At 63.3% G+C, this 44,121-nt stretch carries 44 protein-coding genes; 24 read left to right on the top strand and 20 right to left on the bottom strand.

Features of this window, described 5'->3' with window-relative positions:
- Positions 1–123: 123 nt before the first annotated feature.
- Positions 124–300 carry a hypothetical protein gene (locus R3355_RS22415; RefSeq protein ID WP_003244646.1) on the bottom strand — a complete coding sequence of 59 codons (177 nt, stop codon included), beginning with the start codon at positions 298–300 and terminating at the stop codon, positions 124–126.
- A gap of 245 nt (positions 301–545) precedes the next feature.
- Here R3355_RS22415 and R3355_RS22410 point away from each other — a divergent pair, with 245 nt between their 5' ends.
- Entirely contained in the window at positions 546–818 is a 273-nt protein-coding gene (locus R3355_RS22410; protein WP_318963297.1) for a hypothetical protein, read from the top strand.
- Here the strand turns inward: R3355_RS22410 and R3355_RS22405 are convergent.
- The 6 genes from R3355_RS22405 to R3355_RS22380 form a co-directional block, all read right to left on the bottom strand.
- Positions 815–1,411 carry a TIGR00730 family Rossman fold protein gene (locus tag R3355_RS22405; protein WP_318963295.1) on the bottom strand — a complete coding sequence of 199 codons (597 nt, stop codon included), beginning with the start codon at positions 1,409–1,411 and terminating at the stop codon, positions 815–817. The genes R3355_RS22410 and R3355_RS22405 overlap by 4 nt on opposite strands.
- Before the next feature lie 1,034 nt (positions 1,412–2,445).
- Positions 2,446–3,018, bottom strand: a complete 573-nt coding sequence (locus R3355_RS22400) for a HupE/UreJ family protein (protein ID WP_318963293.1) — start codon at positions 3,016–3,018, stop codon at positions 2,446–2,448.
- A 122-nt stretch (positions 3,019–3,140) separates the two neighbouring features.
- Positions 3,141–3,755 carry an urease accessory protein UreG gene (ureG, locus tag R3355_RS22395; protein ID WP_318951272.1) on the bottom strand — a complete coding sequence of 205 codons (615 nt, stop codon included), beginning with the start codon at positions 3,753–3,755 and terminating at the stop codon, positions 3,141–3,143.
- Between the two features lie 147 nt (positions 3,756–3,902).
- On the bottom strand, positions 3,903–4,577 hold the full coding sequence (locus R3355_RS22390; protein WP_318963292.1) for an urease accessory protein UreF: 675 nt from the start codon (positions 4,575–4,577) through the stop codon (positions 3,903–3,905).
- A 97-nt stretch (positions 4,578–4,674) separates the two neighbouring features.
- The gene (ureE, locus tag R3355_RS22385) at positions 4,675–5,175 is read right to left on the bottom strand and encodes an urease accessory protein UreE (protein WP_318963290.1); all 501 of its coding nucleotides are present in this window, start codon (positions 5,173–5,175) and stop codon (positions 4,675–4,677) included.
- Positions 5,176–5,612: 437 nt separating this feature from the next.
- Complete coding sequence (locus tag R3355_RS22380) at positions 5,613–5,894, bottom strand: hypothetical protein (protein WP_318963289.1); 282 nt, start codon at positions 5,892–5,894, stop codon at positions 5,613–5,615.
- Positions 5,895–6,124: 230 nt separating this feature from the next.
- On the opposite strand from R3355_RS22380, the gene R3355_RS22375 reads away from it, so the two are divergent.
- The 7 genes from R3355_RS22375 to R3355_RS22345 all read left to right on the top strand — a co-directional run bounded on the left by R3355_RS22375 (position 6,125) and on the right by R3355_RS22345 (position 14,645).
- Entirely contained in the window at positions 6,125–7,015 is an 891-nt protein-coding gene (locus tag R3355_RS22375) for a triacylglycerol lipase (protein ID WP_318963287.1), read from the top strand.
- 136 nt (positions 7,016–7,151) lie between these two features.
- Positions 7,152–7,658 (top strand): TRAP transporter small permease subunit, encoded by a 507-nt coding sequence (locus R3355_RS22370; RefSeq protein WP_318963285.1) that lies wholly within the window; start codon positions 7,152–7,154, stop codon positions 7,656–7,658.
- Positions 7,658–8,983, top strand: a complete 1,326-nt coding sequence (locus R3355_RS22365; protein WP_318950855.1) for a TRAP transporter large permease — start codon at positions 7,658–7,660, stop codon at positions 8,981–8,983. Before R3355_RS22370 ends, R3355_RS22365 begins: the two co-directional genes overlap by 1 nt.
- Positions 8,984–9,155: 172 nt before the next feature.
- Positions 9,156–10,211, top strand: a complete 1,056-nt coding sequence (gene dctP, locus R3355_RS22360) for a TRAP transporter substrate-binding protein DctP (protein WP_318950857.1) — start codon at positions 9,156–9,158, stop codon at positions 10,209–10,211.
- 263 nt (positions 10,212–10,474) lie between these two features.
- Positions 10,475–11,848 (top strand): glutamine synthetase, encoded by a 1,374-nt coding sequence (locus R3355_RS22355; protein WP_318950859.1) that lies wholly within the window; start codon positions 10,475–10,477, stop codon positions 11,846–11,848.
- Between the two features lie 230 nt (positions 11,849–12,078).
- Complete coding sequence (locus R3355_RS22350) at positions 12,079–13,467, top strand: aldehyde dehydrogenase family protein (RefSeq protein WP_318963283.1); 1,389 nt, start codon at positions 12,079–12,081, stop codon at positions 13,465–13,467.
- 8 nt (positions 13,468–13,475) lie between these two features.
- On the top strand, positions 13,476–14,645 hold the full coding sequence (locus R3355_RS22345) for an iron-containing alcohol dehydrogenase (protein ID WP_318963282.1): 1,170 nt from the start codon (positions 13,476–13,478) through the stop codon (positions 14,643–14,645).
- 106 nt (positions 14,646–14,751) lie between these two features.
- Here the strand turns inward: R3355_RS22345 and R3355_RS22340 are convergent, their stop codons facing one another.
- From R3355_RS22340 to dksA, 6 genes are all read right to left on the bottom strand, one after another.
- Positions 14,752–15,090, bottom strand: a complete 339-nt coding sequence (locus R3355_RS22340) for a TfoX/Sxy family protein (RefSeq protein WP_318963280.1) — start codon at positions 15,088–15,090, stop codon at positions 14,752–14,754.
- Between the two features lie 85 nt (positions 15,091–15,175).
- Positions 15,176–15,937 carry a M23 family metallopeptidase gene (locus R3355_RS22335; protein WP_318963279.1) on the bottom strand — a complete coding sequence of 254 codons (762 nt, stop codon included), beginning with the start codon at positions 15,935–15,937 and terminating at the stop codon, positions 15,176–15,178.
- Positions 15,938–15,949: 12 nt separating this feature from the next.
- Complete coding sequence (locus tag R3355_RS22330; protein WP_318963278.1) at positions 15,950–16,975, bottom strand: L,D-transpeptidase; 1,026 nt, start codon at positions 16,973–16,975, stop codon at positions 15,950–15,952.
- A gap of 290 nt (positions 16,976–17,265) precedes the next feature.
- Positions 17,266–17,796 carry a hypothetical protein gene (locus R3355_RS22325; RefSeq protein ID WP_318963277.1) on the bottom strand — a complete coding sequence of 177 codons (531 nt, stop codon included), beginning with the start codon at positions 17,794–17,796 and terminating at the stop codon, positions 17,266–17,268.
- Positions 17,797–18,037: 241 nt separating this feature from the next.
- The gene (gene gluQRS, locus R3355_RS22320) at positions 18,038–18,925 is read right to left on the bottom strand and encodes a tRNA glutamyl-Q(34) synthetase GluQRS (RefSeq protein WP_318963276.1); all 888 of its coding nucleotides are present in this window, start codon (positions 18,923–18,925) and stop codon (positions 18,038–18,040) included.
- A 114-nt stretch (positions 18,926–19,039) separates the two neighbouring features.
- Positions 19,040–19,483 carry an RNA polymerase-binding protein DksA gene (gene dksA, locus R3355_RS22315; protein ID WP_305255914.1) on the bottom strand — a complete coding sequence of 148 codons (444 nt, stop codon included), beginning with the start codon at positions 19,481–19,483 and terminating at the stop codon, positions 19,040–19,042.
- A 197-nt stretch (positions 19,484–19,680) separates the two neighbouring features.
- Between dksA and R3355_RS22310 the strand changes: the two genes are divergently transcribed.
- Complete coding sequence (locus tag R3355_RS22310; protein WP_318963275.1) at positions 19,681–20,862, top strand: pyridoxal phosphate-dependent aminotransferase; 1,182 nt, start codon at positions 19,681–19,683, stop codon at positions 20,860–20,862.
- Positions 20,852–21,559 (top strand): DNA/RNA nuclease SfsA, encoded by a 708-nt coding sequence (gene sfsA, locus R3355_RS22305; RefSeq protein ID WP_318963274.1) that lies wholly within the window; start codon positions 20,852–20,854, stop codon positions 21,557–21,559. The genes R3355_RS22310 and sfsA overlap by 11 nt, the downstream gene beginning before the upstream one ends.
- Positions 21,560–21,683: 124 nt before the next feature.
- On the opposite strand, the gene R3355_RS22300 is transcribed toward sfsA, so the two are convergent.
- Positions 21,684–22,001 carry a Rieske (2Fe-2S) protein gene (locus R3355_RS22300; RefSeq protein ID WP_318963273.1) on the bottom strand — a complete coding sequence of 106 codons (318 nt, stop codon included), beginning with the start codon at positions 21,999–22,001 and terminating at the stop codon, positions 21,684–21,686.
- A 181-nt stretch (positions 22,002–22,182) separates the two neighbouring features.
- Between R3355_RS22300 and R3355_RS22295 the strand changes: the two genes are divergently transcribed.
- The 7 genes from R3355_RS22295 to R3355_RS22265 all read left to right on the top strand — a co-directional run bounded on the left by R3355_RS22295 (position 22,183) and on the right by R3355_RS22265 (position 30,736).
- Positions 22,183–23,220, top strand: coding sequence for a FecCD family ABC transporter permease (locus R3355_RS22295; protein ID WP_318963272.1), 1,038 nt, complete (start codon positions 22,183–22,185; stop codon positions 23,218–23,220).
- Positions 23,220–23,987 (top strand): heme ABC transporter ATP-binding protein, encoded by a 768-nt coding sequence (locus tag R3355_RS22290; RefSeq protein ID WP_318963271.1) that lies wholly within the window; start codon positions 23,220–23,222, stop codon positions 23,985–23,987. Before R3355_RS22295 ends, R3355_RS22290 begins: the two co-directional genes overlap by 1 nt.
- Positions 23,988–24,133: 146 nt before the next feature.
- Positions 24,134–25,015: a ChaN family lipoprotein gene (locus tag R3355_RS22285; RefSeq protein ID WP_318963269.1), complete on the top strand. Its 882-nt coding sequence runs from the start codon at positions 24,134–24,136 to the stop codon at positions 25,013–25,015.
- Positions 25,016–25,231: 216 nt separating this feature from the next.
- Positions 25,232–25,432: a hypothetical protein gene (locus tag R3355_RS22280; RefSeq protein ID WP_318949002.1), complete on the top strand. Its 201-nt coding sequence runs from the start codon at positions 25,232–25,234 to the stop codon at positions 25,430–25,432.
- 13 nt (positions 25,433–25,445) lie between these two features.
- The gene (locus R3355_RS22275; RefSeq protein ID WP_318963268.1) at positions 25,446–28,220 is read left to right on the top strand and encodes a sensor histidine kinase; all 2,775 of its coding nucleotides are present in this window, start codon (positions 25,446–25,448) and stop codon (positions 28,218–28,220) included.
- Entirely contained in the window at positions 28,217–28,588 is a 372-nt protein-coding gene (locus tag R3355_RS22270; RefSeq protein WP_318963267.1) for a response regulator, read from the top strand. The genes R3355_RS22275 and R3355_RS22270 overlap by 4 nt, the downstream gene beginning before the upstream one ends.
- A gap of 3 nt (positions 28,589–28,591) precedes the next feature.
- Positions 28,592–30,736: an exonuclease domain-containing protein gene (locus R3355_RS22265; RefSeq protein WP_318963266.1), complete on the top strand. Its 2,145-nt coding sequence runs from the start codon at positions 28,592–28,594 to the stop codon at positions 30,734–30,736.
- 376 nt (positions 30,737–31,112) lie between these two features.
- Here the strand turns inward: R3355_RS22265 and R3355_RS22260 are convergent, their stop codons facing one another.
- The 5 genes from R3355_RS22260 to R3355_RS22240 all read right to left on the bottom strand — a co-directional run bounded on the left by R3355_RS22260 (position 31,113) and on the right by R3355_RS22240 (position 35,062).
- Positions 31,113–31,910, bottom strand: coding sequence for a cyclic nucleotide-binding domain-containing protein (locus R3355_RS22260; RefSeq protein WP_318948998.1), 798 nt, complete (start codon positions 31,908–31,910; stop codon positions 31,113–31,115).
- Between the two features lie 106 nt (positions 31,911–32,016).
- Positions 32,017–32,289, bottom strand: coding sequence for a TfoX/Sxy family protein (locus tag R3355_RS22255; RefSeq protein ID WP_318948997.1), 273 nt, complete (start codon positions 32,287–32,289; stop codon positions 32,017–32,019).
- A gap of 40 nt (positions 32,290–32,329) precedes the next feature.
- A complete protein-coding gene (locus R3355_RS22250) occupies positions 32,330–33,079 on the bottom strand; it encodes a class I SAM-dependent methyltransferase (RefSeq protein ID WP_318963265.1) in 750 nt (249 codons plus the stop codon).
- Between the two features lie 2 nt (positions 33,080–33,081).
- Positions 33,082–33,426 (bottom strand): pentapeptide repeat-containing protein, encoded by a 345-nt coding sequence (locus R3355_RS22245; RefSeq protein ID WP_318963264.1) that lies wholly within the window; start codon positions 33,424–33,426, stop codon positions 33,082–33,084.
- Between the two features lie 73 nt (positions 33,427–33,499).
- Positions 33,500–35,062: a bifunctional aminoglycoside phosphotransferase/ATP-binding protein gene (locus tag R3355_RS22240; protein ID WP_318963263.1), complete on the bottom strand. Its 1,563-nt coding sequence runs from the start codon at positions 35,060–35,062 to the stop codon at positions 33,500–33,502.
- A 117-nt stretch (positions 35,063–35,179) separates the two neighbouring features.
- Here R3355_RS22240 and mrcB point away from each other — a divergent pair, with 117 nt between their 5' ends.
- From mrcB to R3355_RS22225, 3 genes are read left to right on the top strand one after another with little or no spacing between them, the layout of a single operon-like run.
- Positions 35,180–37,498, top strand: coding sequence for a penicillin-binding protein 1B (gene mrcB, locus R3355_RS22235; protein WP_318948993.1), 2,319 nt, complete (start codon positions 35,180–35,182; stop codon positions 37,496–37,498).
- A gap of 16 nt (positions 37,499–37,514) precedes the next feature.
- The gene (locus R3355_RS22230; protein WP_318963261.1) at positions 37,515–38,240 is read left to right on the top strand and encodes a tetratricopeptide repeat protein; all 726 of its coding nucleotides are present in this window, start codon (positions 37,515–37,517) and stop codon (positions 38,238–38,240) included.
- Positions 38,240–38,569 carry a YqcC family protein gene (locus R3355_RS22225; RefSeq protein WP_318963258.1) on the top strand — a complete coding sequence of 110 codons (330 nt, stop codon included), beginning with the start codon at positions 38,240–38,242 and terminating at the stop codon, positions 38,567–38,569. Before R3355_RS22230 ends, R3355_RS22225 begins: the two co-directional genes overlap by 1 nt.
- 22 nt (positions 38,570–38,591) lie before the next feature.
- Here R3355_RS22225 and R3355_RS22220 read toward each other — a convergent pair whose 3' ends face one another.
- A complete protein-coding gene (locus R3355_RS22220) occupies positions 38,592–39,026 on the bottom strand; it encodes a DUF4124 domain-containing protein (RefSeq protein WP_318963257.1) in 435 nt (144 codons plus the stop codon).
- Positions 39,027–39,547: 521 nt separating this feature from the next.
- Here R3355_RS22220 and R3355_RS22215 point away from each other — a divergent pair.
- From R3355_RS22215 to pssA, 4 genes are all read left to right on the top strand, one after another.
- On the top strand, positions 39,548–41,272 hold the full coding sequence (locus R3355_RS22215) for an acetolactate synthase 3 large subunit (RefSeq protein WP_318963256.1): 1,725 nt from the start codon (positions 39,548–39,550) through the stop codon (positions 41,270–41,272).
- A 2-nt stretch (positions 41,273–41,274) separates the two neighbouring features.
- Positions 41,275–41,766: an acetolactate synthase small subunit gene (ilvN, locus tag R3355_RS22210; RefSeq protein ID WP_318948988.1), complete on the top strand. Its 492-nt coding sequence runs from the start codon at positions 41,275–41,277 to the stop codon at positions 41,764–41,766.
- Between the two features lie 48 nt (positions 41,767–41,814).
- Positions 41,815–42,831: a ketol-acid reductoisomerase gene (gene ilvC, locus R3355_RS22205; RefSeq protein ID WP_289639128.1), complete on the top strand. Its 1,017-nt coding sequence runs from the start codon at positions 41,815–41,817 to the stop codon at positions 42,829–42,831.
- A 157-nt stretch (positions 42,832–42,988) separates the two neighbouring features.
- Complete coding sequence (gene pssA / locus R3355_RS22200) at positions 42,989–43,804, top strand: CDP-diacylglycerol--serine O-phosphatidyltransferase (RefSeq protein WP_318963253.1); 816 nt, start codon at positions 42,989–42,991, stop codon at positions 43,802–43,804.
- Positions 43,805–44,121 lie beyond the last annotated feature (317 nt).

Below are 44,121 nucleotides of genomic sequence, written 5' to 3'. Positions count from 1 at the left end.
GGCTCTGCGAAGAATGATAAGGGGCGGTCACCAGGATTCGCCGGTGTGGATCAGAGTTCATCGGCATCGCGTTGGCTCTGCGAAGAATGATAAGGGGCGGTCACCAGGATTCGCCGGTGTGGATCAGAGTTCATCGGCATCACGTTGGCTCTGCAGGATAAAGGTCACCACGATCAGGATCAGCCAGAGCAAATAGGGCCGGTACCACGCGCCGTTGGGGTCGATCCACCAATCCATGATCGCCGGGGAGAACAGGTAGATCCCCACCACCAGGATCAGAACCAATCGATAGATATACATGCCGCATCTCTTTTCGTGAGTGGCGCGATGGTAACGGATGCGCGCCTGCCTGCGTAGGTCGAGGCCGCTTGTCTGCGCAAGATTGCCGCAGGCATTCGGCCAAACGATCACGCTCGCCGGGGAGCTTACGCAGCTTGCACGGATGAACCGCTGGGGTAATATCTTGTCAACTGCAGTGGCTGGCGCTTGCGAGAATCCTCGTTGCACTTCATACATACTGCATTGCCCGCCAAGGAAAGGCCGATATGTCGCCCAAAGAACAGCAGCTCAGCGAACTTCTTGTACTCAACTCGCGCAGCCTCACTCACCTGACTGCCGCGATAACCTCCCTGTCGTTCGACCTGATGCGCAGCACCGACCCCAGTGTGCGCGGCGCCGGCTCGCGGATGATCGTCAGGCTGGAAGCGGTTAGCAAGGAGCTCGATCAACAGTGGGCGCTGATCAGCGAGCTGACTGGGGAGCCGCAGCCAACCCGTGCCGATGCCGTCGTGGAAGTCCAGCTGCATTCTGTGGGCTAGCCAGCGAAGTCAGGTTCGTGCTCCACCCATTTTGGGGCGGCACTCGGCTGCCAGTCACGCAACAGCTGCAGCAGTTCATGGGGCGATTCGCCGAGTTGCAGCATGGCGCGGTGCTGGGAACGCACGAAGCGTTCGCTGACCAGATGGTCGAGGAATTCGCCGAGTTTGCTGTAGAAGCCGCCCACATCGAGCAGGCCAAGCGGCTTGCCGTGATAGCCGAGTTGCCCCCAGGTCCACACCTCGAACAGCTCTTCCAGGGTGCCGAGTCCGCCGGGCAGGGCAATAAAGGCGTCGCTGAGCTCGGCCATGCGGGCCTTGCGTGCATGCATGCCGTCGACCACTTCCAGGCGGGTCAGGCCTGGATGACCGATTTCGGCGCGCTCCAGGCTCTGCGGGATGATGCCGATGACTTCGCCTCCCGCGGCCATTGCTGCATCCGCAACCACCCCCATCAGGCCAACCGCGCCACCACCGTAAATCAGACGCAGGCCTTGTTCGGCGAGATGCCGACCCAGGTTTTCCGCCGCCTGGCGATAGATCGGATGAGCGCCAGGGCTGGCGCCGCAGAACACGCAAATTGAACGCAAGGTCATGCTCGCTTCCTGACTGTGAAGGGCTCACAGGGTAGCCAGTCTGCGGGGATCTACCAAGCGATCATGCTGCCACTGGCGCCGCCCGCATAGGCGGCGAGCAAGCAGCCCATCCAATCATTGAGGTGCATGGCTTCTTTCCTGTTGTCTGGTCCTCAGGCTATATCCCGGGTGCCGTCGAGGCTGGTTGATTGTCTCGATGATGGCGATAGTTTCAGGGCTGGCTGGGCAAGTGGATAAGTATTCAATCGAGTTGCCCACAAAGACTGTGGAACGAACTGTGGATAAGGTGGGTGTAGGCGCATGCAGGCCTAGTTGTGCGGCTGCCCGGGTTGTTTGTACGTTTTTTGATCAGTTCTGTTTTGTTGATAAAACAAGCGCTTGGCGGTGTTATTCAAGGAGTGGGGATAAAATCAGAAAGTTGTCCACGACTATTGTGGGTAGGCCTGTGGGTAACTCTGTATGCCTGGCTGAATGCCTTGGTAATCGTGGCTTTGCGCAGGTTGATCAGCTTTTGATCAATTCATCCGAACGTTCGGCAAGGGCATGTCGAGTCGCTTCGGGTCAAGGAATAATCCAGTTATTTCAAGGATTTGTCTGGCGTATTCGGCGCTGTCCGAATAGTTATCCAGTGCAGCTGTGGAGCGTTCTGTGGATAAGCTGAGCGCGCTTGTATCCAGGCCACAGCGGACTAGGCGTGGTCGTAGTTGCTGGTTTTTTGCTCAATTGCAGAATCCACTACTGATCCAGTGCGCCGAACTGAGGGCGGCCGAGCAGTTGCAGGGCGTGCCCAAGACCGTGGGCGCCTTGCTCGAGCAGGCGGGCTCGCCGGTTGTTCGTTGATGGTCCACAGTTGCACGTTCAAGCCGCGCAGGACCTCGGCGCTGGCGTGGCACCTAGCCCATGGCGCGATAGAGCACGCTGGCAAAAATCATCGCGGGCATGGCCCGCTCCTACGAAACACCTGAAAACCGTAGCCCGGATGCAATCCGGGGAGGTCCGCACCCAGCGTCCGAGGGGGCATCTAGCGGTGAGGCTCAGCCGGCCAGCAGCCACACGCCGGTGACCGCCGAGGCGGCGCCCGTCAGCCGCACCAGTGGCGCTGCGGCTTGGGGCAGCAGGCGCACCATGAGGTAGCCGCTGGCGTGCAGAGCGGCGGTGGCGATGACGAAACCGCCGGCATAGCCCCAGGGACTGGCCAGCGCCGGCAGCTCCAGGCCGTGGGCCACGCCGTGGGTCAGGGCGAACAGCGCGGTCAGGCCGAGTGACAGGGACATCGGCAGGCGCACCGCGACTGCCACCAGCAGACCGAAGGCCAGTACTGAGCCGGCGATGCCGGTTTCCATCAGCGGGATCTGCATGCCGGCGAAGCCGAACAGACCGCCGAGCAGCATGCTGACCACGAAGGTCAGTGGCAGCGCCCAGCGTGCCGCGCCGGTCTGCTGTGCGGCCCAGAGGCCGACGGCGAGCATCGCCAGCAAATGGTCGAGGCCGAAGACCGGGTGGGCCAGGCCGGCCAATAGGCCGGAGTGGTCATGGCCGGCGTGGGCGAAGGCCACGGCCGGGCTGAGGAACAGGGCGAGGGCGAACAGTGATTGGCGCAGGTTCATGGTGGATCTCCTTGGTGTCCTGGTGGTGCGGGTCCAGGCCTGGTCGTGTGTAGGCGTGGGGGCGACGCCTGGTCCCATGGCCGCGGAAGCTTCGCGGCCATGGGCCGCTCCTACGAAAGGCTTCAGGCGACGTTGAGCATGCCGTGGCGTTCGATGAAGGCGATGATCTGTTCCAGACCCTGGCCGACTTTCTGGTTGCTGAAAACGAAGGGCTTGTCGCCGCGCATCTTCAGGGTGTCGCGCTCCATTACCTCAAGTGAGGCGCCGACCAGGGGCGCCAGGTCGATCTTGTTGATCACCAGCAGGTCGGATTTGCAGATGCCCGGTCCTCCCTTGCGCGGCAGCTTGTCGCCGGCCGACACGTCGATCACGTAGATGGTCAGGTCGGAGAGTTCCGGGCTGAAGGTGGCCGACAGGTTGTCGCCACCGGATTCGACGATGATCAGGTCGAGACCGGGAAAGCGCCGGTTGAGCTGGTCGACCGCCTCGAGGTTGATCGAGGCGTCCTCGCGGATCGCCGTGTGCGGACAGCCGCCGGTTTCCACGCCGATGATTCGCTCCGGCGCCAGGGCCTGGTTGCGCACCAGAAACTGGGCGTCTTCCTGGGTGTAGATGTCATTGGTCACCACCGCGAGGTTGTAACGCTCGCGCAGGGCCAGGCACAGGGCCAGGGTCAGGGCGGTCTTGCCGGAACCGACCGGGCCGCCGATGCCGATACGCAGGGGTTGGCTGTTCATCTGTGGGTTTCCTCTGTTGCAGGGCTCGCGCCGGAAGCGGTCCGGCCGTCGAAATAATGCGTAGGAGCGGGGGGCGCCTAGTTCCATGCCCGCGAAAAACAATCGAGGGCATGGCCCGCTGCTACGGTCGATCCAGGGAGCATCACGCTATGACCTGAACAGGCGGCTGTACTGGCGCTCGTGCGCCATGCTCGCCAGGGTCAGGCCGAAGGCGGCGCTGCCCCAGTGTTCGGGAGGTCGTTCGGTTGCCTGCTGTTGCGCCTGGTCGAGCAAGGGCAACAGCTGTGAGGTCAGGCGCTGGGCGGCTTGCTGGCCGAGCGGCAGGGTTTTCATCAGTACCGCCAATTGGTTCTCCAGCCAGCCCCAGAGCCAGGCGGCGAGGGCGTCCTGCGGGCTGATCTGCCAAGCACGGGCGGCCAGTGCCCAGGCGACGGCCAGGCCGGGCTCCTCCAGATCGGCGAACAGTGCGCGGGCTGCGTCGTCCAGTTCGGGCAAGCCGCTCAGCAGCTGCTCCAGGGAATAGCCCATCTGCCGACTTTCCTGACGCAGTTCGCGGGTTTCGCGGCTGGCGCGTTGCTGGGCGGCGAGACGCTGCAGGGTCGCCCAGTCGCCGGCGACCGCGGTCGCGCAGTGGGCCAGCAACAGTGGCGCCTCGAAGCGCGCCAGGTTGAGCAGGAGTTGCTCGGCGATCCAGCGTTTGGCGCTGTCCGGGCAAGCGACCAGTCCCTGTTCGACTGCCATTTCCAGGGCTTGCGAATAGCTGTAGCCACCGATTGGCAATTGCGGGCTGGCGAGTCTGAGGAGTGCCCAGGCCTTATTCACAGGGGCGCACCGAGCGGAAGCAGGCACTTATGAGCGTTAGCCGGCCGGCGACTCGGCCACCGCAGGCTGGCGAGTCCGGCTAGTGTCCGGGCCTCGTTCACTTGCGCGCCCCGAACTGATGCAGGCGTGGCGCATAGCTGAATTCGGCGTCGCCGGCGTGGGAGTGGTGGTGGCCGCCGCCGTAGGCGCCTTGCTCGGGCTGGTAGGGCGCCTCGATCAGCGTGACCTCGGCACCCAGTTGCTCGAGCATGGCCTTGAGCACGTAGTCGTCGGGCAGGCGCAACCAGCCGTCGCCCAGCTGTAGGGCGACGTGGCGGTTGCCCAGGTGATAGGCCGCGCGCATCAGCTCGAAGGGGTTGGCGCAGGTGACGTGCAGCAACTGTTCGGCGCGGGCGCAGACGCGCACGATGCGGCCGTCTTCGGCCTGCAGGCATTCGCCGTCGTGCAGGGGCGGCTGGCCACGCTCTAGGAACAGGCCGACGTCTTCGCCGTCGCGGCTGAAGCAGCGCAGGCGGCTTTTGCTGCGGGCCTCGAAGGTCAGTTCCAGTTCCGCGTCCCAATGTTCCTGGGCCGCGATGCGTTGGTGGATCACCAGCATGGGGGGCAGTTTCCGGCAGGATGATCTCGGTGATAGAGCAAGGGCCTTGCCAAACCCTGCGCACGCCGGCCGGCAGCGGCCTGCGTGGCGCGTGATGGCCAGAGTTGGGGCGTCAGGAGGGGTTGTTTTGGTGCGTGCTCGGGATGGATGCTTTATTTTGGTGCGTTGCCGGAACTGGCGACGAAACCGCTTTGGCAGGAAACTCCGGCCCCGGCGCCGTACTGGCGGCGCTGACGTTGCCGTTGTGGAGGCCTTCAGAGGTTGTGAACATATCGAGTGCCCTAGCGAGGCGGTCGCCAGGCGCGGTATTTCAGGGTCAGACTTCCCCGGATTGCATCCGGGCTACAAAAAAATGCTGCTCACTTGGCTTTAGTGAACAGCATTGCCGCAGTAGGCGAGAGTTTTTTCACCAGCTCCAGTACTCTGACTCGCCGGTTTCAGCCGTTGTGCCGCTGTTCCAACAGGCGCTCGGCACCGCCTTCGGCGAGCTGCAGACGTTGCTGGCCGGGTGTCCGCTCGGAGCCATTTTCCGCAGTGCGCAGACGTTGCTCCAGGGTGCGCTCGGCGCCACCTTCGGCGACATGACGATCCTGCGACAGGACCTCTTGCTGGCTGTCTTTCACCTCACCGAGCAGCGGTGGCGGGTTGTTGCTCGGCAGGGCGAAGGCGCTGCTGGCGAGCAGGCTCAAAACCAGGCTGATAACGAATGTGCTTTTCATGATCGGCTCCTCCAGGTGGGGCTCAATGGCTACAGGAGGCAATACTAGGGGCTTGGCCGTTAATAAGAAGTTGAACGACCTGATAGTGACCATCGATCTTGGTGATTATGGCGCCGGCGCCGGGCCATCCATGTTTTCGCCGACTTCAGGTTATGGTTGGCCGCACGTTGCGCGCATACCGAGGTTGCTGGCGGTGCCGGTCCATACGTTTCATACAGGGATGATCAGTTATGTCGAATAGTGTTGCGCCACGTTACCCCCTGGTATTGGTGCCGGGCTTGCTCGGTTTCATCCGTTTGCTCGGTTATTCCTATTGGTTCGGCATCGTCTCGGCGCTACGCCGTCAGGGCGCTCGGGTCTTCCCGGTGCTGGTGTCCTCGGTGCACTCCAGCGAGGTGCGTGGCGAGCAATTGCTCGAACGCATCGCTCAGGTGCTCAAGGAAACCGGTGCCGCCAAGGTGCACCTGATCGGCCATAGCCAGGGCGCGTTGAGCGCCCGCTACGCCGCCGCCTTGAAACCCGAGTGGGTGGCGTCAGTGACCTCGGTCGCCGGGCCCAATCACGGCTCGGAGCTGGCCGACTTTCTCCAGCGCAAGGCGCCCCACGGCAGCCTGCGCGAGCGCGTGCTGACCCTGCTGTTGCGCGTCGTGGCGCGCTGCATGGCCTGGCTGGAGACCGGTTACAAGGGGCCGCGTCTGCCCATGGATGTCGCCGCCGCTCAGCAATCGCTGACCAGCGAGGGCGTCACCGCCTTCAATCGGCAATTCCCCCAAGGCCTGCCGGATACCTGGGGCGGCGAGGGTGCCGCCGAGGTCAATGGCGTGCGTTATTACTCCTGGTCCGGCACCTTGCAGCCCGGCATCACCGATCGTGGCGGCAACCGCTTCGACGGGCCGAACCGGGCCTGCCGCCTGTTCGCCCGCACCTTTCGCCGCGAAGCCGGGCAGTGCGACGGCATGGTCGGGCGCTACAGCTCGCACCTGGGTACGGTGATCGGCGATGACTTTCCGCTCGACCACTTCGACATCGTCAACCAGACCTTCGGTCTGGTCGGCAAGGGCGCCGATCCCGTGGGGCTTTTTGTCGAACATGCCCGGCGCCTGCACGACGCCGGGTTGTAGCGCGCGCGGGGCGTGCTCGCGCCAGGGCAAAGCGAGCTGCCAGGATCCGATTGCTGGCACATCGCCGGGTCCAAGTTGGCTTTATCGAATGTTCAACTAGAGTTTCGGAATAGCCACTATTTCGTGGGTCTGTTGCATGCCTAAGGTCATACGGGTATTCGTACGAGCGGTGGACACGATGAACCGGGTCATCGGCCGCTTCGCCATGTACCTGATCTTCGCCATGATTGGCGTTCTGCTCTATTCCTCGATCAGCAAGACCTTTGCCGATCCGGCGATCTGGACCCTGGAAGCCGCCCAGTTTCTGATGGTCGCCTACTTCCTGCTGGGCGGTGGCTATTCCATGCAGCTCGATGCCCATGTGCGCATGGACCTGTTCTATAGCCGCTGGTCGCCGCGCACCAGTGCGACCATGGATGCGATCACCATCGGCTTCCTGATTTTCTACCTGGTCTTTCTGCTCTATGGCGGCGTCTCCTCGACGCTCTATGCCCTCGAGTATGGCGAGACCAGCTACTCGTCCTGGTCGCCGCGCATGGCGCCGATCAAGATCATCATGACCGTCGGCGTAGCGTTGATGCTGCTGCAGGCGATTGCCACCCTGTTCAAGGACCTCGCCAGCGCACGCGGGGAGACGCTGTAATGAGTTACGAACTCATCGCGCTGTTGATGTTCTCCTCGATGATGTTGTTGCTGCTCACCGGCAAGCGGGTGTTCGGTGCCATCGGCTTCGTCGCAGTGGCCGCGGCCCTGTTGCTGTGGGGTGACGGCGGCTCGGAGATCGCCTTCAGCGCGGCCATGAAGCTGATGAAGTGGTACCCGCTGCTGACCCTGCCGTTGTTCGTCTACATGGGCTACATGCTCTCCGAGTCCGGCTTGGCCGAAGACCTCTACCGCATGTTTCACGTCTGGATGGGGCCGCTGCATGGCGGCTTGGCCATCGGCACCATCGCCCTGATGGTGGCGATCTCGGCGATGAACGGCCTGAGCGTCGCCGGCATGGCGATCGGCGCCAGCATCGCCCTGCCCGAGTTGCTCCGGCGTGGCTACGACAAGATCATGGTCACCGGGGTGATCCAGGCCGGCAGTTCGCTGGGCATCCTCATCCCGCCCAGCGTGGTGCTGGTGCTGTACGGCATGATCGCCCGCCAGCCGGTGGGCCAACTGTGGCTGGCCGGGGTCTTTCCCGGCCTGATGATGGCGACCCTGTTCGTGCTCTACATCGTCATCCGTTGCCGCCTGAACCCCGCGCTCGGGCCAGCCTTGCCCGAGGAGGAGCGCCAGCAGATCAGCTGGGGCGAGAAGCTGCACCTGCTCAGGGCCGGTATCGCGCCGCTGTTCATCTTCTTCTCCATGACCGGCCTGTTCCTGATGGGCATCACCAGCCTGGTGGAAAGCTCGGCGGTAGGCGCCACGGCCGCCACCCTGGTCGCCCTGGTCAAGCGCCGGCTGAACGCCAGGGTGTTCGAGGAAACCCTGCGCAAGACCCTGGGCATCAGCTGCATGTTCATGTGGATCATCCTCGCCGCCTTGTGCTTCGGCGCGGTGTTCGACGGCCTTGGCGCGGTCAAGGCCATCGAGTCCTTCTTCGTCGACCGCCTGGAGCTGGGCCCCTGGCAGATCCTGATCATGATGCAGCTGTCGTTCATCCTGATGGGCATGTTTCTCGATGACACGGCCATGCTGGTGATAGTCGCGCCACTGTACGTGCCGCTGGTCGGCGCCCTCGGTTTCGACCTGATCTGGTACGGCGTGCTCTACACCATCACCTGCCAGATCGCCTACATGACCCCGCCTTTCGGCTACAACCTGTTCCTCATGCGCGCCATGGCACCGCCGGAGGTGACGCTGCGCGACATCTACGTCTCGGTCACACCCTTCGTGCTGGTCATGGTCCTGGCCCTGGTGCTGGTCATGGTGTTTCCGCAGATCGCCCTGTGGTTGCCGCAGTGGCATTACGCACGTTGAACCCAAGAATTCAGGAACGGCAGTAAATGACGATTGGCTTGTCGATACGAACCAGAACGGTACAGCCACCCATGAGGATCGAATTGCCCACCTGAAAACGCTGCACCGACCTGGCCGGGTCGCAGTGGTGCTGATGCATGACATCTGAGTCGACACTATTGGAGATACCAGCATGACTACGAGACGCAGCTTCCTCAAGACCGCGGCGGTCACCACCGGTGCGGTGGGCGCCACGGCCCTGGGTTCGGCGCACATCTATGCCGAGGAACCGAAGAAAATCACCTGGCGCCTGCAGACCTATGCCGGCCCGGCCCTCGGCGAGCACGTGATCAAACCGTCCATCGATGCCTTCAATCAGGCGGCCAACGGCCAGATGGAAATCCAGCTCTACTACGCCGACCAGCTGGTGCCGACCGGCGAACTGTTCCGCGCCATGCAGCGCGGCACCATCGACGCGGTGCAAAGCGACGACGACTCGATCGCCGCACCGGTGGACGTCTCGGTGTTCGGCGGCTACTTCCCCTTCGCCACCCGCTACAGCCTGGACGTGCCGGTGCTGTTCGAGAAGTACGGCCTGCGGCAGATCTGGGAAGAAGCCTACGGCGAGGTCAAGGGCGTCACCTGGCTCGGTGCCGGGGCCTGGGACCCCTGCCATTTCGCCACGGTCGAGCCGATCAGGAGCCTGGCCGACCTCAAGGGCAAACGCATCTTCACCTTTCCCACTGCCGGCAAATTCCTCTCCCGTTTCGGCGTGATCCCGGTGACCCTGCCCTGGGAAGACGTCGAGGTGGCGGTGCAGACCGGCGAGCTGGACGGCATCACCTGGTCGGGCATCACCGAGGACTACACCGTCGGCTGGGCCAACGTGACCAAGTACTTCCTCACCAACAACATCTCCGGCGCCTGGATCGGCTCCTATTTCGCCAACTCGGAGAAGTGGGCCGAAGTGCCCGAGCACCTCAAGACCCTGTTCAAACTGTGCATGGACAGCTCCCACTACTACCGCCAGCACTGGTACTGGGGCGGCGAGGCGCAGTTGCGGGTCGAAGGCGGCAAGCTGCAACTGACCACCATCCCCGACGCCGAATGGGCCACGGTCGAGGCCGAGGCCCTGAAGTTCTGGGACGAGATCGCCAAGACCAGTCCGCGTACGGCCAAGGTGGTGGAGATCTTCAAGAAGTACAACGCGCTGATGGCCAAGGCCGGCCCGCCCTATCGCTATTCCTGACGGATCGCGGGCAGGTCGGCGTGCGCATGCCACGGCGGCTGCGCCGTGGCTGCAGGTGCGGGCGCGCGGCCAGCGCGGATCGCTGGGGCAACGCCTCCCTGCGCCATGCCCCCGGTTCCGTAGGACCGGCAGGTGCGCCTAGCTGGGGACGCCCAGTTCCATGGCCGCGAAATGTCCCGTCAGAGTGCAGATCGTGGAACACGTCAGCGCTTCGGGGCCAGCAGGCAACGGCAACAGCGCCATAACAAAAAACAGGGGTGCATATGCTCAATCCGCGGGATGTTAAGACCAGCGAAGACGCCAGGCGCATCGTTGAGGAGCGTGGCCTCAGTCACGTCAAGGTCGGGGTGTTCGATAACGACGGAGTGATGCGCGGCAAGTACCTGAGCCGCAGCAAGTTCCTCTCCGCCCTCGACAGCGGCTTCGCCTTCTGCGACGTGGTGCTTGGCTGGGACGTCAAGGATCAGCTCTACGACAACGCCAGCTACACCGGCTGGCACACCGGCTACCCGGACGCGCCGGTGCGGGTGCTGCCGCATACCTGCCGCGACATTCCCTTCGAGAACGGTATGCTGCTGTTTATCTGCGAATTCGCCGAGCAGGCCGAGGCGGTATGCCCGCGCGGCACATTGCGGCGGGTAATCGAGCGTTGCCAGGCGATGGGGTTCGACCCCTTCGCGGCGCTCGAGTACGAATTCTTCATGTTCGACGAGACGCCCGAGTCGGCGCGGGAGAAGGGCTATCGCAACCTCAAGCCGTTCACTCCCGACTGGTTCGGCTACTCGACCATCCGCAACTCGGTGCATGCCGAGCTGTACCACGAGATTCTCGAACTGGCCGAGCGGATGGATTTTCCCATCGAAGGCCTGCACACCGAGACCGGTCCCGGTGTGATCGAGGCGGCCATCGCCTATGACCATGCCGAAGCGGCAGGAGACAAGGGCGCGCTGTTCAAGACCTTCATGAAGGTGCTGGCCCAGCGCAACGGCCTGATGGCCACCTTCATGGCCAAATGGTCGGGCAAGTACCCGGGGCAGAGTGGGCATATCCACGTCTCCCTGCGCGACCGCGCCAGCGGCAAGTCGGCCTTCCACGACCCCAGCCAGGCGCACAACATGAGCCTGATCCAGCGCCAGTTTCTCGCCGGCCAGCAGCGCCTGATGCCCGAGTTCCTGTGCATGGTGGCGCCGACCCTGAACAGTTACCGGCGTTTGATCCCCGGCTTCTGGGCGCCGACCGACGCCACCTGGGGCGTGGAAAACCGCACCGCAGCGCTACGCGTGATCCCCGGCAGCGACAAATCGCAGCGCCAGGAATATCGCCTCGGCGCGGCGGACGGCAATCCCTACCTGACCCTCGCCGTGGCCATTGGCTCCGGCCTGTATGGCGTGATGCAGCAGTGGCAGCCGACCGATCCGGTGTCCGGCAATGCCTATGCGCAGAAGCACCCACCGGAGCTGGCCCTGCCGCGCACCCTGTGGGATGCGGCGCAGCGCCTGAAAGCTTCCGCTGCGGCCCGTGAGCTGTTCGGCGATCCGTTCGTCGAACATTTCGCCGCCAGCCGCGAATGGGAGGAACGTGAATACCGTCGGCATGTCAGCGATTGGGAGCTGGATCGCTACTTTGAAATCATCTGAATGGTCGGTAGGCCCTGTGCGCAGATCCGGTGTTTACGCGCAAGCCGGCGGGAAATCCCCGAAAACCCATGGCTCGGATTGCATCCGGGCCATGGGTTGAATGGAACAGTTCTCGGTAATTGCGTAGGAGCGGGCCATGCCCGCGATGCTTTTGCAGGTATGGCCTATCGCGGGCATGGGCTGGCGCCCCCGGCTACGTGTCAACGGAACAGCAACCTACGGAGTGAGCAATGAGCAAGCTGCAATGCATATCCCCCATCGACGGCTCGCTGTATGTCGAGCGCGTGCTGGCGACGGCCAGTGAAATCCAGGCGGCCCTGGTCAAGGCCGAACGGGCACAGCAAGCCTGGAAGCACACCCCGGTGGCCGAACGCGTGGCCATCGGCCGTCGGGCCATCGCCGCCTTCGCCGCCCGGGAGGATCAACTGGCCGAAGAGCTGTGCTGGATGATGGGCCGGCCGATCCGCTATGCCCCCGGCGAGATCCGCGGCTTCGTCGAGCGCGCCAGCCACATGGCGGATATCGCCGAGAGCAGCCTGGCTGACATCCGCCTGCCGGACAAACCCGGCTTCAGCCGTTTCATTCGCCGCGAACCGCTCGGCGTGGCGCTGGTCGTCGCGCCCTGGAACTACCCCTACCTGACCGCGGTGAACGCCGTGGTGCCGGCGTTGCTGGCCGGCAACGCGGTGCTGCTCAAGCATTCGGCGCAGACGCCGCTGTGCGCCGAGCGCATGGTCGAGGCCTTCGTCGAGGCCGGTCTGCCCGACGGCGTGTTCCAGTACCTGCACCTGAGCCACGCCGATACCGAACAGCTGATCCAGGCACCGGCGATCCAGCACGTGTCCTTCACCGGCTCGGTGCCGGGCGGTGCCATGGTCGAGCGGGCAGCGGCGGGGCGCTTTATCAGTGTCGGCCTGGAGCTGGGCGGCAAGGACCCGGCCTATGTGCGCGCCGACGCCGACCTCCGCCATGCGGTGGAAACCACGATCGACGGTGCCTTCTTCAACTCCGGGCAATCCTGTTGCGGCATCGAGCGCATCTACGTGCACGAGTCGCTGTTCGAGGGCTTCGTCGAACAGGCGGTGGCGCTGGTGAAACAGTACAAGCTGGGCCGCTCCGACGACCCGGAAACCACCCTCGGCCCACTGGTGCGTAGCGAGGCGGCGGATTTCGTCCGCCGGCAGATCAACGAGGCCGTCGCCCAGGGCGCGGTCGCCCATATCGACCCGGCCAGCTTCGCCCTCGATCGCCCCGGCTCCGCCTACCTGGCGCCCCAGGTGCTGACTGGCGTCTACCACGGCATGCGGGTGATGACCGAGGAATCCTTCGGCCCGGTGGTCGGTATCCAGAAGGTCAGGGACGACGACGAGGCGCTGGCCCTGATGAACGACAGCGAGTTCGGCCTCACCGCCGCCATCTTCAGCCGCGACGCCGAGGCCGCCCTGGCCCTGGCCGAGCGGGTCGAGGCCGGCACCGTATACCTCAATCGCTGCGACTACCTCGACCCGGCACTGGCCTGGACCGGGGTCAAGCACTCCGGGCGCGGCTGCAGCCTGTCGAGCATCGGCTACGAACACCTGACCCGGGCGAAATCCTTCCACTTCAAGACCCAGCTGTGAGGTGCGTCATGGACCTGAATCACTACCGCATGAACTGGAACTACCCGACCTCGATCCGCGTCGGCGCCGGGCGCATCACCGAACTGCCGCAAGCCTGCCGTGCCCTCGGCATGAGCGCGCCGCTGCTGGTCACCGACCCCGGCCTGGCCGCCCTGTCGCTGATCGACCACGCCCTGCTGCAGTGCCGCGATGATGGCCTCAAGGCCGGGCTGTTCTCGGCGATCAAGGGCAACCCCACCGGGCACAACGTGATGGACGGGGTCGCCGCCTTCAAGGCCGGCGGCCACGACGGGGTGATCGCCTTCGGCGGCGGTTCGGCGCTGGACGCCGGCAAGGCCATCGCCCTGATGGTCGGCCAGAACCGCCCGCTGTGGGACTTCGAAGACGTCGGCGACAACTGCAACCGCGTCGACGTCGCCGGCATGGCGCCGGTAGTGGCGGTGCCGACCACCGCCGGCACCGGCTCGGAAGTCGGCCGCGCCTCGGTGATCACCGACGATGCCGAGCACATCAAGCGCATCATTTTCCACCCGCGGATGCTCCCGGCCCTGGTCATCCTCGACCCGCAACTGAGCATCGGCCTGCCGCCGAAGATCACCGCCGCCACCGGCATGGACGCCCTGTCGCACAGCCTCGAAGCCTACTGCTCGCCGCTGTTCCACCCCATGGCCGAAGGCATCGCCCTGGAAGGCATGCGCCTGGTCCAGCACTACCTGCCGCGCGCCGTGAGCAAGGGCAGCGATGTCGAGGCGCGCCTGCAGATGCTGGTGGCCTCGACCATGGGTGCCACCGCCTTCCAGCGCGGCCTCGGCGCCATGCACGCCCTGGCCCATCCCCTCGGCGCGCTCTACGACGCCCACCACGGCCTGCTCAACGCGGTGTTGATGCCCTACGTGCTGCAAGCCAACCGCGCCAGCATCGAGCCACAGATGGAACGCCTCGCCCGCTACCTCAACCTGGCCAAACCGGGCTTCACCGGCGTGCTCGACTGGGTGCTGCACCTGCGCAACGAAGTCGGCATCCCCCACAGCCTGAGCGAAATCGGCATCGACGACACCCGCATCGAGCAGATCGGGCAGATGGCCGAGGTCGACCCGTCGGCGGGAACCAATCCGATTGGTTTCAGTGCGAGCGAGTACAGTCGGTTGTTTGGCAAGGCGTTGCGCGGGGAGTTGTAGGACGGTGGGGCGGCACTCCAGGCGGGCCAGGGTGCTGCGCCTGGAGGTAGTCGCCGGCAGCGACTCTTTGACGGTTTGACGGGTGTCAGATCCGGCAGGGCTGTCGCTATTTCGGCTGCTTGGGCGGCAGGGCCTGCACGAACCTATGGCATCTATCGACCCATGCACAAAGGTCCGCATCGTTTTCGAAACCGGGCGGATCGACAAAAACATAACCCTTCATGGGCTTGCCGGTGAAATCCATCTCGCGAACGTGCGGCAGGGACAGTGCCTGGGCATAGCCCTCAGGTCCCACGCGCGCCATAAGTACATCGCCCAGAATTCCGACAAACATATAGTCCCGGGACATGAAGGCCAAGCCGCCAAACATCTTTCTTTCGATGATTGCAGGATGTCCTTGAAGTGTTTCTCTCAGTCTTTCTGCCAGGCCTTCGTCGTATGGCATGAGTGGCTCCTAATGCACATGGTCAGAGGTGATTTTGGGGTGATTAGGGTGACTCCGAATACCCTGGGCGGACGCGGCGTCGAACTCAGTGTTGAAATAAAGGGTAGGGGTTGATCGCCGTGCCTTTCCACCACTGCTTCTCGGGGCCGAGCAGGAAAATGGCAAAATGCAGGTGCGGTGCCAGCGCGTTGGCATTGCCGGTGGCGCCGACGTAGCCGATCAGGTCGCCGCGCTTGAGCTCCTGGCCCTCTTCCAGGTCGGCGGCGTAGCTGTCCAGGTGCGCGTAGTAGTAGGCGAAGGTTCCGCTCGCATCGTATTGGTAGATGGTCAGGCCGCCGGGCACGCTGTTGAAGAGTTTCACCACCTTGCCGTCGTCGACCGCGACCACCGGGGTCTGCAGTGGCGCCATGATGTCGAGGGCTTCGTGGATTCGCTCGCTGCCGCGCTTGTCGTCGAAGGTGTCGTTCAGTTGTGTCGCGGCAATGCCGGTCACGGGAATCAGCAGCGCGCCGGGGTGCAGCGGCAAGGGCTCGGCCGGGCTGAGGTTTTCGTCCTGGATCTCGGCTGGCGGCGTATCGCTTGGCGTCGCTGCGGCTGCGCTGGTGCGGGTCAGGCTAGTGGTGACTGCGCTCGCAGCCGGCTCCAGTGCCGCTGTGGCCAGCGGGGCAAGCGGTTCCGGCGCAGGGGACGCGCCAGTTGTCGGCGCATCCTGCACGGGCTCGTCAGTCACGGGCGCGGACAGCGTGATGGCCTGCAGGCTCGTCGTGGCGAAGTCGTTCTGCAGGAAATAGAACAGGCTCGCGGCACCGACGAGGGCGCCTGCGGAAAATATCAGAATGCTCTTCATGGTGGCGTCTGCTTACTCTTGCAGAAGGGCGGGTAGCCCGGGCTTGATTGCGTGTCCCATCGCCTCGACGTTCCAGTTGGTGAGGCGGATGCAGCCGTGGGATTGAGTCTTGCCGATCTTCGACGGCTCAGGCGTGCCGTGGATGCCGTAATGCGGCTTGGACAGGGCGACCCAGGCGACGCCGACGGGATTGTTCGGGCCGGCCGGGATGGTCGCCCTGGCGTGGGCGGGGTTGGCGTCCCAGAACAGCTTGGGGTTGTATTTGAACTCCGGATTTCGCGCCACGCCGAGGATCTTCCACTCGCCGAGTGGCAGCGGATCGCGCGCGCTGCCGGTGGAGGCGGGGAACTGCGCGATGATTGCATCCGCAGCATCGTAGAGGGTGACGGTCGAGTCGGACTTGTCGACCACCACCCGCGCGGCCTTGGCCAGGGGCGCCGCCGAGGCGAGATTGGGCACGACGATCGATTCACCGGCGCGGCCCAGATCCTGGCCCGGATTGAGCTGCGCCAGCAACGCGGGGCTGGCGTGGAATTTCTCGCCGAGTGCTTCCACCGGGTCGCGGTAACCCAGCGCGTCGAGCTTGGCCTTCGCCATCATGTCGGCTGGAATCTGCTGGAAGGGCCCGGCGACGTCGGCCTCGGTGAGGGTGTAGCTCACCAGCACCCGCTCGGCATCAGTATTCAGTGCCGCCCAGGTGGCTTCGTCCATGACGCCGTTGGCGGGCAGGCCGTTGTTTTTCTGGAAGCCGCTGATGGCGATACGGGTGTTCGAGCCGAAACTGGCGTCGACCTCGCCTGGAAAGAAGCGCGCACGATCGAGCAGTATCTGCACGCGCAGCACCGCGACGTTGCGCTGCTTGGGGCCGACCTCGCCGCGCAGGCTGGCGTCGTTGGCGATCTCGGCTGTGAAGGGCAGCGCGGTGGCGCCGTCTTCGAGTGTGAGTGGCGTGGCGGTGGCGTTGGCGAATGCGAATGGCACGGCCGCTGCCTGAAAGGCCAGCACGACGGCGCAGGTGAACATGGTTTGGCTGTTCAAGATACGATCCTCAAGTGAGCAAACAGGACGAACTTCAGCGTGTTCGAGCAAGCTCGCCACACGTTTAGCGTGTTGTTGGTCATAAGGAATCGACGTGCCATTAATGCACAGTAATGGCGGTTACAGGCGGGAGAATGTGGACAAAACCCCCGGCTGCTGCCCAAACCCCCCGACATCTCGCACGCCTGGCGGCGTGAGGTGGTCGCGCGAAGTGTGTGCAGGTAATTTGATCGGGCCTGCGGGGAGGAGTTCCTGGCGGCCCGTTCGCGCGGCGATGCTGAGCGCGGCGCCTACTCGGCCTGGGCGGCTTTCAGCGTTTCATAGGCCGGTGCGGCGTAGATGCCGATTTCCACCGCCAGTTCCAGCACCCGCGCGAGGTCGTTGCGGTAGACCAGCACGGCTTGCAGTTCGTTATCCAGCGCTTCGCTGAAGTCGACCAGGACATAGCCACCAGTTTCCGGCGACAGGCTGCCGAGTTGCACCTGGATGCGGTTGAGCGCCTTGAGCGCTTCGGTCTTGGCAAGCTGCTTGGGCTTGAGCACGAAGCTGACCTGCTGGCCGAAGGAGTCGACGATCTGCTGGAACAGTTGATCGTAGCTGTCGGCCTGGAACAGTACGGTATCCGGCAGGCTACCGACCACCACCCACTCGCCGAGCGGGATCGGGAAGCTGTCGTCGTAATTGATGTCCGGGTTGGCGGCGAGGAAGGCCTGCGGATCGGCGTAGGCCTGGGCCGCCTCGTCGGCGATGCGCGCGACGTCTTCGGCCAGCATGCAGCCCGAGCTTATCTTGCCAATCAATTCTTCGAGCTGGGCTTTCATCGGAGCGGTCCTGTGCGGCAGTTGAATAGTGGGCGCAAGGATAAGGGAAATGTGTCGTTTCGGCGCGCGGAAAGTCATGTACAAACTTCGCTCCTACGAAACCCCTGAGTCCCGTAGCCCGGATGCAATTCGGGAAAGCCATTGTCGCCGCAACATCGTCCCCGGATTGCATTCGGGCTACGAGAGTTGTGCGAGATGCCGCAGACCTTGCACATGACTATAGGATCTACGGCCTGGCAGTTCAGCGCAGTTGCGCCTCGGCCAGGGTGCGGCTGTGCGGGATGCGCTCGACGTCCCAGTGGTTGACCGCCCAGGCCAGCAGTTCGGGCGGGCGGGCGTGCTCCAGTTCGCCGGGCAGCGCTTGCCCCAGGGCGCGCAAGGCGCGAACCAGCAATGGCGCGGCCTGGTCGGCCGGCAGCGGTGGCGAGCGGTAGGTCTTGCCCAGTTTGTTTCCGTCCGGCTGGATGATCAGCGGCACGTGCAGATAGCGTGGCTGCGCCAGGCCGAGTAGTTCCTGCAGGTACAGCTGGCGCGGGGTGGAATCGAGCAGGTCGGCGCCGCGTACCACGTCGCTGACGCCTTGCCAGGCATCGTCGAGCACCACCGCCAGTTGGTAGGCGTAGAGGCCGTCGCGCCGACGAATCACGAAGTCGCCGACCTCGCGGCCCAGGTGCTGGCGGTATTCGCCCTGCACCCGGTCGATAAAGCCGTAGCTCAGGTTCGGCACGCGCAGGCGGATCGCGGCGTTCCGTGGCGCATGCCCGGCGTCGCGGCAGGTGCCGGGGTAGATGCCGTGGTAGCCCTCCAGTTGCTTGCGCGAGCAGGTGCAGGCATAGGCCAGGCCCTGTTGCAGCAAGCGCTCGACCAGGGCGGCGTACTCGGCATGGCGGTCGCTTTGTCGCAGCAGTTCGCCGTCCCATTCAAGGCCGTAGCTTTCCAGGGTGCTGAGGATCGCGTCCTGGGCGCCGGGGACTTCGCGCGGCGGGTCGAGGTCTTCCATGCGCAGCAGCCAGCGACCGCCCACCGCGCGCGCGTCGAGGTAGGACGCCAGCGCCGCGACCAGTGAGCCGAAGTGCAGGTAACCACTGGGGGTGGGGGCGAAGCGACCGATATAAGCGGGAGCGTTCATACGGACGAATATAGAAGCTTATGCGCGGAGATGAGAACAATCGCAGCCGATGCCCGACTGGGATAGCGCAGGAGCAGAAACAACACGGGGCGCCGAAGCGCCCCGTGGATCAGATCAGGAACCGATCTGTTTTTCCTTGATTTCCGCCAGGGTCTTGCAATCGATGCACAAGGTGGCGGTGGGGCGGGCTTCCAGGCGGCGGATGCCGATCTCGACGCCACAGGAGTCGCACCAACCGTAATCGTTGTCGTCGATCAGTTGCAGCGTTTCGTCGATCTTCTTGATCAACTTGCGCTCGCGATCACGAGCACGCAGTTCCAGGCTGAACTCTTCTTCCTGGCTGGCGCGATCCGCCGGGTCAGGGAAGTTGGCCGCGTCGTCCTGCATGTGATGCACGGTCCGATCGACCTCCTGCATCAGTTCCAGCTTCCACTTGTTGAGGATGCCGGTGAAGTGGGCGCGCATCGGCTCACCCATGTACTCCTCGCCCTTGGTTTCTTTATAGGGTTCGAAGCCACGAATCAGTTGACTGCTTTTTGCTTTCGCTTTTGTAGGCATGGATGACCGCCTCTCACTCTATCTAGTCCACTGCGCAGGATGCTGTCCATTGCCGGGAAAAACCCGGCCCTGCGGCTGCAAGCGGGCGAACTTACCAGAACAACTCAAGCCGCGCTACTCCCGGTTGTCATGGTTGCTGCCGTTTCGCCCAACCCTTGGGTAGAATCCGCGCCTCAACCTCTATTCAAGGCAGGTCCATGGCCCCGTCCTACAGTGCGCGCAGCCGCGCCATCGAACCCTTTCACGTCATGGCCTTGCTCGCCCGCGCCAACCAGTTGCAGGCCGCTGGCCACGATGTCATTCATCTGGAGATCGGCGAGCCGGACTTCACCACTGCCGCGCCCATCGTCGCTGCCGGCCAGGCCGCCTTGGCCGCCGGGCATACCCGCTATACCGCGGCGCGGGGAATACCGGCGCTGCGTGAAGCGATTGCCGGGTTCTACGCACAGCGCTATCGACTGAGCATAGACCCTGAGCGGATTTTGATTACCCCGGGAGGCTCCGGCGCGCTGTTATTGGCCACCAGTCTGTTGGTCGACCCCGGCAAGCACTGGCTGCTGGCCGATCCGGGCTACCCGTGCAACCGGCATTTCCTGCGCCTGGTCGAAGGCGCCGCGCAACTGGTGCCGGTGGGGCCGGAGGTGCGCTATCAACTGACCGCGGATCTGGTCGCGCGGCACTGGGACAAGGACAGCGTCGGCGCGCTGGTTGCCTCGCCGGCCAACCCGACCGGCACGCTGTTGTCCCGCGAGGAGCTGGGTGGGCTGTCCCGGGCGCTGAAAGAGCGCGGTGGCCATCTGGTGGTCGACGAGATCTATCACGGCCTGACCTATGGGGTGGACGCCAGCAGCGTGCTGGAAGTGGACGACGATGCCTTCGTGCTCAACAGCTTCTCCAAGTATTTCGGCATGACCGGCTGGCGGCTCGGCTGGTTGGTGGCACCGCAGGCGGCGGTGGCGGATCTGGAGAAGCTGGCGCAGAACCTCTATATCAGCGCGCCGAGCATGGCCCAGCATGCCGCGCTGGCCTGTTTCGAGGCGCCGACTCTGGAGATTCTCGAGCAGCGCCGGCACGAGTTCGCCCGCCGTCGCGACTTCCTGCTGCCGGCGTTGCGCGAGCTGGGCTTCAAGATTGCCGTCGAGCCCGAGGGCGCCTTCTATCTATATGCCGACATCAGCGCCTTTGGCGGCGATGCCTTCGCCTTCTGCCAGCATTTCCTGGAGACCGAGCACGTAGCCATCACCCCGGGCCTGGATTTCGGTCGTCACCTGGCCAGCCAGCATGTGCGTTTCGCCTACACCCAGGATCTGCCGCGTCTGCAGCAGGCGGTCGAACGGATTGCCCGTGGCTTGAAAAGCTGGCGTCCCGATGCGCTTTGAGCCCGCGCTGGAGCAGGGCCGGCTGCTGCGCCGCTACAAACGCTTCCTGGCCGATATCGAAACCGCCAGCGGCGAGCTGCTGACCATTCATTGCCCCAACACCGGCTCGATGCTCAACTGCATGAGCGAAGACGCGCGGGTCTGGTTCAGTCGCTCCAATGATCCCAAACGCAAGCTGCCGGGCACTTGGGAAATCGGCGAAACCCCGCAGGGTCGCCTGGCGGTGATCAATACCGCACGCGCCAACGGCCTGGTCGAAGAGGCGCTGCATGGTGGACTGATCACTGAATTGGCCGGCTTCAGCGCCTTGAAGCGTGAAGTGCCCTATGGCCAGGAGCGCAGCCGCATCGATTTTCGTCTGGATTACCCGAGTGGCGCCGCCTTCGTCGAGGTCAAGAGCGTGACCCTGGGTTATGCCGACAGCCGGGTCGCGGCTTTTCCCGATGCGCGCACCGAGCGTGGTGCCAAGCACTTGCGCGAACTGGCGACGCTGGCGCGTGGTGGCGTGCGGGCGGTGCAGTTGTATTGCGTCAACCTGACGGAGATCGATGCGGTGCGCCCGGCTGCGGAGATCGATCCGGCCTATGCCGCGGCCCTGCGCGAGGCAGTGAGCGCCGGCGTCGAGGTGCTGGCCTATGGCGCGGATATAACGCCGCAGGAGGTGCGCCTGACGCGCCGGCTCGCGGTGCAGTTATAGATTCGGAGGGTGCGCCGTGTGTTCCGGCGTCCGAGACCATGGCGTGGGCTTTTATTGGTGCGCGCAGCCTAGGCGGCCCTGCACACCCTACGCGGTATCGATGCCGTTCCGGATTGCCTCCTGGCTACAACTCGACCCAGATCCCTTCGTGGTTTTCCGTGCAGGCCAAGGAGTCGAGCGATTGTCCTGAACAAGGCCCGGCCACGCACTCGCCCGAGTCGATGAGAAACAGTGCGCCGTGGGTGGCGCACTGGATCAGGCTGGCGCTGTGGTCGAGAAACTGGTCCGGCAGCCATTCCAGGTTGATGCCCTTGTGCGGGCAGCGGTTGCGGTAGGCGAACACCTGGCCGTCCTTGCGCACGGCGAACAGCTTGTCGCCGTCAATCACGAAGCCCCGGCTCTGGCCTTCGGCCAGCTCATGCGGGGCGCATAAACGCATCATCGGCATCTCCAAGATAGGCCGCCATTATCCCGGACTGCGCCGGCTTGCCAAGCGCAGCGCGCCTGCCGGAGCAGAAAAGTCGGCGGTTGGAGCTTGCGCTATCGCGGGATTGACTGGCGGCCTGCCGCGCAGCCTTTTATCCTGCCAGCCACTCTTTGACCGCAGAAGCCCAGCCCACGCCATGAATCCTGTCATTCAGCCGCGCTCACTGTTTATCGCGCTGGGCCTGTTGCTGGCGCTCGCGCTCTGGTTATCCCTGGCGCTGGGGCCGGTCAGCCTGCCGCTGGCCGATACCCTGCAGGCCGCGCTACGCCTGTTCGGCATGCCGGTGGGCGGCGTCGAGCTGGAGCAGGCCGAACTGATCCTCGGGCAGATCCGCCTGCCACGCACCCTGCTGGGCCTGACCGTCGGCGCGGTGCTGGCGCTGTGCGGGGTGGCGATGCAGGGCCTGTTCCGCAACCCCCTGGCCGACCCCGGCCTGGTCGGTGTCTCCAGCGGTGCGGCCTTGGGTGCGGCGGTCGCGATTGTCGGCGGCGCGGCGCTGGGCGGCCTGCCGGAGGTCTTCGCGCCTTATCTGTTGTCGCTGTGCGCCTTTATTGGTGGCCTCGGGGTGACCGCCCTGGTCTATCGCCTCGGTCGCCGCGACGGTGAGACCAGTGTGGCGACCATGCTCCTGGCCGGCATCGCCCTGACGGCCCTGGCCGGTGCGGCGATTGGCCTGTTCACCTACCTCGCCGATGACGCCACCCTGCGTACCCTGACCTTCTGGAACCTTGGCAGCCTCAATGGCGCCAGCTATGCGCGGCTGTGGCCGTTGCTGCTGGTGACCCTGGCGGTAGCGCTGTGGCTGCCGCGGCGGGCCAGGGCGCTGAATGCCCTGTTGCTCGGCGAGTCGGAAGCGCGTCATCTGGGTTTTGCGGTCGAACGGGTCAAGCGCGAGCTGGTGCTGTGCACCGCCCTGGGGGTCGGCGCCGCGGTGGCGGCGGCGGGGATGATCGGCTTTATCGGCCTGGTGGTGCCGCATCTGATGCGTCTGCTGGTGGGGCCGGATCACCGCGTGCTGCTGCCGGCTTCGGCACTGGCCGGCGCCAGCCTGTTGCTGCTGGCCGACCTGGCCGCGCGGCTGCTGCTGGCGCCGGCGGAACTGCCGATCGGCATCGTCACCGCGTTGATTGGCGCGCCGTTCTTTCTCTATCTGTTGCTGCGGGGGCGTGCTTGATGCTGCGAGCGGAAAATCTGGCGGTGCAGCGCGGTTCCCGTACCGTATTGAACGCTATCGACCTGGAACTGCGCCCGGGCGAAGTACTCGGCGTGCTCGGCCCCAATGGCGCCGGCAAGAGCACCCTGCTCGGTGCGCTCTGCGGCGAACTGCAGCCGTCCCATGGGCAGGTGTTGCTCGATCAGCGCCGCCTCGGCGATTGGCCGGGCGCCGAGCGCGCCCGGCGCCTGGCGGTGTTGCCGCAAACCTCGACGCTGAATTTTGCCTTCCGCGTCGAGGAAGTCGTCGCCATGGGCCGGCTACCTCATGCCAGCGGTCAGCTGCGTGATGGGCAGATCGTCGGCGAGGCACTGCAGGCGGCGGATGCCGCCCATCTGGCCGGGCGCAGCTACCTGGCCCTGTCCGGCGGCGAGCGTCAGCGTGTGCACCTGGCGCGGGTGTTGGCGCAACTCTGGCCGGGTGGCGAGGGGCAGATCCTGTTGCTCGACGAGCCGACCTCGATGCTCGATCCGTTGCACCAGCACACCACCCTGCAAGCCACCCAGGCCTTTGCCGGACGGGGCGCGGCGGTGCTGGTAATCCTGCATGATTTGAACCTGGCGGCGCGTTACTGCGACCGTTTGCTGTTGCTCGATGGCGGTCGCTCGCATGCCCTTGGCAGCCCGGAGCAGGTGTTGCGCGCCGAGCCGCTGCAGGCGGTATTCGGTCTGGAGGTGCTGGTGCAGCGCCATCCGGAACGGGGGCATCCACTGATCGTGGCGCGCTAGTTCGGTATCGTCGGCGGATACCCTGTTGCGTGGCCAGTTGCCTGGCACCGCGCCAGTACCGCGTTGCCGCCTGCTACCCACTCGGCGCGACTAGCCGGTCTTCGCTGCTACTCTTTGCATAGCCCTAAAACACCAAGGATCCTCATATGCGCACGCTGCTGGTATTCGTTGCCATTGTTCTGTCCGGCTGCCAGGCCAGCCTGCCGCCGCTGCCCGCCTGGCAAAGCCCCGAAGGGCGCGAGCATGCCGACCTGGGGCAGATCGTCGATCTGCACACGGGTCAGCGCCTGAGTCCGCAGCAACTGATCGAACAGCTGGCGCCTGCGCCACGGGTGCTGGTCGGCGAGGCGCATGACAATCCCGACCATCACGCTCTGCAGCTTTGGTTGCTGCAGGCGCTGGAGGCGCAACGCGCGCAGGGCAGCCTGCTGCTGGAAATGCTCACGCCAGAGCAACAGGGCCAGGTCGATGCGGTGCGCGCACGGGTGGCCGAGGGGCAGCCGGTCGCCGACCTGCCGGCGGCACTGGCCTGGCAAGCGGGCTGGCCCTGGAAGTTGTACGGGCCGATTGTGCAGCATGCACTTGCCCAGCCGTACCCGCTGCTGGCCGCCAATCTGGATCACGCACAAGTGCTGCAGGTCTATCGCAAGCGCCCGGCGTTGAGCGGTGCACTGTCCACGGCGGCGATGGTGCAGGAACCCTTGCTGGCGCAGATCGGCATCTCCCATTGCGGCAAACTGCCGAAGAGCAAGTTGCCGGCCATGCTTTCCGTGCAGCAGCAGCGCGACCGGCGCATGGCCACGGCACTGCAGGCCGCGCCACAGCCAAGCCTGCTGTTCGCTGGCACCTTTCACGTGCGGCGCGATCTGGGCGTGCCGCTGCATCTGGCTGACCTGGGTGATAAAACCGCCAGTCTGGTGCTGATTCTGGCCGACGTGGGCCAGCCGGTCAGCGCCGCTGCCGCCGATTACGTCTGGTACACCCCAGCGTTGCCGGAGCGCGACTACTGCGCCGATTTCGCCGGCTAGCAGCTGATTTCTCCACGGGCATGCCGCTATTGTGCGCACGCTGCAATAGTGAACGGGGACTAGCCTTGTCCATGGCCTGGCAGGCTCCTGAAACGCCGGCTCATCCGCGGCGTCACGCTTCTGTGTCAAGGTCTGCGCCAACAGGCGCCCCCTACCATGGTCGCGCAGTGCGCCGGGCGAATAATCGGCCACACTTAGCCCCAGGAGGTTCGGGCTATGGCCAATCGCACACTTAGGGCACAGCGGCTGGTGGCAGTGTTCATGCTGGGCTGTCTGCTGTTCAGCTATCCCTTGCTGGCGCTTTTCGATAGCGGCGGCGAGGTGTTCGGTATTCCGCTGCTGTTTGCCTATCTGTTCGGCGCCTGGGCACTGCTGATCGTTGCGATGATCCTGGTCGTCGAGTGCTCGAACCGATGAGGAGGCGCTGACCATGCCGCTCGCTGGCTTGATCCTGCTGACCTCCTGCGCCTACCTGGGCATCCTCTTCGCCATCGCCTACTGGGGTGACAAACGCGCCGATGCCGGCCGCTCGATCATCGCCAATCCGTATATCTATGCGCTGTCGCTGGCGGTGTACGCCACCTCCTGGACCTTCTATGGCAGCGTTGGTCGGGCGGCGGTCAGTGGCGTCGGTTTTCTGCCGATCTACCTCGGCCCGACCCTGATGGCGGCGCTGTTCTGGCTGGTGCTGCGCAAGATGATCCGCATCAGCAAGGCCAATCGCATCACCTCGATCGCCGACTTCATCGCCGCGCGCTATGGCAAGAGCGCGCTGCTTGGCGGCCTGGTCACGCTGATCGCGGTGGTCGGCGTGATCCCCTATATCGCCCTGCAGCTCAAGGCGGTGTCCAGCAGCTTCCTGATCCTCTGGCAGTACCCGACGATTCGCATGCCGAACCAGGGCGAGGCGCTCGGCCCCCTGCAGGACACCGCGCTCTATGTGGCGCTGCTGCTGGCGATCTTCACCATCCTGTTCGGCACCCGCCACCTCGACGCGACCGAGCGCCACGAAGGCATGGTGGCGGCTATCGCCTTCGAGTCGCTGGTCAAGCTGCTGGCCTTTCTGGCGGTCGGTCTGTATGTCACCTTCGGCCTCTACCATGGCTTCGCCGACGTGTTCGAGCAGGCCGCACGCTTGCCCGATGTCGACCAGCTGCTGACCCTCGGCGGCCCGGCCGGGACTTATGGCTCCTGGGTGTCGCTGATCTTTCTGTCGATGCTGTCGATCCTGTTTCTGCCGCGCCAGTTCCAGATCAGCGTGGTGGAGAACGTCAACGAGAACCATGTGGCCAAGGCCATCTGGCTGTTTCCGCTGTACCTGCTGGCGATCAATATCTTCGTCCTGCCGATCACCTTCGCCGGTTTGATGCATTTCCCCGCCGGTACTGTGGATGCCGATACCTTCGTCCTCACCCTGCCCATGGCCCTGCGCCAGGAGTGGTTGGCGCTGCTGGTGTTCGTCGGCGGGCTGTCGGCCGCCACCGGTATGGTCATCGTCGAGACCATCGCGCTCTCGACCATGATCTGCAACGACCTGGCGATGCCGCTGCTGCTGCGCTGGAAGGCCCTCGGCCTGGCGCAGCGCACGGATCTCTCGGGCTTGCTGCTGGGCATTCGCCGCGGCGCCATCCTGCTGTTGATGCTGCTCGGCTATGTCTATTACCGCGCGGCGGGCGAGGCCTATGCGCTGGTCTCGATCGGCCTGGTGTCGTTCGCGGCGGTGGCGCAGTTCGCCCCGGCGATGCTCGGCGGCATGTACTGGAAGCAGGGCACCCGCGCCGGCGCCCTGAGTGGTCTGTCGCTGGGCTTTCTGCTGTGGCTCTATACCCTGTTGCTGCCGGCGTTCGCCAAGTCCGGTTGGTTGCCGCTGAGCTTCATCGAGCAGGGGCCGCTGGCCATCGCCTGGCTCAAGCCGCTGGCGCTGTTCGGTCTGGCCGGGCTGGACGAGATCGGCCATTCGCTGTTCTGGAGCCTGCTGGCCAACCTCGGCGCCTATGTCGGCGTGTCGCTGTTCGGTCGGCAGAGCAGCCGCGAGCATGCCCAGGCGCTGCTGTTCGTCGATGCCTTCAAGGTCGCCGGGCGTGGCTCCAGCCTGTGGCGCGGCAGCGCCTCGGTGACCGAGGTGATTGCCCTGGTCGGGCGCTTCCTCGGTCCGGCACGGGCCCGCGAGGCCTTCGCTGGCTACGCCGCGCAGCGGGGCCTGGCGTCGAGTAGCGAGCTGGTGCCGGATGCCGATCTGGTGCACTTCGCCGAGCAGCAACTGGCGGGCGCGATTGGTGCCGCCTCGGCGCGGGTGATGCTGGCCTCGGTGGTACAGGAGGAGCCGCTGGGCATGGACGAGGTGCTCGGCATCCTCGATGAAGCCTCCCAGGTGATCGCCTACAGCCGCCGCCTGGAGCAGCAGTCGCACGAGCTCGAAGCCGCCACCGGCGAACTGCGCGCGGCCAATGCGCGGCTGCAGGAACTCGACCGGTTGAAGGACGACTTCATCTCCACCGTGACCCATGAACTGCGTACGCCGCTGACCTCGATCCGCGCCTTCTCCGAGATTCTCAACGACAACCCCGAGCTGGACCCGGTGCAACGCGCGCGTTTCGTCGCCATCATCGTCAAGGAGAGCGAACGCCTGACGCGGATGATCAACCAGGTACTGGATCTGGCCAAGCTCGAGTCGGGGCGTGCCGAATGGCACACCACCACGCTCGATCTGAAAGAGGTGATCGAGGATGCCCAGGCCACCACCAGCCAGTTGCTGCAGGAGCAGGGCGTGGAACTGCGCCTCGAGCTGCCGGCGCAGATACCGCCGGTGCTGGCCGACCGCGATCGCCTGCTGCAGGTGCTGCTCAACCTAATCTCCAATGCGGTGAAGTTCTGCGACCGCGAGGCGGGGCGCATCGACATCGCCGTGCAGGTGCTGCCGGAGGCACTGCGGGTGGACGTGCGCGACAACGGTTGTGGTATCGACCCGGCCGATCAGCAGACTATCTTCGAGAAGTTTCGCCAGGCCGGCGACAACCTCACCGAGAAGCCGCAAGGCACCGGCCTGGGGCTGCCGATCAGCCGGCAGATCATCGAGCACTTCGGCGGCCGGCTGTGGGTGCAGAGTGCGCGCGGACAGGGGGCGACCTTTTCCTTTACCCTGCCCCTGGGGCAGGCGAATGCGGCGGCGTCAGACGCAGACCGCGAAACGGAGTATGGAGTATGAGCAAAACCGTATTAATCGCCGACGACGAACCGAATATCGTCATCTCACTGGAGTTTTTGCTTGAACAGGCCGGCTATCAGGTGATGGTGGCGCATGACGGTCAGGAGGCCCTGGAGGCCATCCAGCGCCAGCCGCCCGACCTGGTGCTGCTCGATGTGATGCTGCCGCGCCTGAGCGGTTTCGATGTGTGTCAGAAGATCCGCGAGAACCCGCAGTGGCAGCACATGCGCGTCGTCATGCTGACGGCCAAGGGGCGCGAGGTCGAGGTCAGTAAGGGCCTGGCACTGGGCGCCAATGCCTACATCACCAAGCCGTTCTCGACCCAGGAGCTGCTGGCGCAGATCGGCGCGCAGCTGGCGGTCGAATAGCCAATGAGTCCACGTCTGCGTTTCGCCTTCTGGCTGTCCATCCTCAGCCTGCTGCTTGGCAGTTTGCTGGCGCTTGCCGGGGGGCTGTTGTGGGCTGACCTGAACAGCCAGGAGCGCGCCGCCGTGCTCTCACTGATGGCCGGGCGTGGCGCGCTGTTGGTGGTGCTCTGCGGGCTGCTGCTGATCCCGTTCGGCGTGCTCCTGCGCCTGTGGCTGGCGGCCTACCCGGAGGTGGTGATCCGCCTGAGCGAAGAGGTCGGCATCATCCACCGGGTCAACCCCGCGCACCGCGTGGCTCTCACCGGCAGCCGCGACATGCGTCGGCTGGGCGCTGCCCTGAATGCCTTTGCCGAGGCCCATTGCGCCCTGCAGCGCGAGGTGGCGGTGCGTATCGAGGAGGCCAATGCGCGTCTCGAGCAGGAGAAGAACCGTCTGGCCGCGCTGATGTCGGAACTCGAACAAAGCGTGCTGGTGTGCAATCGCGAAGGCCGCATCCTGCTCTACAACAGCAGCGCCAGCCTGTTGCTCGAGCCGGACGCCGCTGGCCCGGCCGGTGCACCGGTCGGCTTGGGGCGCTCGATCTTCGGCATTCTCGACCAGCGTTTGATCGTGCATGCCCTGGAGCGGGTCAGGCAGCGTCTGGAGGAGGACAATCCCAGTCCGGTGGCGCATTTCGTCTCGGCACGTGGCGCCCATCTGCTGCGGGCACAGATGGCGCCGGTATTGGATCAGCATGGCGAACTGATCGGTTTCGTCCTGATCCTCGATGACATTACCCGCTCGGTCGAGCTCAACAGTCGCCGCGATGCGCTGTTGCAGCAACTGACCGAGGGTACCCGGGCGGGCCTGGGTAACATCCGCGCTGCCGCGGAAACCATGGAGCAATACCCGGAGATGGATGCCGAGCGCCGCCAGCGTTTCGGCAAGGTGATCAGCGACGAGGCACAGCGGCTTTCCCAGCACCTTGAGCAGACGCTGAGTCAGCATGCCGATCTGCTCCACCCGCAGTGGCCGCTGGAGGACATGCTGGCGACCGATCTGCTGCTGGCCCTGCAGCGTAATTTTGCCGCGACCCTTGGTGTGGCCGCCCGTTACCAGGGCGGTGACGAGTCGCTCTGGTTGAGTCTGGACAGCTATTCCCTGGTGCAGGCGTTGACGCAGTTGATGGGCGCCATGGCTGCCACGCTGGGCATTCGCGAGGTGACGTTCGAGCTGGCCGTCGAAGGCCGTTTCGTGCGTCTGGCCCTGCGCTGGAGCGGGGCGGCGCTCGATCCACAGCAGTTGCATGAGTGGGAGCAGCGCTCGTACAGCCCGGTTGCCGAAGAGGATGCTGCTGCGTCCACCCTCAAGGAAGTGCTGGAGCGGCACGGCGGCGAACTCTGGTGCCAGGCCGACGCGCTCGCCGGTGACAATCGCCTGTATCTGCAGTTGCCGGTGAGCCAGCCGGAAGCACAGGCGCCGCTACCCGCCAGGGTTCAGGGGCGACCGGTGTATTACGACTTCGACCTGTTCAGTCAGGCGGGGCAGACCCCGGAACTCGACGAACTGCCGTTACGCGAATTGGCCTATACCGTGTTCGACACCGAAACCACCGGGCTGTCGCCTTCCGAGGGTGATGAAATCATCTCGATCGGCGCGGTACGCATCGTCAACGGCCGTCTGCTGATGCAGGAATGTTTCGAACAACTGATCGATCCGCACCGACCGATCCCGCGCGAATCACAACAGGTACACGGGCTCTCGGCGCAGATGCTGGCGGGACAGCCGAGCATCGGCGAGGTGCTACCGTTGTTCCAGCGCTTTACCGAAGACACGGTGCTGGTGGCCCACAACGCCGCCTTCGACATGCGCTTCCTGCAACTCAAGGAGGCGCAGACCGGTATCCGTTTCATCCAGCCGGTACTCGATACCCTGCTGCTGTCGGCCCTGGTGCATCCGGGGCATGCCGCCGACGAACATCGTCTGGAGCAGATCGCCGCGCGTCTCGGCGTGCATGTGATTGGCCGGCATACGGCGCTGGGCGATGCCATGGTCACGGGTGAGGTGTTCCTCAAGCTGATCCCCTTGCTGGCCGAGCGTGGCATCCACACCCTCAAGCAGGCGCGCGAGGCGTCGCGCAAGACGCTCTACGCCAAGATCGAGTATTAACGGTTGGGCCGGGCCACGCTGGCGAAGCCCGACATGGCGGTCTAAGCGCTGTCCGCCTTGCCGTCTTCGCTGTGACTTGCCGACCCACAAGCCCCCGGCGCGGGAAGGGCGAGCACTTTCTGCCGGGCAAAAAAAGACCCGGCAAGAGCCGGGTCAAAACCGTGATTAGCCTGATGAGGAGATAATCTGAAGAGGCCGACTGAAGGTCTCTTAAGCTTACCCGCCGATCTCGCGACCGGCTGTTGCTAATAATAGCGATTATCATTTGCAAGTCAAGCGGCTCAGTCAGAATAATTCCAGTGCGTCGCCAGAGACTGGCCAAAAACAGCAAACCCGGCACATGGCCGGGTTTGCGAGTGCGGGCCGTGAGTTGCAGTCAAGCGATGGCAGGCAGGCGCAGCTGGGTCACTTCCTTGTTCAGCAGGTCGATCCGTCGCGCCATGCTTTCTATCAGGCTGTGGGCAATGCGTGGGTTGCTTTGCATCAGGCTGAGGAACTGTTCCTTGGGAATCACCATCACCGTGCACGGTTCGCTGGCCAGTACGGTGGCGCTGCGCTTCTCGCGGGTGAACACGGCCATGGCGCCGAAGATCTCGTCCTTTTGCACGTCGCCGACTTTGTGCCCGTCGACATAAGCTGTGGCGTGGCCTTCGATGATGATGAACACATGATCGGCGGCATCGCCCTGGTGGATCAGTTCTTCACCGGCGGCGAAGTGCTGGAAGCCGGTTGCGGGACGGATCTCCGGTTGTTTGAGGCGTGCCAGTGCGTCGGAGAGCAGGGCGGTGTGGCCGATCAGGTACTGGATGAACAGCTCCTGGCGCGGCTCGCTGACATAGATGTGCTTGAACACTTCACTGCGCGAATAGGGGATAAGGCTGAGCGGCTCTTCGCTGCTGTAGCGGCAGCTGGGCAGATCGATGCCCTGGCGCAGGCCGACCAGGTCACCTTCCTGCAGATAGAACAGCGGGCGTTCGTCGACCAGGGCATGTAGCAAGCCATTCTCGATAATGAACAGCTGGTTCGCTGGCAGCTCTTGAGCCAGATCCTCGGCTCGCTCCAGTTGCAGGGCTGCACCACAGGGTGTCAGACCGTCCAGTAACTGGGTGGGGATGCTTTGCAGTCGGTTGATCAGTTGGTCGGCGTAAGCCGGTTGCTCCCCGAGTAGATACATGAGCGTAATTCCTTGAACTGGCTAGTCTGGCTAAAGCGCACGAACACCCCTGAGACAATAAGCGCTGCCAGGTCGCAGGTAAATCCTTGTGCGCATAGGTTGTGAGCTAGCTCTTGTTGTGCGCGGGACAAGCTTCGAGTTGACCATTCAATTCGGCTTTGTGGGCGGGCGGCAACTCGCTCCAGTGCACATCGAGCAAAGCGCCCTCGATGGCGTAGAGTAATACCTTGGAGGCGCGAAAGCCGCGTGCCCGTACGGCGCGGTAGGCATCCACAGCGCCCAGTCTGCGCAGGTCGTTGGCGCTGTGGATGCCGACGGCATGCAGCCACTGGGCCGAGGTTTTGCCAAGGTTCTTCAAATGTTGCAATTCGTCATTCATCCAGCCTCCTTGCGCTGTCTGCGAGCAGTTGAACAAACACTCAGTGCGCGGTGCCTACCAGCAAGTGTAGTGGCCAGCGAACAAAACGTGGCTGTTTGATATCGCCCCAGGCCCTGAGGAGCGCAGGCTCCAGTTCGCTGACCGGATCGCGGCCCTGTTGGCGCTCCCAGTGCTGTACGGCCGACCAGGTGCGCAGGTAGCCGGTCAGCTGGGTAAAATTCCAGTGTGCCTGGATGGCGAACACCGGCGCATCGAGGCGTGGGAAGGGCGCCTGGATATCACGGTAGCCGGCATCGACACTGGCACGTCCGGGCGGCCAATAACCATCCAGGGTGCCCCGATAGAAGTTGTCGATCAGTTCATCCACGGGGCTGTTTATGCGCATCAAGCCGTAACACCAGGCGCCGAAAATGCCGCCAGGCTTGAGCAGCCGGGTGACTTCGGCGAAGAAAGCCGGGGTGGCGAACCAGTGCAGGGCCTGGGCGACCACAATCAGGTCGAGGCTGGTACTGCTCAGGGGTTGTGCTTCGGCGTTAGCGGCAAACAGGGTGATGCCGGCTGGCGTTTCGGCGGCACGCAGTTGCTCGATGCTGGCATCGCAGGCCAGCACCTGGGCGAAGTGCTGGCGCAAGGGCGCGCTGGCCTGGCCATTGCCGCAGGCGATGTCCAGGGCGCGTTGCTGTTCGGCACACTGGCCGGCCAGCCAGTCGAACAGGGCAGCCGGGTACTGTGGGCGGAAACTGGCATAGGCACCGGCACGGGCGCCGAACAGTTGGGCAATTTCGCTCATGATTATCGCGTGCGGTAGCGCAGGCGCGTGCCGAAATTAACCGACATGAGTATCTCGTCGGCGCTCAGTTCGGCGGGGAAGTAGGCCCCGGAAATCTGCGCATGGGCCAGGCTGGCGCCTTCAAGGAGTGCCTCGCGCAGATCGAGCCCGCGCAGGTCAGTGCCACGGAAGTAGGCATTGCTGAAGTTGATGCGACTGGCGTCGATCGCGCGCAAGTCGAGGCCGCGAAAGTCGCCATTGCACATGTCTACCGCACCGTCCTTGGGCTTGCTGGCATTGAAACCGGCAATGTCTTCATTGTGCAGCAGGTGATAGAGCGGGCTATCGAGTTGACCGGGCTGGCTCATGTGCGGGACGTCCGTTGTGGGTTCCCAGCCAGTATAGAAGCCGCGGCGCGCTTTGCTCGTCGCGGCTGTGCGCTTACAGGCCTGGCAGGTGCTGACGGATTCGCGCGATCAGGCTGTCCAGGCTGGCACTTTCATGGGTGTCGACCCGCGTGCTGAGGACCAGTTCGTTCTGGGAGAGCGCTTCGCGGCTGGCTTGCTGGGCTTTGATCACGTCCATGGTGGCGTCGGAGGGGTCTTGGGCCCTGTCCTGGCGCAACGCCAGCCAACTGGCGATTACGGCGTCGGGGGCGTGGCAGTCGAGAATCAGGAAGGGAACGCCAGTGTCTTCGGCAACCTGGCCGGCGGCCTGGCGCTGCGCCTGTTTGAGGTAGGTGGCATCGATCACCACCGGGAAACCGGCATGCAGCGCGGCATCGGCCAGTTGATGCAGGCGCTGGTAGGTTGCCGCACTGGCATCCTGGTTGTAGATGCCGGCGCCCAATTGGTCTTTGTCGGCGCTGTTCTGTTCGCCGAACAGGCGCTTGCGCTCGACATCCGAACGCAGGCGAATGGCCCCCAGGGCTTCGACCAGGCGCATGGCGACGTGGCTCTTGCCAACGGCGGAAACCCCGTGGGTGATGGCCAGCAAGCGCGACGGGATGGCACTGTAGCTCTCGGCCAGAGTGGCATAGCGGCGGTACTGGCGCAGGATCACGGCGCGCTGAACCGCATCCGTTTCCTGGCCGAGGCGGAACAGGCTGACTTTGCCGCGCACCATGGCGCGGTAGGCCTTGTAGAAATTCAGCAATTCCAGCGCAGCATAGTCGCCGGTGCGTTCCAGCCAGGCGCTGACAAAACGGCGGGAGAAGGGCTTGAGACCGCGGTCTTCCAGGTCCATGGCGAGGAAGGCAGCGTCCGAGGCGATGTCGATCAGGCGGAATGGCTCGTTGAATTCGATGCAGTCGAACAGCACGACCCCGCCGTCGAACAGGGTGACGTTGCCCAGATGGATATCACCATGGCATTCACGGATGAAGCCTTCTTCCTTGCGCCGGGCCAGCAGCGGCTCGAGTCGTTCGAAACTGCTTTCAGCCCAGGCTTGCAGGGCATCGAGTTGTTGCAGGTCGGCCTTGTCCGCGAGCAGTGGCCGGATCTGCTCGAAATTCTGCCGGATTGGCGCCATGACAGCTTGCGGCGAGCCCAACTCATGGGTCTGGGGTACCTGCGGCGCGTCGAGATGGAACTGGGCGATCTGGTCGGCCAGGGCATCGATATGCGCTTCGCTCAACTCGCCGCGTGCCTGTACTTCGGCGAGCAGCTGATCCTGGGGAAACTGGCGCATTTTCAGGGCGTACTCGATGACCGGGCCATCGCCGCCCAGTTGCGGTGCTTCGGCGCTACCGCTGATCGGCAAAACTTCCAGGTACAGGCCTTGAGTGAGGCGCTGGTTGAGGCGCAACTCTTCCTGGCAGAAGTGTTCGCGAGCGGCCAGTTCGCTGAAGTCGAGGAAGCCGAAATTCACCGGTTTCTTGATCTTGTAGGCATAGGGACCGGTCAACACTACCCAGGAGATATGCGTCTCGATGACCTGGAAAGCCTCTACCGGATGGGGGTATAGGGCCGGGTTCTGCAGGGCGGCAATCAGGGCTTGGCTCACGGGCGATCCTTGGCTTTCAAACAAATAAGAGAGCGGCATTATGGCCGCTGAGCGGCGCTGTGCAAACCGCCGGGCTGCTCCTGCTTGTACGGGGCAAAGTGCGTATAATGCCGCGCCATGACTCGTACCCGATCTCCTCGTTCTCGTTCAAAGCGCCGCTCGCGTGGCATGCGCCCCTGGTTGGGCTGGGCTATCAAGCTCGGCCTGGTCGGTTTTGTGGTGCTCGCCGCCTTTGCGGTTTACCTCGATGCAGTGGTGCAGGAGAAGTTCTCCGGCAAGCGCTGGACCGTGCCCGCCAAGGTCTATGCCAGGCCTTTGGAGCTGTTCGTCGGCCAGAAACTGACCAAGAGTGACTTTCTCCAGGAGCTGGATGCCCTCGGTTATCGCCGGGAGAGTGCGGCCGATGGCCCGGGCGCCGTATCGGTAGCGGGCAACAACCTCGAACTGCACACGCGCGGCTTCCAGTTCTATGAAAGCCGCGAGCCGTCACAGCGTGTGCGCGTGCGCTTTTCCGGCGATTACGTCGCCGGCCTGAACCAGGCCAATGGCAGCAGCCTGGCCGTCGCCCGTCTGGAGCCGATGCTGATTGGCGGTTTGTACCCGGCGCACCAGGAAGACCGCTTGCTGATCAAGTTGGAGCAGGTGCCGCCCTATCTGGTGGAAACCCTGGTGGCGATCGAGGATCGCGAGTTCTTCAATCATTTCGGTGTGTCGCCCAAGTCGATCGCCCGCGCTGTCTGGGTCAACGCCACGGCCGGGCAGGTTGTCCAGGGGGGCAGCACCCTGACCCAGCAGTTGGTGAAGAATTTCTACCTGACCAACGAGCGCAGCCTGATCCGCAAGGCCACCGAGGCCATGATGGCGGTGCTGCTCGAACTGCATTACGACAAGCAGGATATTCTCGAGGCCTACCTCAACGAGGTGTTCCTGGGGCAGGACGGCCGGCGCGCGGTGCATGGTTTCGGGCTGGCCAGTCAGTACTTCTTCAGTCAGCCTCTGTCCGAGTTGAAACTCGAGCAGGTGGCTTTGCTGGTTGGCATGGTCAAGGGCCCCACCTATTACAACCCGCGGCGCAATCCCGAACGCGCCCTGGCACGGCGTAATCTGGTCCTCGATGTGCTGGTCGAGCAGGGCGTGATCACGCCCGAGCAAGCCGTCGCCGCCAAGCAGAAGCCGCTCGGCGTGACCCAGCGCGGGAGCATGGCCGATAGCTCGTTCCCGGCGTTCCTCGATCTGGTCAAGCGCCAGTTGCGTGAGGATTACCGCGAAGAGGATTTGACCGAAGAAGGCTTGCGCATCTTCACCAGTTTCGACCCGATCCTCCAGCTCAAGGCGGAAGGGGCCCTTGCCGATTCGCTGAAGCGCCTGTCCGGCCGCAAGGGGGTGGACCAGGTTGAGGCCGGAATGGTCGTGACCAACCCGGAAACCGGTGAAGTACAGGTGCTTATAGGTAGTCGCCAGCCACGTTATGCCGGCTTCAACCGCGCCCTGGATGCCGTCAGGCCGATCGGCTCCCTGATCAAACCGGCGATCTACCTGGCCGCCCTGGAGCGTCCGAGTCAGTACACCCTGACCAGTTTGCTGGAGGATCAGCCCTTCTCGATCAAGGGTCAGGATGGCCAGGTCTGGAGTCCGCAAAACTATGATCGCAAGGCCCATGGCACCGTTTACCTGTACCAGGGCCTGGCCAATTCCTACAACCTGTCCAGTGCCAAGCTTGGACTGGAACTGGGTGTGCCGAATGTACTCAAAACTCTTGAGCGTCTGGGCGTTTCGCGAAAATGGCCGGCCTATCCGTCGATGTTGCTGGGGGCCGGTGCGCTGACTCCGATGGAGGTGGCGGATATGTATCAGACCATGGCCAACGGCGGCTTCAATACTCCCTTGCGCGGTATTCGCAGCGTGCTGACTGCCGAGGGTGAGCCGCTCAAACGCTACCCCTACCAGATCCAGCAGCGTTTCGATGCCGGGGCGATCTACCTGCTGCAAAATGCCATGCAACGCACCATGCGCGAGGGTACCGGGCGTTCGGTTTACAGCCGTCTACCCAGTTCGCTGGCGCTGGCCGGCAAGACTGGCACCAGTAATGATTCCCGCGATAGCTGGTTCGCCGGCTTCAGCCAGGATCTGCTGGCGGTGGTCTGGCTCGGTCGCGATGACAATGGCCCTACGCCGTTGACCGGCGCAAGCGGTGCACTGCAGGTCTGGACGGACTTCATGATCAAGGCCGATCCGCTGCCGCTGGATATGCCGCTACCGGATAACGTCGTTCAGGCATGGGTGAATGCCGCTAGCGGCCAGGGCTCTGACCCGAGCTGCCCGAATGCCGTGCAGATGCCGTATATTCGCGGCAGTGAACCTGTCCCTGGCCAGGCCTGCGGTATTCAGGCGCCGGTCGATTCGGTGATGGATTGGGTACGTGGTTGGTTGGATTAAGTGAAGAGGGTATGAAGTGATTAAGTGGTTGATTCCTGCTTTAACCGCCTCGGTAGTGCTGGGCGGTTGTGCCAGTGTGCCGCGCGGCTCCATTCCCGTTGTCGATTCGAGTTCGTCGGTCTATGGCCAGCAGCAAGCCGGTGCGGGTGGTGACGACAGTTCGACTGCCCAGCCGCCACAGAGCCAGCCGCAGGATTCTGGTGTGGTGGTGATGGTGCCCGGTGCCGGTGGTAGTTCGGCACCGATTCAGACGTTTCCGGCGCCAAGCTCGCCGATAGGCGGTGGTGTTGTGGGCAGCGAGCCTTTCAGCACGGCCCCCGCCATCAGCGAGCCTGCGGGTGGGGGCAGTTCCAGCGCTCCATCACCTTCGATGCCGAGCGGCATACCGAGTTCCGGTGGTTTGGCCGCCGACGAGCAACTGGATGGTCCCGTGTTGGCATTGCTCACCACAGCCCAGCAACAGCAGGGTAGCGGTGACTTGAATGGTGCTGCGTCCAGCCTGGAGCGTGCCCAGCGCATTGCCCCGCGCGAACCTCAAGTGCTCTATCGTCTGGCGGAAGTGCGCTTGGCCCAAGGCGACGCGGCGCAGGCGGAGCAGTTCGCTCGTCGCGGCCTGAGTTATGCCAGTGGTCGTCCGGCGTTGCAGGCCAGCTTATGGAACCTGATTGCTCAGGCCCGTGAGCGTCAGGGCGATCCGGTCGGTGCGGCGAAGGCGCGTGAACAGGCAAAGGTCAGTCTCTGATGGATGCTCGCGTGCCGGCGATTGCGCAACAGCTGCTGCTGATCGAGCGCGAGTTGCGCCTGCACGGCTGGTGGGACGAGCAGGCGCCGAGCGATCAGGCGCTAGCCAGCCAGCAACCTTTTTGCGTCGATACGCTGTCCTTCGAGCAATGGTTGCAATGGATTTTCCTGCCGCGCATGAAATACCTGCTCGAGAGCGGTGCCGCGCTGCCCGAGGCGTGCGGCATTCAGCCAATGGCTGAACAGGTCTATGGTGGGCGCAGTGAGCCGGCCCAGGCGCTGATCAGGCTGCTGGGCGAGTTCGATCGACTGATTTGTGGTACCGCCTGAGGGGCTGCTCGCTCGGGGCGGATTACTTGCAGTTCTCGCCAATCGCCTGCCTGGCTTCGCTGATGCGCTGCTGACGCTCTTCCTCGTTCAGGCGGCGTACTTCGCCGTCGACTTCCACGCGCACACGCGGGTTGTTTTCCAACTGAGCCAGATTGGTACGCACGGTTTCGCAGTACTTCTTGCGCTCTGCTTCCTGGGTCGTGATTTCCCGTTTCACTTTTTCATCGATAGCGGTTTGCTCCGGGTCGGCAATGCTCTCGAAAATCGGTGCTGCTGTCGGCTCGGCAGTCTTCGGTGGCGGTGCCGCGGTATTGATGGTGGTGGCCTGCTGGCCTTGTGGCGGCTGCGCGCCAAAGTGAGTGCCCCCTTGTGCATCGACCCATTTGTATACCTGGCTGGCCATGGCACTTGCACTCAGGGCGAGCAGCAAGCTGCTGGTGAGGATCATACGGCGCATGCTGTTTCCTTTTTTAAGAGCTGCGATACCTGGTGGCTACTATAACCAAAACGGTTGAATCGTCATCCTGCGCTGTGTCACAGCGCGTGGGGCGCCCGGCAACTATTTGTCCTCTGCTGTGCCAGCGCAACGTCAGCCGCGGGCGCCTAGTAGCGGGCGTTTTTGCACAGCCGCGGTTGTAGATGAGCGAAAATACATCCCTGATTGCAGAATCCCTTACGGATTACTTGACTTGCCCTCGCCGAATCAGAACAATTCAACGTTCGCTGTAGTGGAGTCCGCCGCAAGCAGGCTTTAGCTCAGCAGACATGAGGCGCGTACCCGCGCCGACCTGTTTCACCCGCAACGCGTTACCTCGCGCTGGGTGGGAAGACCCCGCAACATTTTGGGGGATTCCCAATACTTGCTCAGTAGTAGCTGACGTAGTCGGCGACCACCGTCGCTCATGCTCTGCTTGGCAGTAAACCTATCTTAGGCCGTCCCGCTGTGGGCGGTTTTCTGGCGTTTTAGAGGTGAACAACGTGGAGCTTTTATCCGGCGCTGAAATGGTCGTCCGCTTCTTGCGTGACGAAGGCGTTAAGAACATTTACGGGTACCCGGGCGGTGCCCTGCTGCATATCTATGACGCCTTGTTCAAGGAGCCGGAAGTCAATCACATCCTGGTTCGTCATGAACAGGCGGCAACACACATGGCCGATGGCTATGCCCGTGCCACCGGTAAAGCCGGTGTGGTGCTGGTGACCTCGGGGCCTGGTGCGACCAATGCCATTACCGGCATCGCTACCGCCTACATGGACTCCATCCCGATGGTGGTGTTGTCCGGCCAGGTGCCGAGCACCATGGTCGGTACCGATGCCTTCCAGGAAACCGATATGATCGGTATTTCCCGGCCGATCGTGAAGCACAGCTTCATGATCAAGCACGCCTCGGAAATCCCGGAGGTCATGAAGAAGGCCTTCTATCTCGCGCAATCCGGTCGTCCCGGTCCGGTTGTCGTGGATATACCGAAGGACATGACCAATCCGGCGGAAAAATTCGAATACGTCTACCCGAAGAAGGTCAAGCTGCGCTCCTACAGTCCGGCCCTGCGCGGTCATTCCGGTCAGATCCGCAAGGCGGCGGAATTGCTCCTGAGCGCCAAGCGGCCGATTGTCTATGCGGGCGGCGGCGTGATCATGGGCGGGGCAGCATCACCGCTGACCGAGTTGGCGCAAATGCTCAACCTGCCGGTGACCAATACCCTGATGGGCTTGGGCGGCTATCCAGGCGGCGATCGCCAGTTCCTCGGCATGCTCGGCATGCACGGCAGCTACACCGCCAACCTGGCGATGCACCATGCCGATGTGATCTTCGCCGTCGGTGCGCGTTTCGATGATCGGGTAATCAACGGCGCAGGCAAGTTCTGCCCGAACGCCAAGATCATCCACATCGACATCGACCCGGCTTCGATCTCCAAGACCATCAAAGCGGATATCCCGATTGTCGGCCCGGTGGAGAGCGTGCTGACCGAGATGGTGGCGATCCTCAAGGAAATCGGTGAAACCCCGAGCAAAGAGGCGCTTTCCAGTTGGTGGAAGCAAATCGAAGAGTGGCGCGGCAGTCGCGGCATGTTCCCCTACGACAAGGGCGACGGCAGCATCATCAAGCCGCAGACGGTGATCGAAACCCTGTCCGAAATCACCCGTGGCGAAGCCTTCGTCACCTCGGACGTGGGTCAGCACCAGATGTTCGCTGCCCAGTACTACCGCTTCAACAAACCCAATCGCTGGATCAATTCCGGTGGTCTGGGCACCATGGGCTTCGGTTTCCCGGCGGCCATGGGGGTCAAACTGAGCTTCCCTGACGACGACGTAGCCTGCGTGACTGGTGAAGGCAGCATCCAGATGAATATTCAGGAGCTGTCGACCTGCCTGCAGTACGACCTGCCGGTGAAGATCGTCAACCTGAACAACGGCGCCCTGGGCATGGTGCGTCAGTGGCAGGATATGAACTACGGCAGTCGCCATTCGCATTCCTACATGGAGTCGCTGCCTGACTTCGTCAAGCTGGCAGAAGCCTATGGTCATGTCGGCATGCGCATCACCGAGCTGAAAGACTTGAAGCCGAAGATGGAGGAGGCGTTCGCGCTGAAGGATCGCCTGGTGTTCCTCGATATTCAGGTCGATACCAGTGAGCACGTCTATCCGATGCAGATCAAAGACGGTGCGATGCGCGATATGTGGCTGAGCAAGACGGAGCGGACCTAATCATGCGACACATTATCTCCCTGCTGCTGGAAAACGAGCCAGGCGCATTGTCCCGTGTGGTCGGTCTGTTCTCTCAGCGCAACTACAACATCGAAAGCCTGACAGTGGCGCCGACCGAAGACCCGACCCTGTCGCGTCTGACGTTGACCACCGTCGGCCATGATGAGGTGATCGAGCAGATCACCAAAAACCTCAACAAACTAATCGAAGTGGTCAAGTTGGTCGACCTGTCGGAGAGCGCGCACATCGAACGCGAGCTGATGCTGGTCAAGGTCAAGGCTACCGGCGCCCAGCGCGCCGAGGTCAAGCGCACCACCGATATCTTCCGCGGACAGATCGTCGACGTGAATACCAGCGTCTACACCATCCAGCTGGCCGGCACGAGTGACAAACTGGACAGCTTTATCCAGGCAATAGGCCCGGCCGCGATCCTGGAAACCGTACGTAGTGGCGTCACCGGGATTGCTCGTGGCGACAAAGTACTCAGCATCTAAACCTTTGGCGAACGGCCCTCGAGGCCAGGTAAATAGGGGAATTTTTCCATGAAAGTGTATTACGACAAAGACTGCGACCTTTCGATCATCCAGGGCAAGAAAGTCGCCATCATCGGTTACGGTTCCCAGGGCCATGCCCAGGCGTGCAACCTGAAAGACTCCGGCGTTGACGTCACCGTTGGCCTGCGCAAGGGTTCTGCCACTGTCGCCAAGGCCGAAGCCCATGGCCTGAAAGTGACCGACGTTGCTTCTGCTGTAGCCGCTGCCGACCTGGTGATGATCCTCACTCCGGACGAGTTCCAGTCCCAGCTGTACAAGAACGAAATCGAGCCGAACATCAAGCAAGGTGCCACTCTGGCCTTCTCCCATGGCTTCGCGATCCACTACAACCAGGTTGTGCCGCGTGCCGACCTCGACGTGATCATGATTGCGCCCAAGGCTCCGGGCCACACCGTGCGTTCCGAATTCGTCAAGGGCGGCGGTATCCCTGATTTGATCGCGATCTATCAGGATGCGTCCGGCAATGCCAAGAACGTCGCCCTGTCCTACGCCTCGGGCGTCGGCGGCGGCCGCACCGGCATCATCGAAACCACCTTCAAGGACGAGACCGAAACCGACCTGTTCGGCGAACAGGCCGTTCTCTGTGGCGGTTGTGTCGAACTGGTCAAGGCCGGTTTCGAGACTCTGGTCGAGGCCGGTTACGCGCCGGAAATGGCCTACTTCGAGTGCCTGCACGAACTGAAGCTGATCGTGGATCTCATGTACGAAGGCGGTATCGCCAACATGAACTACTCGATCTCCAACAACGCCGAGTACGGCGAGTATGTGACCGGTCCCGAAGTGATCAACGCCGAGTCCCGTCAAGCCATGCGTAACGCTCTGAAGCGCATTCAAGACGGCGAATATGCCAAGATGTTCATCCAGGAAGGTGCTGCCAACTACCCGTCGATGACTGCCTATCGTCGCAACAATGCGGCCCATGGTATCGAAGTGGTGGGTGAGAAACTGCGCTCCATGATGCCGTGGATCACTGCCAACCAGATCGTCGACAAGAGCAAAAACTAAGCTTTTGTGGTGTGAGAAAAAACGCGGCCATGGCCGCGTTTTTTCATTATGAGGCAAGGCTTCTGGTATAAAGCCTGATCATTGAGTCAAAGCTGGCGGCGAACCCTGACTGGTAACGTCTGTCGAAATTCTCCAAATCAGTTGCAAGGTGTTGTTCATGAGCGAACGTCCAGAAGAGCCCCAGTCGGCCCCAGGCGCCGAAAGCTTGCTGCCTATCGATGAGCATATCGAGGAGGGGCACGATGCAGAGGGCCGCAAGGTCCGGCATCGCGGAATCTATCTTCTACCCAACTTGTTCACTACCGCCAACCTGTTCGCAGGGTTCTACTCCATCATCAATGCAATGAACGGCAATTTCTATGTGGCCGCAGCGGCCGTGTTCGTGGCCATGGTGCTGGACAGCCTCGATGGTCGAGTGGCGCGACTGACCAATACCCAGAGTGCGTTCGGCGCCGAGTATGACTCGCTGTCCGACATGGTTGCCTTCGGCGTAGCGCCAGCGTTGCTGGCCTTCGAGTGGGCGCTGGGCAGCATGGGCAAGGTCGGCTGGATGGTTGCCTTCATCTATGTCGCGGGCGCGGCATTGCGCCTGGCTCGCTTCAATACGCAGATAGGCAGTGCCGACAAGCGTTATTTCATTGGTTTGGCAAGTCCGGCTGCGGCTGGCGTGGTTGCGGGTACTGTGTGGGCCTTCAGTGATTTCGGCATCAAGGGGTCGAACATGGCCTTTGTAGTCGCCATATTGGTGGCAACCGCCGGCATGCTGATGGTCAGCAACATCAAATACCACAGTTTCAAAGATCTGGATTTGAAAGGGCGAGTGCCATTTGTGGCGATCCTTGCGGTGGTGTTGGTCTTCGCTGTGGTGTTTAGTGATCCTCCACGGATTCTGCTGATCATCTTCCTGGCGTATGCAGCTTCTGGTCCGGTGCAATACTTATTGCAATTGCGGCGTCGTAAAACTGCCGAGTAACTATTTCGTGCTCACAAAGCCGTTGATGATTTGCATCAGCGGCTTTGTCGTATCTGCGCCTTGTATCTACTGCCTGCCTTCTGGCCATGTAATACAGCTGTTGCGGTGTGTGGGTCTGGCCTCTGCAAGGCGATGAGGCATTAATATTCATAAAGGCGGAATAAAGCCTTGACGTAGTTTCTGTTGGGCCTATAATCCGCACCTCTTCTGGCGCAGGCTTCTCGGCAAACCTCTTGTAAAACAAGAAGTTAGCTTAAAAAGAGAAGTTGCAGTGCAGCGAAAGCTGTGTAGAATGCGCCGGGCTGACAGGGTAGTGG

It is taken from the genome of Pseudomonas sp. (assembly GCF_033723075.1).
In the GTDB taxonomy this organism is placed as follows: domain Bacteria; phylum Pseudomonadota; class Gammaproteobacteria; order Pseudomonadales; family Pseudomonadaceae; genus Aquipseudomonas.
This window is presented reverse-complemented; position numbering and strand designations above follow the sequence as displayed.

Bases quoted from the DNA above. Each gene is read 5' to 3' on its own strand.
- R3355_RS22270 (WP_318963267.1), top strand. From the start codon at position 28,217: ATGAGCAAAACCGTATTAATCGCCGACGACGAACCGAATATCGTCATC.
- R3355_RS22245 (WP_318963264.1), bottom strand. From the start codon at position 33,426: ATGAGCCAGCCCGGTCAACTCGATAGCCCGCTCTATCACCTGCTGCAC.
- ureE (WP_318963290.1), bottom strand. From the start codon at position 5,175: ATGCTGGTGATCCACCAACGCATCGCGGCCCAGGAACATTGGGACGCG.
- R3355_RS22400 (WP_318963293.1), bottom strand. From the start codon at position 3,018: ATGAACCTGCGCCAATCACTGTTCGCCCTCGCCCTGTTCCTCAGCCCG.
- R3355_RS22300 (WP_318963273.1), bottom strand. From the start codon at position 22,001: ATGATGCGTTTATGCGCCCCGCATGAGCTGGCCGAAGGCCAGAGCCGG.
- R3355_RS22220 (WP_318963257.1), bottom strand. From the start codon at position 39,026: ATGCGCCGTATGATCCTCACCAGCAGCTTGCTGCTCGCCCTGAGTGCA.
- R3355_RS22380 (WP_318963289.1), bottom strand. From the start codon at position 5,894: ATGAAAAGCACATTCGTTATCAGCCTGGTTTTGAGCCTGCTCGCCAGC.
- gluQRS (WP_318963276.1), bottom strand. From the start codon at position 18,925: ATGAACGCTCCCGCTTATATCGGTCGCTTCGCCCCCACCCCCAGTGGT.
- R3355_RS22295 (WP_318963272.1), top strand. From the start codon at position 22,183: ATGAATCCTGTCATTCAGCCGCGCTCACTGTTTATCGCGCTGGGCCTG.
- R3355_RS22365 (WP_318950855.1), top strand. From the start codon at position 7,658: ATGAGTTACGAACTCATCGCGCTGTTGATGTTCTCCTCGATGATGTTG.
- R3355_RS22340 (WP_318963280.1), bottom strand. From the start codon at position 15,090: ATGCCATACGACGAAGGCCTGGCAGAAAGACTGAGAGAAACACTTCAA.
- ureG (WP_318951272.1), bottom strand. From the start codon at position 3,755: ATGAACAGCCAACCCCTGCGTATCGGCATCGGCGGCCCGGTCGGTTCC.
- R3355_RS22405 (WP_318963295.1), bottom strand. From the start codon at position 1,411: ATGACCTTGCGTTCAATTTGCGTGTTCTGCGGCGCCAGCCCTGGCGCT.
- R3355_RS22225 (WP_318963258.1), top strand. From the start codon at position 38,240: ATGGATGCTCGCGTGCCGGCGATTGCGCAACAGCTGCTGCTGATCGAG.
- R3355_RS22325 (WP_318963277.1), bottom strand. From the start codon at position 17,796: ATGAAAGCCCAGCTCGAAGAATTGATTGGCAAGATAAGCTCGGGCTGC.
- R3355_RS22355 (WP_318950859.1), top strand. From the start codon at position 10,475: ATGCTCAATCCGCGGGATGTTAAGACCAGCGAAGACGCCAGGCGCATC.
- R3355_RS22310 (WP_318963275.1), top strand. From the start codon at position 19,681: ATGGCCCCGTCCTACAGTGCGCGCAGCCGCGCCATCGAACCCTTTCAC.
- ilvC (WP_289639128.1), top strand. From the start codon at position 41,815: ATGAAAGTGTATTACGACAAAGACTGCGACCTTTCGATCATCCAGGGC.
- mrcB (WP_318948993.1), top strand. From the start codon at position 35,180: ATGACTCGTACCCGATCTCCTCGTTCTCGTTCAAAGCGCCGCTCGCGT.
- R3355_RS22375 (WP_318963287.1), top strand. From the start codon at position 6,125: ATGTCGAATAGTGTTGCGCCACGTTACCCCCTGGTATTGGTGCCGGGC.
- R3355_RS22335 (WP_318963279.1), bottom strand. From the start codon at position 15,937: ATGAAGAGCATTCTGATATTTTCCGCAGGCGCCCTCGTCGGTGCCGCG.
- R3355_RS22410 (WP_318963297.1), top strand. From the start codon at position 546: ATGTCGCCCAAAGAACAGCAGCTCAGCGAACTTCTTGTACTCAACTCG.
- R3355_RS22290 (WP_318963271.1), top strand. From the start codon at position 23,220: ATGCTGCGAGCGGAAAATCTGGCGGTGCAGCGCGGTTCCCGTACCGTA.
- dctP (WP_318950857.1), top strand. From the start codon at position 9,156: ATGACTACGAGACGCAGCTTCCTCAAGACCGCGGCGGTCACCACCGGT.
- R3355_RS22275 (WP_318963268.1), top strand. From the start codon at position 25,446: ATGCCGCTCGCTGGCTTGATCCTGCTGACCTCCTGCGCCTACCTGGGC.
- R3355_RS22260 (WP_318948998.1), bottom strand. From the start codon at position 31,910: ATGTATCTACTCGGGGAGCAACCGGCTTACGCCGACCAACTGATCAAC.
- R3355_RS22370 (WP_318963285.1), top strand. From the start codon at position 7,152: ATGCCTAAGGTCATACGGGTATTCGTACGAGCGGTGGACACGATGAAC.
- R3355_RS22415 (WP_003244646.1), bottom strand. From the start codon at position 300: ATGTATATCTATCGATTGGTTCTGATCCTGGTGGTGGGGATCTACCTG.
- R3355_RS22280 (WP_318949002.1), top strand. From the start codon at position 25,232: ATGGCCAATCGCACACTTAGGGCACAGCGGCTGGTGGCAGTGTTCATG.
- dksA (WP_305255914.1), bottom strand. From the start codon at position 19,483: ATGCCTACAAAAGCGAAAGCAAAAAGCAGTCAACTGATTCGTGGCTTC.
- R3355_RS22250 (WP_318963265.1), bottom strand. From the start codon at position 33,079: ATGAGCGAAATTGCCCAACTGTTCGGCGCCCGTGCCGGTGCCTATGCC.
- R3355_RS22345 (WP_318963282.1), top strand. From the start codon at position 13,476: ATGGACCTGAATCACTACCGCATGAACTGGAACTACCCGACCTCGATC.
- R3355_RS22285 (WP_318963269.1), top strand. From the start codon at position 24,134: ATGCGCACGCTGCTGGTATTCGTTGCCATTGTTCTGTCCGGCTGCCAG.
- sfsA (WP_318963274.1), top strand. From the start codon at position 20,852: ATGCGCTTTGAGCCCGCGCTGGAGCAGGGCCGGCTGCTGCGCCGCTAC.
- ilvN (WP_318948988.1), top strand. From the start codon at position 41,275: ATGCGACACATTATCTCCCTGCTGCTGGAAAACGAGCCAGGCGCATTG.
- R3355_RS22265 (WP_318963266.1), top strand. From the start codon at position 28,592: ATGAGTCCACGTCTGCGTTTCGCCTTCTGGCTGTCCATCCTCAGCCTG.
- R3355_RS22255 (WP_318948997.1), bottom strand. From the start codon at position 32,289: ATGAATGACGAATTGCAACATTTGAAGAACCTTGGCAAAACCTCGGCC.
- pssA (WP_318963253.1), top strand. From the start codon at position 42,989: ATGAGCGAACGTCCAGAAGAGCCCCAGTCGGCCCCAGGCGCCGAAAGC.
- R3355_RS22350 (WP_318963283.1), top strand. From the start codon at position 12,079: ATGAGCAAGCTGCAATGCATATCCCCCATCGACGGCTCGCTGTATGTC.